Origin of the sequence: Rhizobium sp. YJ-22, from assembly GCF_029601685.1 — a bacterium.
In the GTDB taxonomy this organism is placed as follows: Bacteria; Pseudomonadota; Alphaproteobacteria; order Rhizobiales; family Rhizobiaceae; genus Metarhizobium.
Window position 1 is genome coordinate 1 of the sequence record NZ_JARRIR010000016.1, and the last position, 57671, is coordinate 57671.

General features: G+C 62.8%; 47 protein-coding genes and 1 pseudogene (1 of these 48 running past the window's edge). 28 read left to right on the plus strand and 20 right to left on the minus strand.

Annotated elements, in window-relative coordinates:
* Together P7F60_RS26155 and P7F60_RS26160 are read left to right on the plus strand one after the other, a co-directional pair.
* Nucleotides 1-81, plus strand: a pseudogene (locus P7F60_RS26155) (electron transfer flavoprotein subunit beta/FixA family protein); the annotation flags it as partial.
* A 144-nt stretch (nucleotides 82-225) separates the two neighbouring features.
* Nucleotides 226-1155, plus strand: coding sequence for an electron transfer flavoprotein subunit alpha/FixB family protein (locus P7F60_RS26160; protein ID WP_277920579.1), 930 nt, complete (start codon nucleotides 226-228; stop codon nucleotides 1153-1155).
* 25 nt (nucleotides 1156-1180) lie between these two features.
* Here the strand turns inward: P7F60_RS26160 and P7F60_RS26165 are convergent, their stop codons facing one another.
* The 5 genes from P7F60_RS26165 to P7F60_RS26185 form a co-directional block, all read right to left on the minus strand.
* Nucleotides 1181-1453: a fumarylacetoacetate hydrolase family protein gene (locus P7F60_RS26165; protein WP_277920580.1), complete on the minus strand. Its 273-nt coding sequence runs from the start codon at nucleotides 1451-1453 to the stop codon at nucleotides 1181-1183.
* A 278-nt stretch (nucleotides 1454-1731) separates the two neighbouring features.
* The gene (locus P7F60_RS26170) at nucleotides 1732-4791 is read right to left on the minus strand and encodes an efflux RND transporter permease subunit (protein WP_277920581.1); all 3060 of its coding nucleotides are present in this window, start codon (nucleotides 4789-4791) and stop codon (nucleotides 1732-1734) included.
* Nucleotides 4788-5873 carry an efflux RND transporter periplasmic adaptor subunit gene (locus P7F60_RS26175; protein WP_277920582.1) on the minus strand — a complete coding sequence of 362 codons (1086 nt, stop codon included), beginning with the start codon at nucleotides 5871-5873 and terminating at the stop codon, nucleotides 4788-4790. The genes P7F60_RS26170 and P7F60_RS26175 overlap by 4 nt, the downstream gene beginning before the upstream one ends.
* The gene (locus tag P7F60_RS26180; RefSeq protein ID WP_277920583.1) at nucleotides 5870-6916 is read right to left on the minus strand and encodes an efflux RND transporter periplasmic adaptor subunit; all 1047 of its coding nucleotides are present in this window, start codon (nucleotides 6914-6916) and stop codon (nucleotides 5870-5872) included. Before P7F60_RS26180 ends, P7F60_RS26175 begins: the two co-directional genes overlap by 4 nt.
* A 476-nt stretch (nucleotides 6917-7392) precedes the next feature.
* Complete coding sequence (locus P7F60_RS26185; RefSeq protein ID WP_277920584.1) at nucleotides 7393-8391, minus strand: aldo/keto reductase; 999 nt, start codon at nucleotides 8389-8391, stop codon at nucleotides 7393-7395.
* A 145-nt stretch (nucleotides 8392-8536) separates the two neighbouring features.
* Here P7F60_RS26185 and P7F60_RS26190 point away from each other — a divergent pair, with 145 nt between their 5' ends.
* Entirely contained in the window at nucleotides 8537-9427 is an 891-nt protein-coding gene (locus P7F60_RS26190; protein WP_277920585.1) for a LysR family transcriptional regulator, read from the plus strand.
* A gap of 64 nt (nucleotides 9428-9491) precedes the next feature.
* Here P7F60_RS26190 and P7F60_RS26195 read toward each other — a convergent pair whose 3' ends face one another.
* Nucleotides 9492-10484, minus strand: a complete 993-nt coding sequence (locus P7F60_RS26195; protein WP_277920586.1) for an AraC family transcriptional regulator — start codon at nucleotides 10482-10484, stop codon at nucleotides 9492-9494.
* A gap of 222 nt (nucleotides 10485-10706) precedes the next feature.
* Here P7F60_RS26195 and P7F60_RS26200 point away from each other — a divergent pair, with 222 nt between their 5' ends.
* From P7F60_RS26200 to P7F60_RS26210, 3 genes are read left to right on the plus strand one after another with little or no spacing between them, the layout of a single operon-like run.
* A complete protein-coding gene (locus P7F60_RS26200) occupies nucleotides 10707-12917 on the plus strand; it encodes a TonB-dependent siderophore receptor (protein ID WP_277920587.1) in 2211 nt (736 codons plus the stop codon).
* Entirely contained in the window at nucleotides 12914-14068 is a 1155-nt protein-coding gene (locus P7F60_RS26205; RefSeq protein WP_277920588.1) for an ABC transporter substrate-binding protein, read from the plus strand. The genes P7F60_RS26200 and P7F60_RS26205 overlap by 4 nt, the downstream gene beginning before the upstream one ends.
* An 11-nt stretch (nucleotides 14069-14079) precedes the next feature.
* The gene (locus P7F60_RS26210; protein WP_277920589.1) at nucleotides 14080-15147 is read left to right on the plus strand and encodes a siderophore-interacting protein; all 1068 of its coding nucleotides are present in this window, start codon (nucleotides 14080-14082) and stop codon (nucleotides 15145-15147) included.
* A 91-nt stretch (nucleotides 15148-15238) separates the two neighbouring features.
* On the opposite strand, the gene P7F60_RS26215 is transcribed toward P7F60_RS26210, so the two are convergent.
* Nucleotides 15239-17518: a cation:proton antiporter gene (locus tag P7F60_RS26215; RefSeq protein ID WP_277920590.1), complete on the minus strand. Its 2280-nt coding sequence runs from the start codon at nucleotides 17516-17518 to the stop codon at nucleotides 15239-15241.
* A 293-nt stretch (nucleotides 17519-17811) separates the two neighbouring features.
* Between P7F60_RS26215 and P7F60_RS26220 the strand changes: the two genes are divergently transcribed.
* Nucleotides 17812-18504, plus strand: coding sequence for a DUF2270 domain-containing protein (locus P7F60_RS26220; protein ID WP_277920675.1), 693 nt, complete (start codon nucleotides 17812-17814; stop codon nucleotides 18502-18504).
* 147 nt (nucleotides 18505-18651) lie between these two features.
* Here the strand turns inward: P7F60_RS26220 and P7F60_RS26225 are convergent, their stop codons facing one another.
* From P7F60_RS26225 to P7F60_RS26250, 6 genes are all read right to left on the minus strand, one after another.
* Entirely contained in the window at nucleotides 18652-19719 is a 1068-nt protein-coding gene (locus P7F60_RS26225) for an ABC transporter ATP-binding protein (protein WP_277920591.1), read from the minus strand.
* A complete protein-coding gene (locus P7F60_RS26230; RefSeq protein ID WP_277920592.1) occupies nucleotides 19716-21419 on the minus strand; it encodes an iron ABC transporter permease in 1704 nt (567 codons plus the stop codon). The genes P7F60_RS26225 and P7F60_RS26230 overlap by 4 nt, the downstream gene beginning before the upstream one ends.
* A 136-nt stretch (nucleotides 21420-21555) precedes the next feature.
* Entirely contained in the window at nucleotides 21556-22578 is a 1023-nt protein-coding gene (locus P7F60_RS26235) for a Fe(3+) ABC transporter substrate-binding protein (protein ID WP_277920593.1), read from the minus strand.
* 170 nt (nucleotides 22579-22748) lie between these two features.
* Nucleotides 22749-23441, minus strand: a complete 693-nt coding sequence (locus P7F60_RS26240; RefSeq protein ID WP_277920594.1) for a response regulator transcription factor — start codon at nucleotides 23439-23441, stop codon at nucleotides 22749-22751.
* On the minus strand, nucleotides 23438-24835 hold the full coding sequence (locus P7F60_RS26245) for a sensor histidine kinase (RefSeq protein WP_277920595.1): 1398 nt from the start codon (nucleotides 24833-24835) through the stop codon (nucleotides 23438-23440). The genes P7F60_RS26240 and P7F60_RS26245 overlap by 4 nt, the downstream gene beginning before the upstream one ends.
* Before the next feature lie 456 nt (nucleotides 24836-25291).
* Entirely contained in the window at nucleotides 25292-25816 is a 525-nt protein-coding gene (locus P7F60_RS26250) for a hypothetical protein (RefSeq protein ID WP_277920596.1), read from the minus strand.
* 163 nt (nucleotides 25817-25979) lie between these two features.
* Between P7F60_RS26250 and P7F60_RS26255 the strand changes: the two genes are divergently transcribed.
* From P7F60_RS26255 to P7F60_RS26265, 3 genes are read left to right on the plus strand one after another with little or no spacing between them, the layout of a single operon-like run.
* A complete protein-coding gene (locus tag P7F60_RS26255; protein ID WP_277920597.1) occupies nucleotides 25980-26471 on the plus strand; it encodes a hypothetical protein in 492 nt (163 codons plus the stop codon).
* Between the two features lie 32 nt (nucleotides 26472-26503).
* The gene (locus tag P7F60_RS26260) at nucleotides 26504-26965 is read left to right on the plus strand and encodes a hypothetical protein (protein WP_277920598.1); all 462 of its coding nucleotides are present in this window, start codon (nucleotides 26504-26506) and stop codon (nucleotides 26963-26965) included.
* Nucleotides 26962-28104: an LLM class flavin-dependent oxidoreductase gene (locus P7F60_RS26265; protein WP_277920599.1), complete on the plus strand. Its 1143-nt coding sequence runs from the start codon at nucleotides 26962-26964 to the stop codon at nucleotides 28102-28104. The genes P7F60_RS26260 and P7F60_RS26265 overlap by 4 nt, the downstream gene beginning before the upstream one ends.
* Nucleotides 28105-28350: 246 nt before the next feature.
* Here the strand turns inward: P7F60_RS26265 and P7F60_RS26270 are convergent, their stop codons facing one another.
* The 3 genes from P7F60_RS26270 to P7F60_RS26280 all read right to left on the minus strand — a co-directional run bounded on the left by P7F60_RS26270 (nucleotide 28351) and on the right by P7F60_RS26280 (nucleotide 34542).
* Nucleotides 28351-30141 carry an ABC transporter ATP-binding protein gene (locus P7F60_RS26270; protein WP_277920600.1) on the minus strand — a complete coding sequence of 597 codons (1791 nt, stop codon included), beginning with the start codon at nucleotides 30139-30141 and terminating at the stop codon, nucleotides 28351-28353.
* A 96-nt stretch (nucleotides 30142-30237) separates the two neighbouring features.
* A complete protein-coding gene (locus tag P7F60_RS26275) occupies nucleotides 30238-33378 on the minus strand; it encodes a multidrug efflux RND transporter permease subunit (protein ID WP_277920601.1) in 3141 nt (1046 codons plus the stop codon).
* Nucleotides 33379-33393: 15 nt separating this feature from the next.
* Nucleotides 33394-34542 (minus strand): efflux RND transporter periplasmic adaptor subunit, encoded by a 1149-nt coding sequence (locus P7F60_RS26280; RefSeq protein ID WP_277920602.1) that lies wholly within the window; start codon nucleotides 34540-34542, stop codon nucleotides 33394-33396.
* Nucleotides 34543-35024: 482 nt separating this feature from the next.
* Between P7F60_RS26280 and P7F60_RS26285 the strand changes: the two genes are divergently transcribed.
* Nucleotides 35025-35276 carry a DUF1344 domain-containing protein gene (locus P7F60_RS26285; RefSeq protein ID WP_277920603.1) on the plus strand — a complete coding sequence of 84 codons (252 nt, stop codon included), beginning with the start codon at nucleotides 35025-35027 and terminating at the stop codon, nucleotides 35274-35276.
* Between the two features lie 178 nt (nucleotides 35277-35454).
* On the opposite strand, the gene P7F60_RS26290 is transcribed toward P7F60_RS26285, so the two are convergent.
* Nucleotides 35455-36174: a GntR family transcriptional regulator gene (locus P7F60_RS26290; RefSeq protein WP_277920604.1), complete on the minus strand. Its 720-nt coding sequence runs from the start codon at nucleotides 36172-36174 to the stop codon at nucleotides 35455-35457.
* Nucleotides 36175-36514: 340 nt separating this feature from the next.
* On the opposite strand from P7F60_RS26290, the gene P7F60_RS26295 reads away from it, so the two are divergent.
* The 3 genes from P7F60_RS26295 to P7F60_RS26305 all read left to right on the plus strand — a co-directional run bounded on the left by P7F60_RS26295 (nucleotide 36515) and on the right by P7F60_RS26305 (nucleotide 39695).
* Complete coding sequence (locus P7F60_RS26295; protein ID WP_277920605.1) at nucleotides 36515-37468, plus strand: LysR substrate-binding domain-containing protein; 954 nt, start codon at nucleotides 36515-36517, stop codon at nucleotides 37466-37468.
* A 66-nt stretch (nucleotides 37469-37534) separates the two neighbouring features.
* Nucleotides 37535-38698 (plus strand): adenosylhomocysteinase, encoded by a 1164-nt coding sequence (locus P7F60_RS26300; RefSeq protein WP_277920606.1) that lies wholly within the window; start codon nucleotides 37535-37537, stop codon nucleotides 38696-38698.
* 10 nt (nucleotides 38699-38708) lie between these two features.
* Nucleotides 38709-39695, plus strand: coding sequence for a Gfo/Idh/MocA family oxidoreductase (locus tag P7F60_RS26305; protein WP_277920607.1), 987 nt, complete (start codon nucleotides 38709-38711; stop codon nucleotides 39693-39695).
* A gap of 85 nt (nucleotides 39696-39780) precedes the next feature.
* On the opposite strand, the gene P7F60_RS26310 is transcribed toward P7F60_RS26305, so the two are convergent.
* Together P7F60_RS26310 and P7F60_RS26315 are read right to left on the minus strand one after the other, a co-directional pair.
* Nucleotides 39781-40701: a dimethylarginine dimethylaminohydrolase family protein gene (locus tag P7F60_RS26310; protein ID WP_277920608.1), complete on the minus strand. Its 921-nt coding sequence runs from the start codon at nucleotides 40699-40701 to the stop codon at nucleotides 39781-39783.
* A 10-nt stretch (nucleotides 40702-40711) separates the two neighbouring features.
* On the minus strand, nucleotides 40712-42292 hold the full coding sequence (locus P7F60_RS26315) for an amidohydrolase (protein WP_277920609.1): 1581 nt from the start codon (nucleotides 42290-42292) through the stop codon (nucleotides 40712-40714).
* 247 nt (nucleotides 42293-42539) lie between these two features.
* Between P7F60_RS26315 and P7F60_RS26320 the strand changes: the two genes are divergently transcribed.
* The 5 genes from P7F60_RS26320 (at nucleotide 42540) to P7F60_RS26340 (ending at nucleotide 47616) form a co-directional block, all read left to right on the plus strand.
* A complete protein-coding gene (locus P7F60_RS26320; protein ID WP_277920610.1) occupies nucleotides 42540-43430 on the plus strand; it encodes a LysR substrate-binding domain-containing protein in 891 nt (296 codons plus the stop codon).
* 173 nt (nucleotides 43431-43603) lie between these two features.
* Nucleotides 43604-44677 carry an ABC transporter ATP-binding protein gene (locus P7F60_RS26325; protein ID WP_277920611.1) on the plus strand — a complete coding sequence of 358 codons (1074 nt, stop codon included), beginning with the start codon at nucleotides 43604-43606 and terminating at the stop codon, nucleotides 44675-44677.
* 59 nt (nucleotides 44678-44736) lie between these two features.
* Complete coding sequence (locus P7F60_RS26330; RefSeq protein WP_277920612.1) at nucleotides 44737-45852, plus strand: ABC transporter substrate-binding protein; 1116 nt, start codon at nucleotides 44737-44739, stop codon at nucleotides 45850-45852.
* Nucleotides 45853-45973: 121 nt separating this feature from the next.
* Entirely contained in the window at nucleotides 45974-46798 is an 825-nt protein-coding gene (locus P7F60_RS26335) for an ABC transporter permease (RefSeq protein ID WP_277920613.1), read from the plus strand.
* Nucleotides 46799-46809: 11 nt separating this feature from the next.
* Nucleotides 46810-47616, plus strand: coding sequence for an ABC transporter permease (locus P7F60_RS26340; RefSeq protein WP_277920614.1), 807 nt, complete (start codon nucleotides 46810-46812; stop codon nucleotides 47614-47616).
* A gap of 3 nt (nucleotides 47617-47619) precedes the next feature.
* On the opposite strand, the gene P7F60_RS26345 is transcribed toward P7F60_RS26340, so the two are convergent.
* Nucleotides 47620-48084, minus strand: coding sequence for an Lrp/AsnC family transcriptional regulator (locus P7F60_RS26345; protein ID WP_277920615.1), 465 nt, complete (start codon nucleotides 48082-48084; stop codon nucleotides 47620-47622).
* A 120-nt stretch (nucleotides 48085-48204) separates the two neighbouring features.
* Between P7F60_RS26345 and hppD the strand changes: the two genes are divergently transcribed.
* The 9 genes from hppD to P7F60_RS26390 form a co-directional block, all read left to right on the plus strand.
* Nucleotides 48205-49314, plus strand: a complete 1110-nt coding sequence (hppD, locus tag P7F60_RS26350) for a 4-hydroxyphenylpyruvate dioxygenase (RefSeq protein ID WP_277920616.1) — start codon at nucleotides 48205-48207, stop codon at nucleotides 49312-49314.
* A gap of 61 nt (nucleotides 49315-49375) precedes the next feature.
* Nucleotides 49376-50734, plus strand: coding sequence for a homogentisate 1,2-dioxygenase (gene hmgA / locus P7F60_RS26355; RefSeq protein ID WP_277920617.1), 1359 nt, complete (start codon nucleotides 49376-49378; stop codon nucleotides 50732-50734).
* Nucleotides 50735-50769: 35 nt separating this feature from the next.
* A complete protein-coding gene (locus P7F60_RS26360; protein WP_277920618.1) occupies nucleotides 50770-51792 on the plus strand; it encodes a fumarylacetoacetate hydrolase family protein in 1023 nt (340 codons plus the stop codon).
* A complete protein-coding gene (gene maiA, locus P7F60_RS26365; RefSeq protein ID WP_277920619.1) occupies nucleotides 51792-52424 on the plus strand; it encodes a maleylacetoacetate isomerase in 633 nt (210 codons plus the stop codon). Before P7F60_RS26360 ends, maiA begins: the two co-directional genes overlap by 1 nt.
* Before the next feature lie 162 nt (nucleotides 52425-52586).
* Nucleotides 52587-53333 carry a transporter substrate-binding domain-containing protein gene (locus tag P7F60_RS26370; protein WP_277920620.1) on the plus strand — a complete coding sequence of 249 codons (747 nt, stop codon included), beginning with the start codon at nucleotides 52587-52589 and terminating at the stop codon, nucleotides 53331-53333.
* 282 nt (nucleotides 53334-53615) lie between these two features.
* Nucleotides 53616-55271 (plus strand): amino acid ABC transporter permease, encoded by a 1656-nt coding sequence (locus tag P7F60_RS26375; protein ID WP_277920621.1) that lies wholly within the window; start codon nucleotides 53616-53618, stop codon nucleotides 55269-55271.
* Nucleotides 55272-55275: 4 nt separating this feature from the next.
* On the plus strand, nucleotides 55276-55938 hold the full coding sequence (locus tag P7F60_RS26380) for an SDR family oxidoreductase (RefSeq protein ID WP_347276901.1): 663 nt from the start codon (nucleotides 55276-55278) through the stop codon (nucleotides 55936-55938).
* 8 nt (nucleotides 55939-55946) lie between these two features.
* Complete coding sequence (locus tag P7F60_RS26385; protein ID WP_277920623.1) at nucleotides 55947-56981, plus strand: LacI family DNA-binding transcriptional regulator; 1035 nt, start codon at nucleotides 55947-55949, stop codon at nucleotides 56979-56981.
* 25 nt (nucleotides 56982-57006) lie between these two features.
* Nucleotides 57007-57671 carry the 5' portion of a beta-galactosidase gene (locus P7F60_RS26390; RefSeq protein WP_277920624.1) on the plus strand. Its footprint extends 1336 nt past the window's final position, so only the first 665 of its 2001 coding nucleotides appear in the window; its start codon is at nucleotides 57007-57009; the stop codon falls past the right edge of the window.

Sequence of the window (57671 nt, forward strand, 5' to 3'; positions counted from 1 at the left end):
GCCGGCCGCAAGGCGGGCGTCAAGGTGGGCTCCGTCGCTGAGCTGATCGACAAGCTGAAGAACGAAGCCGGCGTGCTCTGAAACCTGTGAGGCCCGCCTGCAAACGGCGTGTCACTGCGCTTCCGGTGCTCACGGACCTTAAGTCCGCTGCGCGCCGGTTCTCGCACCCCACCGTTTTCGGCAGGGCCTGACAGGTTCCGAACCAACTTTTGAGGAGATTACATCATGGCCATTCTTCTTCTGGCAGAACACGACAACACCCATGTTTCCGACCAGACCGCCAAGGCGCTGACGGCCGCCAGGCAGATCGGCGCCGACGTGCATGTGCTGGTTGCCGGCTCCAATGCCAAGGCCGCCGCCGACGCAGCCGCCAGGCTTGCCGGCGTCGCCAAGGTGCTGGTCGCCGACGATGCCAGCCTTGCCAACAATCTCGCCGAGCCGCTGGCGGCCTTGATCGTCTCGCTGGCGCCTGCCTATGACACCATCATCGCCGCCGCGACCTCGTCGGCCAAGAACGTGCTGCCGCGGGTGGCCGCGCTGCTCGACGTGGCACAGGTCTCGGAAATCGTCGAGGTGGTGTCCCCCGATACCTTCAAGCGCCCGATCTATGCTGGCAACGCCATCCAGACGGTGCAGGCAAGCGATGCCAGGAAAGTCATCACCGTGCGCACCGCCTCGTTTGCCGCGGCCGGCGAGGGTGGCAGTGCCCCGGTCGAAAGCGTCGCAGCCGTCGCGAACCCCGGCCTTTCCTCTCATGTCGCTGACGCCTTGTCATCGTCGGATCGTCCGGAACTGACGTCTGCCAAGATCATCATCTCGGGCGGCCGGGCGCTGGGTTCGTCGGAGAAGTTCCAGGAGGTCATCCTGCCGGTTGCCGACAAGCTCGGGGCTGCCGTCGGGGCGTCGCGTGCGGCCGTCGATGCCGGCTATGCGCCCAACGACTGGCAGGTCGGACAGACGGGCAAGGTGGTCGCGCCGCAGCTCTACATCGCCTGCGGCATCTCCGGCGCCATCCAGCATCTGGCGGGCATGAAGGACAGCAAGGTGATCGTGGCGATCAACAAGGACGAGGAAGCCCCGATCTTCCAGGTCGCCGACTACGGCCTCGTCGCAGACCTCTTCGAAGCCCTGCCGGAATTGCAAAAGGCACTTTAAACGCCGGAAGGCTTGCCGGCGACGATCACATCGCCTGGCTAAGGCGTAGGCCCTCGCAGCCCGGCGCCAGTTCGTCGGCCATCACGAAATGCGGTCCAAAGACGCCGGTGTCGTCGAAATTTGTGCCCGGCGTCCATTGCTGCGCCTTGAACTGGGAGCCGCGGTTTGAGGCGTCGTTGAAGATGGAATAGCTGCAGATATAATCGAGGGCGTCCGCCTCGGCGATATCGCGGACCTCCCTGCCGATAATGATCAGTTCGCCCTTGTAGTCGAGCTGTTCGGATAAGGACGGCCGCAATACTTAGTATTCTAATAAGTTCCATAAGACAGATTATCGAACTGGAATGATTGGCAAGGGCTGGGCGACCTGCCTCGGTCTTGGCGTCACGGCGTCGATATTGCCGCTTGCGGGCGGAGAAATGGTAGGAAGCATTCAGGGCTCGGCGAGCTTTGGCCCAAAAGGGTGTCATCCGTGGAACTCTGGACAAGGTTTTCCGCCTGGGTCGGATTACGATACGCATCCGACCTCAGCACAGCAGGAAATTCGCCAGCTATATGACCCATATAAGGGGCGCATCAAGTCTCGGCAGCCCGGTCATCGTTTGTCGGAATCCGGAACCAAGCGACGTACAAGGCGGGCAGGAACAGCAAGGTGAGCAAGGTGCCGACGACGATGCCGCCCATCATGGCGTAAGCCATCGGCCCCCAGAATACCTCACGCGATATTGGAATCAGCGCGAGTGTTGCTGCGGCCGCTGTCAGCATGATCGGTCTCATGCGATGCTCTGTTGCTTCCACCACGGCCGTCCATGCCGGAATGCCTTCGCTTCGCAATTGCTCGATCTGCACCACCAGAATGACGGAGTTGCGGATCAGGATGCCGATGAGGGCCAGGATACCGAGAATGGCGACGAAACCCATCGGGGAATTGCTCAAAAGGAGCGCCGCGACAACGCCGATCAACGCGGTGGGTGCGACGGCGAACACCAGGAACAAGCGGCTGAAACTCTGCAACTGTATCATCAGGATGGTCGCCATCGCAAAGAGCATGAACGGCGCGACCGCAGCGATCGGGCCTTGCGCGTCCGAACTGGACTCGACCGCGCCGCCAACCTCCACCTTGTAGCCCGCCGGCAATGCCTTCTCGAAAGCCTGTACCTGGGGACGCAACTGCTCGACGATCGTCGCCGGCTGGGTCGGCCCGGCAACCGCCGCCTTGATCGTGACCGTCGGCATCCTGTCGCGCCGGCCGATCATGGGCTGCTCGAGTTCATACCTGAAGTTTGCGACCGCCGACAATGGCACCAGCTTGTTGTTTGCCGTGCCGATCTGAAGGTTCTGCAGCGTTTCGATCGAACCGCGCTCGTTCGAAGCGGCGCGGCCGATTACGTCGACCAGATAGATATCGTCCCGCACCTGGGTTACCGAGGCTCCGGCCACGATACTGTTCAGCACCGTTGCGATGTCCTTCGACGAAACGCCGAGCTGGCGGGCCTTGTCCTGAAGCACGTCGATCTTCACGACCCGCGACGGCTCGTTCCAATCGAAATTCATGTTCCGCAGAACAGGATTAGACGCCATGATCGCCGCGAAACGTTGGGACACCTCCCTCACCGTCTGAATATCGGGACCGCTGACCCTGTATTGCACGGGCTTGCCGACCGGCGGACCGATATCCAGCAACTTCACGAAGGCATCCGTGCCGGGGAAGGATTTCGAGAGGTAATCCTGGAGATCGGCCCGCACCCGGTCACGCACCGCCAGGCTCTTGGTGACGATGATCGTCTGGCCGAAATAGACGCTCGGAGTCTGTACGTCGAAGGAGAGGATGAAGCGTGGAGCCCCCTGCCCGACATAGCTCGTCCAGTGATCGATGTCGGGATTGCCGGACAACTTGTCCTTTTCGAACTGCGCCATCTGCCTGTCGGTCTCTGCAATCGAGCTGTTCTGGGGCAGATTCCAGTCGACGATGAGTTCGACGCGGTCCGAATTCGGGAAGAATTGTTGCTGGACGAGGCCCATCCCGACCACGGAAATCGCAAAGGTGGCGATCGTCAGCACGATGGTGACCCAGCGCCATCGCATGGCGAGCCCAAGTGTCCACGCAAAGGCCGACGCGATGCGTCCCTTTTTCTCGTGATGAGACTTCATCGTCTTGGGAAGAATGGTGACGCCGAGCAACGGCGTAAACAGAACCGCGACGATCCATGAGACGATAAGCGAAACCGCGATGACCACGAACAGCGTGAAGGTGAACTCGCCGGCCGCGCTGCTGTTCAATCCGATGGGGATGAAGCCGGATACCGTCACGAGCGTGCCGGTGAGCATCGGAAAGGCGGTGGACGTATAGACGGCGGTGGCCGCTTTTTTCAGATCGTCTCCGGCCTCCAGACGGGCGACCATCATTTCGACGGCGATCATGGCGTCGTCCACCAGCAGGCCGAGCGCGATGATAAGCGCACCCAGCGAGATACGCTGGAGGGAGATGCCCGTATATTCCATGTAGACGAAGGTGATGGCGAGCACGAGCGGGATGGAAACGGCAACGACCATGCCTGCCCTGAGGCCTAGGCTGATGAAGCTGATGAGCAGGACGATCGCGACCGCTTCGAAGAGCGCGCGCGTGAAGCCGGAAACGGCCTCTTCGACAACAGCCGGCTGATCGGAAACGCGATAGACGCCGACCCCGATCGGCAATTCGCCGACCAGTTGCTTCATTTCGGCATCGAGCGCCTCGCCGAATTTCAGCAGGTTGGCGCCCTGCCGCATGCCGATCGCAAGGCCGACGGCCGGCTGGCCATTGTACCGGAACAGCGATGTCGGCGGGTCCACATATCCGCGCCGGATGGTCGCCACATCGGTCAGCGGAAAAAAGCGGTCGTTGACCCGCAGATTGATTTTCCTCAGACTGTCTTCCGAGGTGAATTGACCGCTGACCCGTAGCGCAATGCGTTCCGGTCCGGCATCGACAAAGCCGGATTGCGTCACCGCATTCTGGGCCTGCAGGGTCTGTATCACCGATTGGCGATCGATCCCCAGCGCCGCGATCTGGCGGGTGGAGAATTCGAGATAGATGGCCTCGTCCTGTGCGCCGATGACATCGACCTTCCCGACATTTTCCACGGTCAGGATCTTCGAGCGCGCATCCTCGACCAGATCGCGCAACTGGCGCTGCGTCAGCCCATCGCTGGTGAAGGCATAGATGTTGCCGTAGACGTCGCCGAAGCGATCGTTGAAGAATGGACCCTGGACGCCGCTCGGAAAAGTGGCCTGGATATCGCCGATCATGTTGCGCACCCGCACCCAGGTTCCCGCGACGTCGCGCGCCTTGGTGGTCGGCAGAAGCTCGACGAAAACGGTGGTCTTTCCGGCAACTGTCTCGCTTCTGGTATAATCCAGCGATTCCAGTTCCTGCAGCTTCTTCTCGATCCTGTCGGTGACCTGCCTGGTGACTTCCTCGGCGGATGCGCCGGGCCAGTTGGCGCTGATGACCATCGTCTTGATGGTGAAGTTCGGATCTTCCTCACGGCCGAGGTTCAGATAGGAGAACACGCCGGCGATCACGAACACGATCATGAAGTACCAGATGAGGGAGCGGTGCTCCAGCGCCCAATCCGACAGGTTGAATGTCTTCACTGATCAAACTCCTGATCGATCTTGATGGTCTGGCCATCGCTCAGTTCGTTCACGCCCGCAACGACGACACGCTCGCCGGCATCGATCCCCTCGACGACGTCGACGGACCCACCGGCAACACCATCGCTCGCGATCCTGACCTGGCGCGCGGAGACCTTCGCGGTCTTCGGATCCACGATCCAGACACTTTGTTTTCCGTCCTTTTGCAGGATCGCGGATGCCGGTATCAGGATTTGGAGCCGCGCTGAAATCAAGGCTGACGCGGTGACCACCGAACCAAGCCTGAAGGCATCCGGCGGGTTCACCAGCGCGATCTTCGTGCGTCGGGTTCTGGTCGCGGTGTCCGCCTCGGGGGCGATTTCCCTGACCGTGCCTTTCGCCAGGATCGCCGGATCCAGTTGCAGAACGACCTCGAACGGCGAACCTATCTTCAGTTTTTCGGCGGCGGCCTGCGGAACGTCCACGACCGCGTCACGCTCCTCCGGCCGGGCAATGGTTACCACCACCTGCCCGGCGGAGACAATCTGCCCCACCTCGGCGGATGTTGCGGTGACGACCCCGTCGAACTCGGTGTGAAGCTGGGCATAGCCGAGCTGTTCCTGCGCCTTGTCGAGATTGGCCTGCGCCCGCGCCGTCGCGGCGACAGCGCTCTTCAACCCCTGCTGGGCCTGCTCGAGCGCGGCGGCGGTGCCGGAGCGGGTTTCGGCCAGCGTAAACTGCCGCTGCTGGATGCTTTGGGCATTTCGCAATTGCGCCTGCGCATTCGAGAGATCCGATTGCGCGCTCTTCACCGCAAGCTCGAGCGATAGAGGATCGATCGCCGCGACCACATCGCCCGTCTTGACGACGTCGCCGACGCTGACGTTTCGCGCCGTGAGACGGCCAAGGACACGAAAGCCGAGTTCGGTTTCGAATTTCGGTTGAACCGTGCCGGTCAGTCGCAGGCTGTCGACCGGCGTCGCGCTCGCCACGATGGACAGAACCGGGCGGGGCGGGTTCGCCTCGGTCTTGTCTTTCTCGTTACAGGCGGTCAGCGCCATGGTTACCAGGAAGATTGCGGCGAAGCGCGCAGGGAGGCTCATTTGGACGCTCCTTTGTCAAACGAGACCACTTCGCCTTCCAGCAGGAACTTGGCGCCTTCCGATACGACGAGGTCTCCCGGCGAAACGCCTGATTTCGCAACGAAACGGCCGGTTTCGTAGTCGTCGGTTTCGATTGGACGCAGCGACACCTTCGCGCTCGCTCCATCGACGATCCAGACGGCGGGTTTCCCGCGCTTCGACGCCATTGCCGACCAGGGAAGCTGGATGGCGGTCTCGGGTGCGTATTGGAACATGCCGGACACGGCGGCGGCGAGCGGCATGGACGGCGTATCGGGCAGCCCCACCTTCACTCTGATCGTCCCCGTCGACGGATCGATCGTCGGCGATATCTCCCGAACGGTCGCATCGACGACCTGCGACGGGTTCGATAGAAGCTGTACCTTGACGAGCGGTTCGACGGGCTTTCCAAGAAAAACGGTTTCCACCACGTCGAACACGGCATCCCGTGGGCCGTCATGCGCCACGGTGAAGATGGTTTCGGCGGCTTGCGCTACCTGTCCGACCTCGGCCTTGCGGGCGGTCACAATCCCGTCGGCCGTCGCCTTGAGTTCCGTATAGCCCAGGGCGTCCTGCGCGTTTTCGAACTGGGCCTGCGCGGACTTTGTGCTGCCCTGCGCCGTCAGAAGCGCGGCCTGCGCCTGATCGAGATCGGCCCTTGTCGTGACCTGGGTCTTGAAAAGGTTCTGCTGGCGATTGAAGGCAAGTTCGGCCTGCGTCTGCTGCGCCTGTGCCGCCTCGAGATTCGCCTTCGCGACCTCCAGCTCGGCTTTCTGTTCCTCGGCATCGATGCGGGCGAGAACTTGACCTGTCTTGACGCGATCGCCGACCTCGACCATGCGCGCCACGATCTTGCCGCCGACACGGAAAGACAGGTCGGTCTGCGTCCTGGCGCGGATCTCGCCGGTTATCGCGCCGCCTTTCACCAGGGGCTGTTCTTCCGCCACAACCACCGCGACATGGCGCGGCTCGGAGGCCGACGTGGACTGGGGTTGGTTGCAGCCCGTCAGAGCGAGCAGGAACATGACCGCGCTACCGTGAACGACGTGTTTCATGCAGGAACCTTTTTCCATTGATGGTCGCGACGGGACGTCGCTGGAAATGGGTGGTCGGTGCGCAGTTGCAATGTGTCAGCCCCATGGAGATCGCATGGTTTCGCGGTGGAGGACACAATGCCAAACATTTGGAAGACAAGATAGATCTTCATGCCGGGCTGTGGTGGAAAAACGTCGGGACCGGATCATGCCCAGCGTCGTGATCCCGACGGGAACGGCCGTGCGCGTCGCGATCCTTCGCCAATTTCGCCAATTTCGCCCAATTGGCCATGTCCTTTGTGATTTCCAGATGTCGCTCTGGCGGAAGGTCGCCTGTTCTCGGAGGGGCGACTCTTTCTGGTTGTAGGCGCCGGTCGATGCCGGGGCGGGAGAATTGGCTGAAAAGCTTGTCGTGGCGCTTTGACCGTCAAGGCGCGCGCCGATCCATTCGCGCGCGCCTTCGCCGGTTAGCGGTTGGCCAGGGAGGCCATCCGCTGTGAATAGCGGCCGCCGGCCACTTTCGCCGGTGAAAGCAGGTCGCCCAGGCGGGCGGCTTCTTCCGGCGTCAACACCACATCGGCGGCGGCGACGTTTTGCTCCAGATGCGGCACCTTGCTGGCACCGGGAATGGGCACGATGAAATCGCCCTGCGCCAGAACCCAGGCAAGCGCAAGCTGAGCCGGAGCGACGCCCTTTTCCTTCGCCATCTCCTCCAGCAAGGCCACCAGCGCCAGGTTTGCGTCGAAATTCTCGGCATCGAAGCGCGGCAGGGAACGGCGGAAGTCGTCGGCGGAGAGGCCGTCGAGCTTCTTCAGTGCGCCGGTGAGAACACCGCGGCCAAGAGGGCTGAAGGGCACGAAGCCGATGCCGAGGGCGCGGCAGGTGTCGAGCACGCCGTTCTCTTCCACCTCACGGGTCCAGAGTGAATATTCGCTTTGCAGGGCGGCGATGGGATGGACCGCATGCGCCCTGCGGATCGTCTCGGCGCCCGCTTCCGAGAGGCCGAGCGCCCTCACCTTGCCGTCGCGCACCAGTTCCGCCATGGCCCCGACCGTTTCCTCGATCGGCACGGCCGGATCGACGCGGTGCTGGTAAAAGAGATCGATGACCTCGACGCCGAGCCGTTTCAGCGAGGCTTCGGCGACGGCGCGGACATTTTCCGGACGGCTGTCCGTACCGGTTATCATCTGCGCGGCCGGTTTCGTCGCATCGATGTGGAAGCCGAACTTGGTGGCGATCACCACCTTGTCGCGTACCGGCTTCAGCGCCTTGCCGAGGAGGATCTCGTTCTTGTAAGGGCCGTAGACCTCGGCCGTATCGAACAGGGTGACGCCGAGATCGACGGCGCGATGCAGCGTATTTATGGCCGCCGTTTCATCCGACGCGGGGCCATATGCGTGGCTCATCCCCATGCAGCCGAGCCCGAGGGCGGAAACGTCGAGACTGCCGAGTTTGCGGTGTTTCATGGCAAGAATCCTTCTTCTGGGACGAAAGCGTGCGTGAACCGGGCGGCGGGCAATCCGCCGTCATCCAGCGCGATGCAATCTAGGCGACGGTGCTTCATCTGAAAATTGCTGCAAACGCCAACAGCTTGTTCTATTTGTTGGAACAATGAATCGGACCCAGCTTTCGCAACTCGCCGTTCTCGCCATCGTCGCCGAGGCGCGCTCCTTCCGCAAGGCCGCAGTCGAACTCGGCATCGCGCCTTCGGCGGTCAGCCATGCCGTCTCGGCGCTGGAGGCAAGCCTTGGCGTGCGCCTCATCGCCCGCACCACCCGCAGCGTCGCACCCACTGAAGAGGGCCGATTGCTGCTCGACACGCTGGCCCCGGCACTGGCGGATATCGGAACAGCGATGGACTCCCTCGCCGACCGGCAGGGCCGGCCCGCCGGACCGTTGCGCATCACAATGCCACTGATCGCGGCCGAAGACATCGTCATGCCGCGCCTCGGTGCCTTCCTGCTGGCCTATCCTCAGATCGAGCTGGATTTGCGCACGGACGACCGTTTCGAGGATATCGTCGAACAGGGCTTCGATGCAGGCCTGCGTCTTGGCGAGCATCTCGAGGCGGATATGATCGCGGTGCGCGCCAGCGGGCCATGGCGTGGATTGATTGTCGGCGCGCCTGCTTATTTCGAGGCGCATCCGAAGCCGCTCCAGCCGCGTGAGCTGATGCAGCACCGTTGCATCCGGCGGCGTTTTTCAAGCGGTCGCATCTATCGCTGGGAACTGGAGAAGGACGGGCGACAGGTGACGGTGGACGTCAAGGGGCCTTTGATCGTCTCGGACCAGCGGCTGATGCGCGCGGCGGCGATCGACGGCGCCGGCCTTGCCTATGTCTTCGACCAGCGTATCATGGACGATATCGATGCCGGCAGGCTCATTTCCGTTCTCGAAGACTGGTGCCCGCCCTTCGACGGCTTTTCGATCTACTATCCGACCCGCCGACAGATGCGCCCGGCCCTGCGCGCCTTCATCGACTTCTTCCGCTATACGGGTTAGCCGCCAAGCAACGCGACTCGTGCCTGATTATCATACTCAGGCGAGCTCGACGGCATCACGCATGTCATTCGCAAAATATCGAACGCGGAGTCTTGCCGAAATGGCGCTTGAACGCGGTGGTGAAGTTGGCGGGATTGGTGTAACCGGCGATGATGCTGGCTTGCTGGATAGTCGCCTCATGGGCTTTCAGCGCCTCGAAGGCGCGTTCCAGCCGTTGCTGGCGGACATAGGCGAAGACACCCATGCCTTCCGACAGGCGGAAGAGGCGTTGCAGCCCGCTGGCGCTGGTGCCGGCCTCGCGAGCGACCATGTCGACGCTGAGCGGCTGCATCAGGTTGACGGCGATGATATCCTTGGCCCGCTGCAGACGGGCGGCATCGTGGCGGGCGAGAAGCTGCGGGCCATCGGTGCGGCGTTCGGCCCGCATGACGGCCGAAATGGTTTCGACGACGATCTCCACCGCCCGGCATTCGAGATAAAGATCGCGCAGTTCCGGCATCAGCGGAGTCGGCGCAAACAATTGCCGCACGAGATCGGCGAGCCGCGGCGTCAGTGACCATCGATGATCGGCGAGATGGTCCTTCAGCAAGGTCGAGGCCCGGCGCTCGTCGCGCAGATGCGTCAGGCCGTCGAGATTCAACCATTCCGGGCTGGCGGACACCACCAGATGGCGCAAATGCTGGTCGCCACCGGACGAGCGCCGGAAGGTTTCCGGCGCCGAATTCATGATCGCCGCGCCCTCGATGATCCGCTGCCGGCTTCCGTGGAACGCGAAAGTCCGGTCGCCGATCGCCACTTCCACGTCACCGTCGAGGAAGAAGATGCAGGACAACTCCTCCTTCAGCGTCGAGACGGCGGTGAAGGCGCGCTCCTCGCGCACATCGCTCAGATGCAGGAACAGCCCGTCGCGCAGCTCCTTGTGATAGAAATCGCCGGCCAGCAGCGTGTCTTCCATCGTCAGCCGGTCGTCCGGGCTGTCGACGGTGACGCCATCGGCGCGCAGGAAATCCTTGACCTGAAAGCGCCTGCCATCCTTCGCGCGTGAAGAGGAATTCATTCTGGGTGCCTTCGTCCCGTTGAGAGCGCATTCGGTAAGGGCGCCGCATGCCGAAGGGGAAGCGCCGACCCGCAGATTTGTTGTTGCGCAAAGCTTTCTGATCGTTGCGCAAAATCCCGGGCATTTCCTCCCGGTCCGTCGTGGCGTAAGGACTACATTAACTTGAACGGATCGGTCAAGTTTGACGTGGGCTTAGCCGCATGGCGAAGGAAGAGTGACGAAATGGGAATGCATCACCTTGTCGAGGTCAGCCGCCATGGCAGACGTTTCTTGCTTGCTACGACCGTGTTGTGTGCCGCCCTCCCCGTCTGGGCTCTGGCGCAGCAGGCGTCGGGCGAGGATGGGGCTACGGCCCTGAAGCCGATCAAGGTCGAGCGCGACAGTCCGCGCGGCCCCGACGATGGTATCGTCGCCAAGCGCAGCCGCGCCGGCGCCAAGACCGATACGCCGCTCATCGAAACGCCCCAGGCGGTCAGCGTGGTCACCCGCGACCAGATGGAGGAACAGGGCGCCAACACCGTTTCCCAGGCGCTGCGTTATACGCCGGGCGTGCTTTCCGAGGCGAACGGCTACGACGTGCGCTACGACTGGCTGCAACTTCGTGGATTCAACCTCTATGGGACGATGTGGCTCGACGGTCTGGTGTTGCCCGGCGATCCCAGCAATTATGCGACGCCGAGCATCAACCCTTACGCGCTGGAGCGCGTCGAGGTCATCAAGGGGCCGGCCTCGGTCCTCTACGGGCGCGCCATTCCGGGCGGCCTCATCAATCAGGTCAGCAAGCGCCCGCAGGTCGAGCCGCATCGCGAAGTCGCGATCGGCGCATCCTCCTTCGGCGGCGCCCAGGTCTCCACCGATCTCACCGGGCCGATCACCGAGGATGGTGAATGGAGCTATCGTTTCGTCGGCCAGGCGCGCAACATGCACACCCAGATCGATCGCGAACGCGACCGTCAGGTCATGCTGGCGCCGAGCCTGACCTGGGCGCCGAGCGACGCAACCTCGCTGACCCTCCACGGCTACTACCAGCATGACCGCCCGGTCTTCAGTCCGCGCTTCTATCCGGCGGTGGGAACGCTGCTGCCGAACGCCAACGGCCAGATCCCCCGCAGCCTGTATCTCGGCGACCCCAACGCCAATGTCTTCGAGCGTGATTTTTACACCGCCGGTTACGAATTCTCGCATGAATTCAACGACACGTGGACGGTACGCCAGAACCTGCGCTATGGCCGCTCCTCGCAGAACATGTTCTTGGCGCTGGTCAACCCGGCCTTTGCCTACCAGCCGGACGGCCACACGCTCAATCGCGCCTCGGCGCTCTCTGACGACTGGGTGTCGAGCTTCAACGTCGACAACCAGGCCGAAGCCCGCTTCCGGACCGGCGCCTTCGACCACACGGCGCTGTTCGGGCTGGATTATCTCAGGGCAACCTCCGATACCAATTTCGGCAATACCGGACCCGGCGTCGTCGTGCCATCGCTCGATTTCCTCAATCCGGTCTATGGCAGCGCCGTCATTCCTGTCCCGGCCTACCAGCGCTCCGGCCTGCAAAAGCAGCAGCAGGTCGGCCTCTACGCCCAGGACCAGATCCGCTACGACCGCTGGGTCGGCACTTTCGGCCTGCGCTACGATGTCTCCGATATCGACACCACAGACCGCCTGAGCGGCAAGACGGTCTCGACCGAGGACCGTCAACTCACCGGCCGCGCCGGCCTGACCTATCTGTTCGACAACGGCCTGGCACCCTATGCCAGCTACTCGACCGCCTTCATCCCGGCGCTCGGCACCGATCGCTTCGGCAATCCCTTCGACGCGCAGACAGCATCGCAATTCGAGGTCGGGGTGAAATACGAACCGCCGGGCGGGCGTGGCCTCGTCTCGCTGTCGCTCTTCGACCTGACGCTGGACAACGCCCTGACGCCGGACCCGGCCAATTCGCTGTTTTCGGTCTCGACCGGCAAACAGCGGGTGCGCGGCCTCGAAATCGAAGGCAAATACGAGCTGACGGGCTCGCTCGACCTGTTGGCGAGCTATGCTTATTCGGACTCCGAGATCCTCGAATCCAATCGCGCCAGCGAGCTTGGCCGCGAAATGCTGCGCCTGCCGAAGCATCAGGCAAGCCTGTGGGTCAACTATCGCCCGGACGCCGTGCCGGGATTGGCGGTCAATGCCGGCGTTCGCTACATGTCTTCCTACCAGACGGACACGACCTATCTCTCGCAACTGCGTATTCCCGCCCGCACGCTCGTCGATATCGGCGCCGACTATGATTTCGGGGCGTTGGACAAGGAGTTCGAAGGCACCAGGCTGCGTGTCAACGTCTCCAACCTGTTCAACACGGAATATGTTTCCCATTGCCTGAACATCACCGGCGGAAGCTGCAACTACGGAGCCGGCCGCGCCATCACCGCGAGCCTGAAATATACCTGGTGACCTCGGTGTCCGGTTTCCTCGAAAAAAGAACCGTTGGCCTGCCGGCGGTTCTCTGTCATCTCGTTCTGCTGCTCTTTCTGGTCCTCGCTGCCGGCTGGGGGCGGGATGCCCAGGCGGAGATCGTCATCACCGATGCGGCCGGACGCGAGGTGCATCTCGCCCGGCCTGCGCAGCGCATCGTCACCAATGAAAGCCTGCTTCTGCTGTCGCTGGCTCTGCTGGATGACGACCCCGTCGCGCGGATTGCCGGCTGGGCTGCGCCGCGCCGCATCGATGGCGGCATCTATGCCGCCTTCCGCAAGCGCTTTCCGAAGATCGACACCATTCCCAGGGTCGGCGGGGTCGTGCCCGGCAACGTCTCGGCCGAACCCATCCTGGGTGCCGAACCGGACCTGTTCGTCGTCAGTATCTGGCAGCCCGGCTGGGAGACCGTCACCCGTCAGCTGGAAGCTTCCGGCGTCCCCGTCCTGTTCCTCGACGGGCCCCGCACCACCGACCTGCCGCCAGCCGAAGCCGCGGCCTTTTCGCTGGCGCTGCTGGGCGATGCGATCGGCGCACGCGCGCGCGCCGATGCCTTCTCGGCTTTCGTGAAGGACAAATATGCCTTGATCGGCGCCCGCCTCGCCGGCGTGACAGACCGGCCGGACGTGCTGATCGACGTGCAGGCCGGCACGCTCTGCTGCTACACGCCGGGCAAGAACAACCGCATCAGCCAGGCCATCGAATTCGCCGGCGGCCACAATATCGGCGCGGAGGTCGCGGCCGGTTATGATGGCCAGTTGAATATCGAGTACGTGCTCGGCATCGATCCGAAATTCTATATCGGCACCGGCAGCCCGCATCTGGCCGCTCTCGGCGGCCTGGTCGTCGGCGGCGGCATCGAGGCTGAGGCCGCGCGACACTCGCTCGCCGACGTCACCTCCCGCAACCTGCTCGGCGAGTTGACGGCGGTCAGGCAAGGCAGAGCCTTTGCCATTTCCCACCAGCTCACGATTTCGGCGCTCAGCGTGCTGGCGCTGGAGTGTTTTGCGAAATGGATCCACCCCGAACGCTTCGCCGATCTCGATCCGGCGCGGAGCCTCGACGAGATCAACCGACGGTTTCTTGCCGTTCCCCTCGAAGGCACCTTCTGGATCGGGCTGAACCCATGAATGAGGAATTGATGACGAGATTTTCGGCGCAGGCGCGCATCGAGATGGCTGATACCGAGCGGGTGATCGCAGCGGTCTGCGATCACATGATCGAGCACCAGGGCCGGCTGGAGCGCCAGGGAGACGCACATATCCTGCATTTTCCGAATGCGTCTGCGCGGTTTCACCGCGATGCTGGCCAGACGTTGATCGATGTCTCGGCCGCCGACCTCGAAGGTATCTATTATGTGCGCATGGCGATTGCCTCGCATATCGCCGAATTTGCCGGTGAGGCAGCGCCCGACATCGTTTGGGATGGCGACGGCAGTGATCTCGCGCGTCCGCCAAATTTCCAGATCCTGCAGATAGAGGCGATCACGAATCTCACGCCGCATATGCGCCGCCTGACATTGTCCGGCCCCGATGTCGTCCGCTTCTGTCCGATGGATGCGCTTCATCTCAACATTCTGGTGCAGCAGCCCGGCCTTGCCGCCCCGCAATGGCCGAGCGTCGGCGCCGATGGCTTGATCGCCTGGGCGGAGCCGGACAAGCGCCCTGCCTTCCGCAAATACACCGTGCGCGCCGTCGATGTGGCGGCCGGCACGCTGGTCATCGATTTCGTGCGCCATGCCGATGCCGGACCCGGCTCGGATTTCGCCGAGACCGCGCGGATCGGCGACCGGCTCGGCGTCGCCGGCCCGGGAGGCGGCGGGCTTGTCGAGGCCGACTGGTATCTCTTCGCCGGCGACGAAACGGCCTTGCCGGCAATCGCCCGCATGCTTGAATGCCTCCCGGAGACCGTCTCGGGACAAGCCTTCATCGAGGTCGCGGATGCCGCTGAAATCCAACCAATCCGCAGCCGTTCCAATGTCGAGATCACCTGGCTGACGCGGGACGGTCGACCCGCGGGCACCACCGCCCTGCTCCCCGACGCCATCGCTGCCACGCTCTTTCCGGTGGCGGGGACGTCGATCTACGTCTGGGCCGGCTGCGAATTCGAGGCGTTTCAGACCATCCGCGCCCACCTGCGCCGGCAACGTGGCCTCAAGAAACACGAACACCTCGCCGTGTCCTACTGGCGACGTGGCGCCTCCGGGTGACCTCCAAGGATTGTTCATGTCGGCGCAGGTTTTCGTTTGGGGCGGGCCACGTCGCATCGGCGCGTTCAATGGCCGATCCGGCCGGATACCTCTATGTCTCGATGAAGACGAATGACCGGTCGGCGGTTTCCAACAGCGTGTCGGCGACGCTTCCATAGGACAGCTCGCTGCCGGCCCGCCGGCTGACACCGAGAACGATGAGATTGAAACGTCCCTTGCGCGCATGCCTGAGGATCGCCAGTTCCGGAGCGGAGCCCTGCGGCGCGACCTTCTCGACCTTGACCTGATAGAAGGACGCAATCTGGTCGAGCTGCTCGAATGCGGCCCGATGGGCATTTCTCGCATCGCTGACGCGTGACAATGAGGTCGTCTGCGCCGGGTCGCGAAAATAGACTGCCGTAATGGCGGCGCTTGCCGCCTTGGCAACGATAAAAGCGAACTCCGCCGCCTTCATCGAACGTTCCGTGCCGCTGACCGGGACGAGGATGCGTAGGTCCTTGTCTTCCTTCGGCAGAACGCCGCGCGACGAGACGATCGCCGTCGTCCCCTTGAAGGCGGCGACCATGGCGGCAAGTTGCTTGCTGTAGCGACCGACGTCGCCCGTCGTGGGCTCGATGCCGACGAACATGATGTCGTGGCCTTTTTCCGCACTTTCGGCCAGCGCCTCTTCGAGGTTTCCATCGCGGCTGCGGATGGAAACATGGACTTGGTCGTCCTCGCCCGGCCCCGCGACCTTATCCTGGCTCGCGGCGGCGATCTCGGCCGTGTCGCGGACGCGATCGCCGATCTGCTGCGCCTCGCCCTCTCGTCCAGCCTTCGTTTCGCGGGCGGCAACCTCGCCATCCTCTCCCGAAATGTCGAGAACGGTGACCGGCATTTTCCTCAAGGCCGCGAAATGACCGGACACGCGCGCAGCCAGGTCGCTGCTCGCGGAATGATCGGTGGCAAGCAGGATGCGCTCGAACTGCGAAACGAAGCTCTGCTCTTCGAAGGCTTCGCGCTCGAGGCGATGCTTTTCTTCCTGGCGCATCGGCAGGCGGGCCAGGGCCCAGCGCAGCGTCGGCGGCATCGCCATGGTGGTCACCACCGCCATCGCGACGATGACCGAGAACAGCCGCTCGTCGAGGACACCGACCGCAAGACCGATCGACGCAACGATGACTTCCGTCGAGCCGCGCGCATTCATGCCGCATCCAAGCGCAATCGCCTCGGCATTGGAAAAACCGCCGAACTTCGCACCGGCAAACGCACCGCCAAACTTCCCGAGGCTGGCGATCACGATCAGCCCTCCCGCCAGAAGCAGCACCGATGGATCGGAAAGGACGCTGAGATCGGTGTGAAGACCGGTGAGGCCGAAGAAAACCGGCATGAACAGGGCTGTCGTCAGCGCGCGAAGCTGGCCTTCGATCTGGCGGGTGAGAATGGGCGACTGTCCGACGAGAATGCCCGCCACGAAGGCGCCGAGGACCGTATGCACGCCGATGGCATTGGTCACGATCGCCATGATGCCCATGATCGCGATGATGGCGGAGAGGACAGGAAGATCGCTTTTGAACGTGTCGTTCGTCCAGCGGATGATCTCGAAGACGATGCGTCGGCCGATGGTGAAGCTGAACGCCATGAAAGCTATCGTGCCGATGACGCTCTGCGCCAGCGTGGCGAGATCGACCGCCCCGTTCTGCGCCAGGCTGAAGGTCACGGCGATAATGACCCATCCGACCGTATCGTCGATGATTGCGGAAGCGACGATCAGTTGACCGACATTGCGCCGCATGAAATCCATCTCGCGAACGACGGAGGCGACGATCTTCACCGACGAGATCGACAATGCCGTTCCGAGGAAAAGCGATGTAACCAGTCTTGCATCAGGATCGGGAAGCAGGTTCGCCGGCAGGAGTTCGCCGAGCCCGAAGCCCAGCGCAAACGGTATGACGATACCGGTGAGCGACACGCCGGTCGCCGCACGGCGCAAGCGCAATGCCAGCGCCAGGTCCGTTTCCATGCCCGCCAGCAGCAGCAGGAAAAGAATGCCGAGCTGCGCCACCGCATCCGTCATCGCCTTCTGGGTGTCGATATCGGGAAAAAGCGCCGATTGGGCGCCGGGCAGCAGCAGGCCAAACAGCGAAGGACCAAGCAGAATGCCGCCGACGATCTGCCCCATGATGGAAGGCTGGCCGATGCGGACCATGGCCTCGCCGAGCAGCCTGCCGACGATGACCAGAACGATGATCTGGATCAGGAACAGAGCTTCCGACGGGCCGGCGGATTTCCCCTCGGCGGCCAGCACCGGCGTGCAGGTGGCGAGAATGCAGCCGGCCGTCAACTGCAGCCGCCAAAAAGGCAGCCGCACCGGATTTACCCTGGTGGTCATATGTGGAAGATCCCCATGAATGTCCCGATAAACGGACTGGCGCGGCTTCTGTTCCAATCGCGCCGGGGCAGGAGCTCTGGCTTTGCGAGAGAGGTTTGCTCCTCTCGTAACGCGGTGTCCCTCGCCTGCCCCCGCATGAAACGTCAATAGGCCGCTTCAGCTTCCGGTGACCCCTCGACGTCGAATGTTTCGCGGGCGGAACGCAGTCGCCCGTGCGTCGTTTCAAACGCACATAGATGAGGAAACAGACAATGGAGCCCCTGGCAGGAATAAAACCGGGAACAGACATCGAGATGTCCGCAGCGGAGCGGAACGGCCCGCCGCTTCCGATGACATCTTCTGAAAAAGTAAATGCCGTGATCCATTATTATCGTGGCGAAATGGGGCGCATGACAAGCTGGCGAGACCGCATCGACCGGACCTCCAACTGGGCCATCACCGTCGTGGCGGCATTGTTGTCGATCTCGCTGTCGACGCCGACGTCGCATCATGGGGTGATCCTGTTCGGCATGCTGATCGTTTCGCTTCTCCTGCTGATCGAGGCGCGCCGATACCGTTTCTTCGATGTCTATCGCAGTCGCGTCCGGCAACTCGAACGCTATTATTTCGCCCAGGCCTTGAGCCCGCAGGCCGAATTGAATGCCGACTGGGCCGCCGCAATCGCCCAGAGCCTGAGGAAGCCCACCTTCCTGATAAGCTACAGGGAAGCCCTGTTCCGGCGAATCCGTCGCAATTACACGTGGATGTATCTCATTCTGGTGCTCGCATGGGGGCTGAAGATTTCTTCGCCGAAATTGCTGCCGGACGACACGGGCGCCGAAGTCGTCAGCCGTTGGAGCGACCTGATCGGCAATGCCGCGCTGGGGCCTGTCAGTGGATGGATCGTCCTGGCCAGCGTGGGCGCTCTCTATGCGATGATCGTTACGGCGTCCTTCTACCGCGAACACGCCGATGACGAATTCGCGATCGGAGATGCACACGTCTAGGTGGCCTGACCGACCGCGAAGGAGCCGCCGACAATGCCGAGACCGGCAAGCAGGATGAACTGCGCCTCGCTCAGCCCGAAATGCTGATTGATGTGGAGGCGAAAGTGGATATCCTCAGCACCGTGGCCGGTTTACGACGAGCGACTGTCAGAAAACCAAAAGCGAGTCGGGCGCAATCGAAAACCTGACCGTGTCTGCGCTATCGGGCAGCGGCTCGTCGAGGACTGCCACAAGAAGCTCCTCCAGTCCTTCAACCCGTAGACCGACCTTCTCGCATGCACCGAGAAATATCCGTTCTTCGATCCGGCCGGAATATTCGCCAAGATTCGGTGATATCCTGATGGCCTGGGGGCGAACATAGAGCCTGCGCGCATCTGCGCGCCGGACTGCGTGCGGAAGGGCGAACCCACCGATCGCCGTCTCGAAGCATCCGTTTTGCCAGAAGCCCGGTATCGTGTTGAAGGCGCAGAAGAATTCCGCCACATAAGCACTTTCCGGGCGGAAATAGATATCGCGTGGCGTTCCTATCTGAGCGACCTCGCCTGCCCGCATCAGCACGACGCGGTCGCCGGAAGACAATGCTTCCTCCGGATCGTGGGTCACGATGACAACGGTCGCCCCCGTTGTGCGCAGGAGAGAAAGCATTTCGGCGCGCACGCGGTCGCGCATTCCTTGATCGAGATTGGAAAAGGGCTCGTCGAGCAGCACCACCGAGGGCTTTGGCGCAATTGCGCGGGCGAGCGCAACCCGCTGCTGCTCGCCGCCGGAAAGCGTATGCGGAAAGCGGTCCTTCAAATGCAGGATGCCCACTCGCTCCATGATATCGCAGGCCGTTGCAAGAGCTTCGCGCCGCGGGCGGCTTTTCAGGCCGAAAAGGATGTTGTCGCAAATCGAGAGATGGGGAAACAGGGCATAATCCTGAAAGACGAAGCCGACGCCACGGCGTTCGGGTTCGACAAAGCGGCTGCTTCCGTCAACAACCTGGCCAGCGAGAAACACGCTCCCGGTATCCACGGTCTCCACACCGGCAATGATGCGCAGAAGCGTGGACTTGCCACAGCCGGAGTGTCCGACCAGCGACACGACCTCTCCGCTGGCGATCTCCAGGGAAATGCCTCGGAGGGCAGCGTTGACGCCGAACGTCCGGCCGACGCCCTCAAGCCGTATGGCGGGTGCAGGTGACATGCGCATTGCATCTCCGGGATTGGAGTTCATCGTGGAGACGCCTCATCGAGACTACGGGCCTGGTTGCGTCCCACGCGCGAAAGCAGAATGACCGGCAGAACCGAAACGGCGACAATCGCAAGTGCGGCAATGGAGGCTTCCTCATAGGTGCCCCTGGCCGCCTCGCCGTAGAGATGGGTGGCGAAGGTCTCGACATTCAGCGGACGCAGCAGAAGCGTGGCCGGCAATTCCTTGACGCAATCCACGAAGACGAGAAGGGCCGCCGCCGACAGCGCGGTTTTCGACAGCGGCAGATGCACATGCCTGAACGTGCCGGCGGACGACTGGCCCAGCGTCCGCGAGGCATGATCCAGCGACAGGGAAATGCGGGAAAGCCCCACCTCGACGCCACCGGCGGAAATCGCCATGAAACGCACCGTCAGCGCGTAGATGATGGCCGCGCCGGAACCCATAAACAACAGGCCGGTGGAAACGCCGAACCAGTCCAGCGCGGTTTGATCGATGAAACGGTCGAAGCCGGCCAGTACGATCAGCACGCCGATGGCCACGACGGTGCCGGGTGCGGCATAGCCCATGACGGACAGGCGCAGGATGACGGTGGACTGGATTCCGGGACGGATGCGGGCCGCATAGGCGACGACGAAGCCCAGGAGCATGGTCACGACCGTCGCGACGGTGGCGATAACGATCGTGTTCACCGCCTCGTCCTGAATGCGTGGCGACAATCCCGCGAATTGGTAGCGCTTCCATGCCTCGTCCGCGAGGTAGAGAAAGGGTGCAACGAAGCCCAGGAGGACGGGCATGATACCCACCGCAAAGAAGAGCATGCCCCGTAGCGGCGCCACGCTGGTCGCCAGAAACTTGCGGCTGCGACGAGCATCGGTCATGTAGCGCTGCCTTCTGCGCGCCCGGCGCTCCAGGCCGACAAGCGCCACCACAATCAGCAGCAGGGCCAGAGCGATCTGCGCGGCGCCGGGCAGATCCGTGCGGGTAATCCACGTGGTGTAGATGGAGACGGTCATCGTCCGTACGCCCAGAAATTCGGCCGCCCCGACATCGTTCAGCGTTTCCATCAGGGCCAGTGCGACGCCGATGGCGACGGCGGGTCGCGCCATGGGCAGCGCGACATGCCAGAAGATCGCGCGACGCGAGACGCCCAGCGTTCTGGCGGCATCGACCAGATTGCCGGACTGGGTCAGGAACATCGCGCGCGTCGGAATATAAACATAGGGATAAAGGACGAAACCGAACAGAACGATGCAGCCGGTCATCGAACGGATATCCGGCAGACGGAACTGGCGCGGACTTTCATAGCCGAGCACCCAGCGGATCGCTCCCTGCACCGAGCCGATCGGGTGAAGAATGTCGAGATAGGCATAGGCGATGATGTAGGTGGGTACCGCCAGCGGCAGAAGCAGCGCCCATTCCAGAAGGCGCCGGCCCGGAAAATCATAGGCCGTGACCATCCATGCCGTGGTCGTGCCGATGAGCGCGGCCAGACAGCCGACGCCGGCAAGCAGGATCAGCGTATCGACCAGCGCCACGGGCAGAATGGTGGAAAACAGGTGTGCCCAGAGTCCGGCCGATCCCTTCATGGCCTCAAGCAGCAGGCCATAGACCGGAACGACAACGACAAGCCCCGCCAGCAGCGCGGCAAGCAGCCAGGCTTTTCCGGAGCGGCCGGTCCGGCGTGCAGCCGGGAGCCCAGTGGCCCGCGAGTGGAAGTGCATAAGCAACGTCCATCATCTGTGAGAACGGCGTCCCCGCCCATCCTTGAGGAGACGCCTTCTGTCCGGTTAGATCGTGCCGTGCATGCGGCAACAGGCTGAGGTACGGTTAAGCGAACCTGAAAGATCCGCGCCGCGTTTAGTTGTCGAAGCCGACCTTGTCTACGAGCTCGCTCGCCTGTTTGCGATGGCTGACGATCTCGGAAAGCGGCTTGTTGTCGATCTTGAGCACGCCGAACGCCGCGATGATCGGATCGGCAGCGACACCCGCCTTGACCGGGTATTCGTAATTGGCTTCGGCATAGATCTTCTGGGCTTCGTCGGAGACGAGATATTCCAGGAACTTCACGGCTTCGGCCTTATTGGGGGAATTCTTGGCGACGGCCGCGCCGCTGATATTCACCTGCGTCCCGCCGTCCTTGAATGTCGGCAGCAGCACCTTGATGGCCTCGGCCCACTTGACCTGCTCCTCGCCGCCCTTGCCGGATTTCATCAAGCCGACATAGTACGAATTGGCGATGCCGATGTCGCAGATGCCGCCGAGGATGTCCTTTGCTACGTCACGGTCGCCGCCGGCTGCCTTGCGCGCCAGGTTGGCCTTCACGCCTGCCAGCCATTTTTCGGTTTCTTCGGCGCCATGGTGCGCGATGTAATCGGCAAAGAGCGCCGTGTTGTAGGGGTGCTGGCCGGAACGGATGCAGACTTTGCCTTTCCATTTCGGATCGGCCAGATCCTCGTAGTTGAAGGACGCGAGATCGAGATCCTTGGCGGCGTAAAGCACGCGGGCACGGTAGGAGAGACCAAACCAATGCCCCTTGCCATCACGCAACTCCGCCGGAACGGCGCCGGTCAAGACCGAGGACTCGATCGGCTGGGTCACGCCCTTGTCGGTGAGATCGACCAGATTGCCGGCGTCGACGGTCATCAGGATATCAGCCGGCGAGCTGGCGCCTTCGGACGCAACCCGCTCGGCAAGGCCGTCCTTCATGAAAACCGTGTTGACCTTGGTGCCGGTCGACTTCGTATAGGCTTCGACAAGCGGTGCGATCAGGGCCGGCTCGCGAGTCGTATAGAGGTTGATTTCGGCGGCCGATGCCAATGTCGGCGCGGCAAAGACCGAAGTGGCAAGAAGAAGCGACTTTACAAGGGCCTTGGCTTTCATAGAGAACTCCCCGGATAAGGGCCAGAAGGGCATAGCGCATCGACTGGCCGGTGTTGCGATACGGATTTCGACGATCTGCCGAAATCCTGCCATCCACACTCCACTTATCGGGATACGGATGAACAGGCTATGCGGACCAAGGTCCGTATTCGGAGCCTGTCTCCATGCCTTCAACGCCGTCCGTTGTCGTGTTGCCACTCGCGCATCAACAGCGCGGCTTCGGTACGATTGCGGACTTCGAGTTTCTTCAGGATGCGCGTCATCACATGCTTGATCGACTTTTCCTGAAGCGAAAGAAATCGTGCGACTTCCTTGTTGCTGTAACCTTCGGCGACGAGTGCCAGAATCTGCTCCTCGCGCGGCGTGAGACGGGGTAGCGACGCTCTGGCCTGCCCGTCTCCCGTCTGGCTGGCGCTCGCCGGCCGGTCGGTCATTTGGGAGAGAACACGCGACGCCAGCCCGGGGGAGACGATCGTATCGCCGCCCGCGACACGCCGGAGAACGCTCACCAGAAATCCCGCATCCACGCCTTTCAGCACATAGCCTTTCGCGCCGGCCTTCAATGCTTCGAACACATCGTTGTCGTCCTCGGAGGCCGTGAGCACCACGATGGACGCGTCGCCGTCGAGATCGCGGATACCCCGGATCGCCGCGTGTCCCCCGCCCGGCATGGACAGGTCAAGCAGGCTGATGTCCGGCCGCGCGCGCTGATAGATGGAGATCGCATCCCCGGCATTCGCCCCCTCTGCGACGATCACGATCCCGCCCTCATCCTCCAAACCGCGGACGACACCCATGCGGAACATCGGGTGGTCGTCGACGATGGCGACGCGCAGCGGTTCCCTTTCTTCCCCGGTCATCATGGCAACGTCATTTTCACGGCCGTTCCACCCGTGGGATTGCTGAGGATTTCCATTCGTCCTCCAAGACTTGCTATGCGCTCCTCCAGGCCGGAAAGGCCAAGGCCCTCGTCATGCCTGCGAGGCGTGAAGCCTATACCATTGTCCTCGACCACGACAACGATCTCCCCTTGTTGCGGCTTCACCGAGACCCTGATCCAGCTCGATCTGGCGTGCCGGGAGGCATTGCTCAGGGTTTCCTGAAGGAAGCGATAGATGCAGATCCTCGCGCCCTGGCTCTTGACGTCGACGTCCGAAATCTCGGCGCCTATTGTCGCGCCCGAGTGGAGTTCGTGCGCCCTGATCGCCCTGAGCGCCACGTCCCGGCCGGACAGGCCGTTCAACTCCGGCAGCCGAAGGTCGCGGCAGATGTTGCGGATCTCGTCTATCGCATCCTGAATCGACAGGCGGATAAGATCCTCGTCGTCCTTTCGCCCCTTGCCTTTGCGTATTGCTTCTAGACGCATGATCGCGAACCCCAGATGTTGCGCGGGGCCGTCATGAAGGTCGGAGGAGATTCGCCGCACATAACGTTCGTTGAGAGCCACGGTTCGTTGCGAGGCCTCATCCACGCGACGCCGCAAGCCGGTATTCACCTCGAGAATCTGGGAAAGCTCGCGAACCTGGCTGTCCAGCATTCTCCTCTGGCGCTCGATCTGCGCGCTTGCCCGGGCGACGATCAGGAAGAGAACCGCCAGCATTCCCATCGTGACGCCACCGACGACCAGCCAGCTATGAAACTGTGAGCGCCGCAGATCGGTGAGGATCTCGCTGGATTGTTCATAGAATTCCGCAACCGCGACCACTTTGCCCGTCTCGGCATCCCGGATCGGGCTGTGAATTTCAAGGAATGGAAGTCCGCTGTTCCGCTCGAAGGCGTGCTCTTCTCCGCGCAATGGATCGAATTCCGCCGTCACGGTTCCGGCCAGGGCGTTGCGTAACGACGCCTGAGGCGGAAAGGTTTTCCCGATCAGTTCGGGATCGGTGCTGAACGCCACCCTGGTATCGATCCAGATCTTGAACGAGAAAATCCGGCTGGCCAGTGGCCCGCTATGGATGGCGGCGTTGAGTTTGTCGCGTGCCGGCGCATCCAGCAAGGTCTGACCGGACAGATCCTGGATGAGCGGGGAAATTATGCTGTCGACAAACAAGGCGGTCGCGTCCGCCCTGTTTTGCAGGATCGCCTCCTCGATGTTTTCCGAAACCCAGAAGCCGATGCTCAACATGCCGACGAGAAGAACGGGCACGGACGCAAGCGCGAACTGCCAAGCATGGGAAAGCCGGCGCCACCACGCAAATTCCGGTATCCAGCTTCCCGTCAATGCCGGTCGATTAAAAGTGATTGGCGATGATTCCACTATCCCCTCCCAACCGATGCCATAACGCCTGAATATCCGACAAGGCCTGTCGGGACCAGCCTGCCCGCCGGATATGCGATGGGAAGAAGTCTTCGCTGCTGGGTAATCCTTATGCGCGAGGGAGCAGTCTGCAGATGCAGGTCTCCGTCCCTAAATGCCTGCCGGGTGTCAGGGAGACTCTACTTCAGCATCTCGATGATCGCGTCGATATCCTTGCAATCCTGTTCAGAGGGCTGGGATCCCGCCCGGGCGCCGATAGCCATCGCGGCGGCATGGGCCGACTTGACCCGGCGATCATTGCCGGAGACTGGTCCTGCATGAGCATGCGTGACGTCAGTTCCGCAACCTCGCCAGTACGGCGATTGAACGCCAATTCGGTGCAAGCCGCCGCCCCTTCCCGGTCGGCCTCCTGCCCTTCGGCGGCGCTGGCGGAACCTCAGTCAGCCTCATGCAGGCTCACGGTCGAAACGGCAAGGTCGCAAGCGGGGCGAACCGCTCTGCCTTGTCTTCACGGTAGATACATTCGAAATTATAGGCTTTGCCGTCGCGTATGGTGAAGACGTAGCGATTGATCGCGACGTTTTTGAACCTTTTCCTGGTGAAGACCATATCGACGGCCGGCTGGCCGAGCATGGTCGTCATGGCCGCCGAATTGAACTTGATCGACGGCAGAACCGCGATAGCCTTCGTGAACTCGTCGACGATGGCCTGGCGGTTCTGTTCGCTGACAGCCGGGATGTCGCCGGGATCGCGCGGCCCAAGGAAGGTGATGAGCACATCGCCGTTTTCCATGCTGGAGGCAGTGACGCCGGTCGCCTCGCCGGTCCCGTCGGCAAACATATGGTTCAATGTGAAGCCGTGCGGATACTGGAAACTGTACGATCCATCGGCCGGTTCAAAGATCCGGGTCTCCTGCGCGAAACTCCCGCCGGGCGTGGAAAGAACGACGGCCAGTAACGCGGTACGAAAGACGAAAGACATGGGACTCCGTTCGGTAAGTAGCCTGCCAGAATGATAACGTTCCTCCCGAGCAGGTCTTCAGGTTTCATTGATGAAGGATCGATGACGAGGCGGGCGTCAGTTCGATGCAATGGTCTCGTTGAGAGACCGGCCGCATGGACGTCCTGCGGTCCTGATTCTTATCATGAAACCGGCTTATATTTCCTGCCACTTCAAGATCAATGGCAAACCATTTTCAGCCATGGATCGAGATCTCGCATACCTTCCCTGCGGGGCGGCTGATATCGCCACGACACGCTGGATGATGGCGCCGTCAGCCATTTCCGGGGCCAAATCGCGGGGCGGAACCGGGATGCATGAGGACCACGCCGCCAATGATGATTCGTCCCGCGTCCGGGTCCCAGGGCCGCGCGATCAGGCTGAGAAGCGCATGGGGCTCGCCCGGCCCGAGATCGATATCCACAGCAGGCACAGCCACGTTGCCGTTAAGCAACGTGCAGGACGATTTCACCCGCGACGTTGCGATTTCTCAAATCCTTATTCGCTGCGTTTGCGGCCTGCCCTTCGCGATGGCCGTTGTCGTCCGGAAGTTGCGAACGGAATGAAACGATTTTTCGCTTTCCAGCACGATTTTGGAACGGCTTTGGCGGACATCGCAGCCCGGGCCGGGCATTAAAGTATTTAGTCTACAGATTTTATGGATTAAAGATGGATCACAGTTTAAAATCCGTGGCGTCCGCGACAGTGGACATCCTCATTGCCTTAAAGACCTTCGGCAGAACGATCGTCACCCCCGATGAGCAGTCCTATCTGATCGCCCGGGAGTTCTTGTCGCCCGACCATCCGACTGCGAGCCACATCGCCTGGGGCCTCGTCCCCGCCACCCTCGAATCCGCCAAGGTTCATCCGATCGACCATGAAAGGCGCTATTTCCGGGTGCCGGATGAACATGTGAGCGCCCCGCCGTCGCAGCGCCGCGTCAATCCCGAACTGCGCTCCCGCAGGCGGCAGGCGCCACGGGGCTGCTGCGGCAGAACACCACGCGGGCGGCTGATCGGCACGAACTCCCTCGGCGACGGACATCCCGGTTCTGCCTTCCGGGCGCTGCGAAGCGGCCCATCGGTGCTCGATCAGGATTACCGTACAACATCGGTGGGAGCTTCGGCATGAGCGGCGGCATCCATCTTCACTGGTATCTGCCGACGAATGGCGACAGCCGCGGCCTGACCGGTTCCGGCAATGACAGCCATGTCGTGCAATTTGCGGGCGGCTATCGTGCGCCGACCCTCTCTTATCTCGCTGAGATCGCCCGCGCCGCCGAGGCGCAGGATTTCCACGCCGTTCTGACGCCGACGGGGACATGGTGCGAGGATGCGTGGATCACCACGGCGGCCCTGTCTCGGGAGACGGAGCGGCTGAAATTTCTCGTCGCCTTTCGGCCGGGGCTGATTTCGCCGACGCTGGTCGCGCATCAGGCGGCAACCTTTCAGCGCATCACCGGCGGCAGGTTGTTGCTTAACGTCGTAACCGGTGGCGACCGCATCGAACAGGCGCGTTTCGGCGATCATCTCGATCACGACAGCCGTTATACCCGCACGCGGGAATTTCTGGCGGTGGTGCGCGGGGTCACCGCCGCCCCGCCGGATAAACCCTTCTCCTTTAAGGGTGGACATTACGACATCCGCGACGCGGCGATTTCGACTGCACAGCATAGCCTGCCGACAATCTTCTTCGGCGGCGCCAGCCCGGCGGCGCAGGAGGTGGCGGCAGAACAGGCCGACGTCTATCTCGTCTGGGGGCGTCCGCCCGAACTGGAAGCACAGACGGTACGCGACCTCACGGCCCGCGCCGAAGCGAAAGGCCGCCGTTTGAAATTCGGCGTGCGGCTGCATGTCATCTCGCGGGATACGGAAGCGGAAGCCTGGACGGTCGCCGACAAGCTTCTTGCGCACCTTTCGCCCGAACGGGTACGCGCCGCGCGCGAGCTGTTGTCTGCATCCGAATCCGTTGGCCAAAGCCAGATGCTGGCGCTGAATGCCGGACGGGACGTTTTGCCGGCCTCGGCCCGCGAACTGGAATTTTATCCGGGCCTCTGGTCCGGCTACGGGCTGGTGCGCGGTGGCGCGGGCACCGCCCTTGTCGGCAGCCACGCGCAGGTGGCCGACCTGATCGAAACTTATCACCGCGCCGGTTTCGACCACTTCATTCTTTCCGGCCAGCCGCATCTGGAGGAGGCCTGGCATTTCGGCGAAGGCGCCGCTGCCCGACTCAAGGCCCGCAACCTTCTCGCGCCCGTTTCCAAGTCATAAACAAGCTTGAACGAAAGGTGTGAGCGCGGCCGTCGCAACGGGATGCGATGCCGCCCCTGCACACGACAATAGCCGGCTTCACGACGGCAATGTGTCAGCCTGAAGCTCGTATGTTTTGACGCGCTCCGATAAATGGGCCACAAACCTGTCGGCGGTCATCCCGCTCGCCTCGGGATTGACGGGGTCATTTTCCGGAAATGGAAAACAGTATCCGCAGGACGGCAGTCAGCCCAAGCCGGTGGCAGTTCAACCCGCCGAACGGACCAGATTTGCATAGACGCCTTTCATGGCAAGCAGTTCGTCATGGCGCCCACGCTCAACCACCCGTCCATCGGTCATGACGATGATCTGGTCCGCATGGCGAACCGTGGACAAACGATGCGCGATGGTGATGGTCGTGCGATCCTTCGCCAGCGTCGCCAGCGCCTCCGACATCGCGCGTTCGGTGGCGGAATCGAGTGCGCTGGTCGCCTCGTCGAGGAGCAGCACGCGGGGATTGCGCAAGACGACGCGCGCCAGGGCCAGCCGTTGCTTCTCGCCGCCGGAGAACCGATATCCGCGTTCTCCGACCAGGGTGTCGTAGCTGTCAGGCAGCGCGCCGATCGTCTCATGTATCTGGGCGATTTTTGCCGCGGCGATCAGATCCGCATCGGTCGCGTCCGGCTTGGCGAAGCGCAGATTGTCGGCGACGCTCGCGTGGAACAGATAGGGCTCCTGCGTGACGACGCCCAGCGTGTCCGTCAGCGATTGAAAGCTGAGGTCACGGATATCCACGCCGTCATAACGGATCGACCCCGCATCGACGTCGTAGAGCCGCGCCAGCAGATAGCCCAGCGTGGTCTTTCCCGAACCGGTCGGGCCGACGATCGCGGTGTGGGAGCCGGCGGGAATATCGATTGAAACATCCTCGATCGTTGGCGCTTGCGCCTTGTCATAGGCGAAGCGGACCGAATTGAGCCGCACGGCCCCGCGAATGTCTGCGGGATCGTGGATGACGGCGTCTGGCCGTTCGCCAATCTCGATCGGGTGGTCGAGATATTCGAAGATGCGTGCGAACAGGGCGCGCGTCGTCCTGAAATGGACGCCCGCCTCGAGTACTTCCTCAAGCGGCCACAGCAATTGTTCCTGCAGCGCGGTCATGGCGACAAGCGTGCCGATGGTGACTGCGCTCACGCCTTGGTTCATCAGAAGGCCGCCGAGCAGCAGGGTCAGGGCCGGCAGGGTTTGCAGCACGATGTCGATCACGCCCCATTGCCACTGGCCCGCCGTGTGCGAACGCACTTCAAGCGCGGCCACGCCCTCGGAAGCGTGGATGAACCGCCGGGTCAGGTGATTGGTGCGGCCCATCGTACGAGCAAGAATGATGCCGGAGATCGAAAGCTGCTCCTGAACCGCCGATGACATGTCGGCGATCCGCTGCTGCTGCTCATATGTGATCTCTTCACGCAGGCGACCTACCCGGTGGCTGACCCAGATAGCGATCGGCAGGACGAGGAAGGAGAACAGCGCCAGCCGCCATTCCAGCGCCAGCATGGCGATCGTCGTCATCATGACCAGGCTGATGTTGCGCGTGAAATCGCCGATGGCATGTGTGACCAGCGCCTGAAGGCCGCCGATATCGCTGGCGATGCGCGACTGAATCTCGCCCGACCGCGCCGTCGTGAAAAACCCGAGCGAGAGAGACTGGAGATGTGCATAAACGCGCACCCTGAGGTCGTGCATGATCGCCTGGCCGACCCTCGAGGTAATCAGCACTTGCAGGACACCGATAAGAGTGCCGAGGCAGGCCAACCCGATCAGCCCACCCGTCATCTGCGCCAGCAGATGGAAGTTGCCGGATGGCAGCGCCTCGTCAATGATCGCCCGTAATAGGAAAGGCGCGGCTATCCCCGCCACCGATGACAGCAGGATAAGGACGAGGACCGCGACAAGCTGCCGGGCATAGGCCTTGAAGAGGCCGAACACACGAGACAGCGATACCTGCGCCGCCAGTTCGTCGTAAGAGAGCTCATCGCTGTTTTCAGTGGCGTCGACCATGTTTATCCTCTGTCCGCCGGTGAAGCCGGCAGGTTGGCAGCCGGATGAAGCAGACATCATCGGCCCGATGCATTGAAGGCGAGAAGGCGCGCTCCATCAGCCTTCTTTCGTTCCCGGTTTGCAGGCGGAAGCGGCGGCGGGATGTGGCGCAGCGATATCGCGGGGGCCGAACAGCCTGGTCACCACGACGTAGAAGACGGGGACGAAGAGCACGGCGAGCACGGTTGCCGAGAGCATTCCGCCAAACACGCCGGTGCCGATCGCATGCTGGGTTTCCGCACTTGCACCACGGGCGACCATCAACGGGATGACGCCGAGTGCGAATGCGAGCGAGGTCATCAGGATTGGTCGCAAGCGAAGCCGCGCCGCCTCGACCACCGCCTCATCCAGGCTTTTCCCTTGAGCCCGCAGGCTTTTTGCGAATTCCACGATCAGGATAGCGTTCTTCGCTGACAATCCGATGATCGTGATCAGGCCGACCTTGAAGAAAACATCGTTTTCCAACCCGCGCAGCAGCACGGCTGCAACAGCGCCGAGAAGGCCGAGCGGCACGACGAGCATGACGGAAAGCGGAACGGACCAGCTTTCGTAAAGCGCGGCAAGAACCAGAAAGACGATCAGTATCGAGATCGCAAGCAGCATCGGGGCTTGCGAGGCTGATTGCTTCTCCTGATAGGACTTCTCCGTCCATTCGACCATGAAGCCTTGCGGCAGTTGCGAGGCGAGTCGCTCCATCTCCGCCATGGCGGCTCCGCTCGATACGCCCGGCGCGGCCTCGCCCGCGATGCGAACGGCGGGATAGCCGTTGTAGCGCATCAGCTGCAACGGGCTGGTCTGCCAGACGGGGGTGACGACTTCCGAAAGCGCCACCATGCCGCCGGCATTGTTGCGGACATACAGCTTCAGCACATCCTCGACCTGCATGCGGTTTGCTGCTTCCGCCTGGACGATCACCTGCTGCAGGCGTCCCGCATGGGGGAAATCGTTGACATAGGTCGAGCCTATGGCCGCCGAGAGCGTGTCACTGATCATGGCGAACGGCACGCCCAGCACTTCCGCTTTCTGCCGGTCGATCTCGAGCGAGACACTCGGCCCCGCCGGCAGGCCATCCGGATAGACTCCGGTGACGAGCGGACTTTTTGCCGCAAGCTGGATCAGTTGTTCCTCCGCCGCTTGAAGAGCGTCCTTGTCGCGATTGGCGCGGTCCTCGAGGCGCAGCGAAAAACCTGCCGTTGTTCCCAGTTCTTCGATGGATGGGGGCTTCAGGCTCATGACGGTGCCTTCAGGCGCCGCAGCCATCGCGGCTGTGGCGGCTGCAATCTCCGCATCCAGGGTCGTTGTCCGCTCCGACCAATCCTTTAAGGTGGTGAACGACATCGCCGTGTTCTGCCCCGAGCCGGAAAAGCCGAATCCCATGATCGACAGGTTGCTGAGGACATCCGGCCGCGACGCGATGTGACGGTCGTAGATGTTCACGATGCTGCGCGTGCGCTCCGCCGTCGCGTCCGCCGGAAGCGAGAAGGACGTCATGAAGCTGCCCTGGTCTTCCTGGGGCACGAAGGCGGACGGCACGCGCATATAGCCATAGGCAAGCGCCGCCAGGATGGCCGCGTAAAGCAAGCTCATCCGTCCGCCCCGGCGCACCAGAACCAAAACCCACCCGGCATAACCCGACGTCAAGCGATCGAAGCCCCGGTTGAACCAGCCGAAAAAGCCTTTGGTCCCGTGGCCGGGATCGACCGGTTTCAGCAGGGTTGCACACAGCGCCGGCGTCAGGCTGAGGGCCAGGAAGGCCGAGAACAGGATCGACACCGCCATCGAGAGCGTGAACTGGCGGTAGATTGCCCCGACGGAACCGCTCGACAGGCCCATGGGAACAAACACCGCCGCAAGCACCAGGGTGATGCCGATGACCGCGCCGGTGATTTCCTTCATGGCCTTCTGCGTGGCCTGCTTCGGCGGCAGGCCTTCGGTGGCCATGATGCGCTCGACGTTTTCGATCACCACGATGGCATCGTCGACAATAATGCCGATTGCCAGCACCATGCCGAACATGGTCAGGACGTTGATCGAAAAGCCCGCCGCCAACATCACCGCGAATGTGCCAAGCAGAGCGATCGGCGCGACGATTGCCGGGATCAGGGTGTAGCGGATCTTCTGGAGGAAGAGCAGCATCACCAGGAAGACGAGCACCATTGCCTCAAGCAGCGTGTGAATGACCTTTTCGATCGAGATCTTCACGAAGGGCGCTGTGTCATAGGAGGTGCTGTATTCCATGCCCTCGGGCATGGCGGTCGCAAGTTCGGCAAGGCGTGCCCGCACCGCGTCGGCGGTTCGCACGGCATTCGCCCCCGGCGTGAGCTGGATCGCGGCGCCGGTGGCCTCCTGTCCGTTGTTGAGGATGGAGAAGCCCAGGCTCTGGGCGCCGAGTTCGATGCGCGCGACATCGCCGAGGAGAAGTTTCGAGCCATCCGGCTCCGACCGCAGGACGATTGCGGCAAACTCTTCAGGTGTTCCCAACTGACCAAGCACCGTCAGAGGCACGCTGACCATCTGGCCAGGCATGGTCGGGGCATCGCCGACGCGGCCGGGAGCGATCTGGACGTTCTGGGACTGGATGGCCTGGACGATTTGCGCCGGGGATAGCGAATAGGAAACGAGCTTCACCGGGTCGATCCAGACGCGCATCGCCTTTTCCGAGCCGAAGGACTGGACACGGCCGACCCCGGGTATGCGCTTGAGTTCTTCCGCGACGTTGCGGCTCATATAGTCCCCGAGCGCCAATGCATCGTATCGGCCGTCCTTCGATCCCAGGGTGACGATCATCAGAAAGCCCGAGGACGCGGATTCGACCGTCAGTCCGGCACGGCGCACGGCTTCGGGAAGGCGCGGCTCGACCGCCTTGAGGCGATTTTGAACATCGACCTGCGCCAATTCCGCGTCGGTGCCCGGCTTGAACGTCGCCGTGATATTGGCGCTTCCGGAAGTGTCGGCGGTCGATTCGAAATACAGCAGGTTCTTCACGCTCGACAGCTCGCGTTCGATCGGGCTGACGATACTGTCATTGATGGTCTGCGGCGTGGCGCCGGTATATGTCGCATAGATGCTGACGGACGGCGGCGCGATGGTCGGAAAGCGCGATACGGGCAATTGCGGGATGGCGATCACGCCCGCGAGCACGATGAAGATAGCGATCACCCAGGCAAAGATCGGGCGCTCGATGAAGAATTGCGGCATGTTCGACAGGCTCCCTCAGCGCTTTGCGGACGCGGTGGAGGCGACGAATGCCGCCGCCTCTACCGGACTGCCGTCCTGAACACGGTCCTGGCCGCGGACGACGACCGTCTCGCCAGCCTTGAGGCCGGATGTGATGATGGTACGGCCGTCGATCGTTTCGCCAATCACGACCGCACGCCGGGTGGCAGTCTTGTCGGCTGCCACGATGACAAGCTGCGGGCGTCCAAATGAATCGCGCACCACGGCTTCCTGCGGAACCAGCAGCGCGCCCTCGCGCACCCCGCGCGGCAGGCGCGCGCGCACGAACATGCCCGGCAGCAGCAACCCATCGGGATTGTCGACTTCCACGCGCACCGAGACGTTGCCAGTGCCGGGATCGACGCCGATTTCGGAGAAAAGCGCCTTGCCCGTGACGGGATATCGCTTGCCGCTCGCGCCCAGAATATCCACCGGAATCCTGGAAGGCGCGTGAAGCTGCCCCGATGCCTCGGCCTCGCGTATCACGTCGAGTTGGGAAGCGGGCTGCCGCACATCGACATAGACCTTGTCGATCTGCTGGATGGTCGCCAGTGCGATCGCGCCCGACGCGGATACCAATGCGCCTTCGCTGACCATGGCCTGTCCGATCCGCCCCGGGATGGGCGCGCGGACGGTGGCGAAATCGAGATCGAGGCGGCGACGCTGCAAGGTGGCGCGGGCTTCCGCGACATTGGCCTTGCCCTGGGCAAGATCGGCGACCGCTTCTTCGAACGCATCCCGGCTGATGGTCTTGGTTTCCACGAGTTGCCGGGCGCGATCGAACTTGGCTTGCGCGCGGATAAGCGCCGCTTCGGTTCGTTGCAACGCCGCCGCCGCGCTATCGGCATCAGCCTTCAAGGGAGCGGCGTTGATCTGGAACAGTTTCTGTCCCGCCTGGACCTCGGAACCTTGCTCGAACAATCTTTTTTCGATGATGCCGCCGACCTGCGGACGGATTTCCGCCGTCCGATAAGCGGCCACCCGGCCGGGCAGTTCGTCGACGATGGTCACCGTTTCCGGCTTGACGGAGACGACCGCCACCAGCGGCGACGCAATCGCCTGGGGCTCCTCCTTGTCCGGGGAGGCGCTCTCGTTGCAGCCGGCGATAACCAGCCCCATCACTAAGCAGATCAGTCTTGCGTTCATATTAAAAAAACGGGCCATGCTGTTTCCAAGCGTATTTGGCGCGTCGCGACGCGCTTTACGGATTTCCAGGGAATGCCGTAACGCAATGGGAACTTGGTGGAGCTTTTGTGGAGAATGGATGGAGGTTGCGGCGGGAACGCGACGCGGGCTCGTCACTCTCGCAAGACGTTTTTCACGATATCGACGACAGTTGCGTTTGTTCTCAGCGGCGAGGTGAGCCTAAATTGCCGAGACTCCTGGCGCATTTCCGCTTTTATCAGAATCGCGAGAACGCCATCCCTGTTTACGAATTTCCAGACTGAAAAACGCTACGTATTTCCTGGAAGTGCTCGATCCCGCGCGGAACCGGCTGCCTGATGCCCAAACATATGCCGTCCGCTGCCGGAGTTCGCGATCTCTGTGCCGAACCTGCACCAAATCTCATGGAAGCAATATTACCAATTTCCGGCGGGGATTTCAGTAAATGTCACAAGGAGACAGAAATGCGCACGTTCTTCGTCGTCACTGCCATGGCAGCAACCTTGATGGCCGGCGCCGCCTCGGCCGCCACCGTTTCTGCACAGATCAAATCGATCGATGTGAAAGGGCGAACGGTCACAATGGCCGACGGAGAAACTTATCAGCTCGGGCCGAATATCAAGGCCGATAAACTGAAATCGGGAGAAAAGATATCCGTCAGCTATGACAAGGCCGGCGCAAAATCCATAATCACCAAGGTCGAACCGGCAAAGTAAGGCGAGACAGAAAGGGCGGACGGAGAGCCGGACCGCCCTTTCCCGGAAATCTCGTCGGATATTCTCCGAGAGTTTCTCCGATATTCGGATCAATCCCTGCTGAACCGCAACTTGCCCAGGCATTCATGGCCATGGAAAAGCAAGATTCTCGATGGGGTCGTGGCTGCTGTGCGGGAAGCTATCCTTTATCGGCGCGGGCGGCGTAATCCGCCAGCACCGAGCGCACGTCGCATTCCTTCTTCACACCGAGTTGGGCGCGCGAGGCGACCTCTTCGACGTGATGCTCCATCAGATCAGCGGCGCGGTCGATATCGCCGGCGATTAGAGCCTCAACGATCTCGCGATGCTCACGCGCGCCGCAATCGGCCGAATGCGGCCGGCCGTACATGGCCATGACCAGCGAGCAGCGCGAGACGATTTCGTTGATATAGCGCTGCAGCAGGGCATTGCCGCAAAGCGCTGCGAGATGCAGGTGGAATTCGCCTGCCAGCCGGATTGCTTCCGCATCGCTGCGGCCTTCCAGCGCGGCCTCCCTGGCGACCATCTCCCGCAGGTTTTCAGCGGTCTCGGCATCGATGCGGCCGGCCAGTTCCTTGATCATGGCGCGCTCCAGCGCGGCGCGGATGACGAAGATGCCCCGCCCCTCGTCAAGCGACGGGTTGGCGACGAAGGCGCCGCGGTTCGGCTTCAATTCCACCAGACCCTCGACGGCCAGTCGGCCCAGCGCCTCGCGTGCGATCGTGCGCGAGGAGCCGAAAGCCTCGCCGATCGCATCTTCCGGCAGGCGCACGCCGGGTCCCAGTTGCTGGTCGAGGATCGCCAGGCGCAGCAGGTGGTGGACCCGCTCGGTCCGGGTCAGGGGCCGCTCCTCGGCAATAGCCTTCTTGTCGCGTGTCATGGATGTCGTTTTCCGCTCGTCATGGATGCCAGAGCCCGTCGCGAAAACGGGGAGATGGCCTATTCTGATAACCCGATCCCGTCACAACGCAAGGGGTCGCGTAAGCACGCCTCCAGGTGTGCGCGGCCGCACAGGGAGCGTCGCGATTGCCTTTTCGAGATGAAGGGCGGGATAATTGCGAGCACGTCCCCCCTTGAAAAGCGTCACGATGCCTTAGCCGATGGATGCGGCGCAAAATGGTCTGGCAATGACATTCGATAAAGTCTGATGCAAAATCGCTTTTCGCCGCTTGGGCGGCATGCAAAAGGCAAGGTGAAAGCCTTTGTGAAGGAGATGCCACATGGCGATGAAGGACGCATCGCCCTTGCCGGCGGGCCGGGCACGTTCGGCGGCCTCGCTGCCGCTCAATGCGCTGCGCGTTTTCGATGCCGTGGCGCGACGCGGCAGCCTTCGCGCCGCCGCCGAGGAACTGCGCGTCGTGCCCGGCGCCGTGCGCCAGCAGATGGCAAGCCTCGAGGACAATCTCGGCGTTGCCCTGCTGGCCCGTGATGGCGGGCGGGTGGCGCTCACCGATTCCGGGCGGCGATTTGCCGATGCGGTCGCTGTTGCACTGGACATCCTTACCCGCGCGGCGGACGAAATCGCCGATGCGGGGCGGCGTCAGCGCGTCCGGCTCGGTGCGCCGATGCCGCTGGCCGCCAACTGGTTGATGCCGCGCCTGCCGCAACTGATGGCCGACCTGCCGGCGCTGGAGATCGACATCGTGCCCGTCGATGTGGCCTTGACGCTGGCAGACCGGCCCGATCTCGACGCGCTGATCGCCGGCGGCGAATACCGGCCGCTGCCTGACATCGCCGCCTTCGGTTTCATGGCGGATGAGTTCGGCCTGGTCGGCACGCCTGCGGAGGCGGAGAAATTGCAGCTGGCAGCGCGAGCCGGCAAGGTCGCGGCGACCACCGCCATCATCGCCCGCGATGTCGCCTATTTGCTCGACGACTGGTTTCGTGAAAGCGGCACCCTGCCCTTGCGGTTCCACAAGCGTTTCGAGGCCGAGACGCTGGACCTGGCCATTGCCGCCGCCAAGGCAGGGCTCGGCATCGTCGCCGCTCCCCGCGCCTCGATCGAGCGCGAACTGGCCGGAGGCGCGCTTGTCGCGCCGCTTGGGTTCGTCGCCCGTCCGGTGGGCTACCGCCTGTGCTGCCGCAGCATGGATGCCGAGGGCAAGGCGATCGCCGCGCTGCGGACATGGCTGGCGCGAGAGGGCGCAGGAAATCTGCCCGCAGGCGCAGAATAATGTCCCTGTCACGCCCCGCGCGAAACGGTCTATCTGGCATCGACCATGAGGCCGGAGGCAAGAACCATGCAGCAGGAACAGCAATTTTCGCGCATAGACTGGGTGGCGTCGGGCTGCCGCCTGCTGAAGAACATTGCGGCGGAGTTTGCCGAGACGCGGCCCTTTGCCGGCCTGACCATCGGCACCGCCATCCATCTGGAGCCGAAAACCGCTGCCCTGCTCATGACCTTGAAGGCTGGCGGCGCGCGTCTCGTCGCGACCGGCAATCTCAACAGCACCCAGCCGGCGACGGCCGCTTTCCTGACCGAAAACGGCATCGCCATCATTGGCGAACAGACGCGCGACGCCGGCGCCCATCACGGCTTCATCGATGCGTTGCTCGACGAAAAGCCCGACCTGCTGCTCGACAATGGCGGCGATCTCTTCGCCCGTTTCCTCGAACGTCCCTATGACAATCTGATCGGCGGCACGGAGGAAACCACGTCCGGCCGCACACGGTTGACGCCGCTGCGTGGTGAGTTGGCGCGGCCGGTGCTGGTCATCAACGACAGCCCGATCAAGCAATTTGCGGAAAACCGCCATGGCGTCGGCCAGAGCCTGTTCGAAAGCTTTTTGCGGTTCACCAATCGCTCCACCAACGGCAAGCGCGTGCTCGTCCTTGGCTATGGCGCCTGCGGCAAGGGAACGGCAGCCTGCTTTCGCCACGGATACAGCGCCGTCAGCGTCGTCGATATCGATCCGGTAACCACGCTGGAGGCCCATCTCGACGGGTTTTCGACGCCGCATCGTAACGATGCGCTGCGCGCTGCCGATGTGATCGTCACCGTCACCGGTTATCCCGGCATCGTCACCGCCGCCGACCTGCCATTGCTGAAAGACGGCGTCATCCTGATGAATGGCGGCCATTTTCCGCATGAGATCGACCGCGACGGGCTGCTGGCCGATCCCGCCGTCGTCTCCCTGGCGGTCTCGCCGGAAGACGTGATCGAGACATTGTCTCTCTCGGACGGGCGCCGCATCCATCTGCTGGCAGCCGGCCACATGGCCAATCTCGCCGGCCCGCGCCCGCTCGGCAACAGCATCGAGGCGATGGATCTCGGCTTCGCGATGCAGGCGCGCTGCCTGGAGCGGGTGGCGGGTCGGACGCTTGGGCGCGAATCCTGCCTCATCCCGGTGCCGGCAGACATCGACCGCAGGATCGCCAGCGCCTTCCTCGATCTCAATCGCTGAGGTCCAATCCATGCTACGCTGGGGCATTCTGGGCACGAGTTTTATTTCCGATACCATGGCCGCCGCGATCGCAAAGAGCCCGGTTTCCCGCATCGAGGCGGTCATGGGCCGCGATGCGGCCCGGCTGGCCGCATTCGCCGCCCGACATGGCGCCGCCAGGACCTATCGCGATATCGCGGCGCTGCTGGAAGATGCAGACGTGGATGCGGTCTATATCGGGCTGCCGAACCATATCCACCATGAGGCGGTGATCGCCGCCGCAAAGGCCGGCAAGCCGGTGCTCTGCGAAAAATCGCTGACCACCGGCATGGGCGATGCGCAGGCCCTGGCGAGCGCGGTGGAGGAGAGCGGCATCTTCTTCATGGAAGGGCTGATGTATCTCCATCATCCGCTGATCGCGCGGCTGGGCAGCGTCCTCGCCTCCGGCCGGCTCGGACCCTTACGCGCCGTCACCGGCTTTTATGCCGCCGATATCTGGCGCGTCGCCAATCCGGGCGGGCGCGGCACGCTCTACAATCTCGGCTGCTATCCGGTCTCGTTGCTGCATTTTGTCGTTCAGGCCGCGTGCGGGCCACAGGATTTCGCCTTCCGGCACCTGACGGGCCTCGGCAATATCCAGCCGGAAACCGGAAATCTCGTCGATGCGGCGCTGGCCGTGCGGTTCTCGAACGGCGTTCTCGCCAGCCTGCAATGCAGCGACGGTTATGGCCTGAGCCACGATTTTGCCGTGCATGGGGAAAGAGCGACCCTGAGATTTCGGACCAATCCCTGGCTGCCGGCGGCGGGACGCTCGGTTCTCGACATCCGCGATCATGACGGCACAATCGAGGAGATCGTGGTCGAGGCGGATGGCGATGCCTTCGACTATCAACTGCGCACCGTCGAATCCTGCCTCGCAGCCGGGCTCACACAGCCGTCGCGCCCGGCGCCGCGTCTGTCGGATTCGCTGGAAATTCTGTGGACGCTTGCCGAATGGGAGCGGCTTTGCCTGATGTGACAGGAAGAGGCGAGCCTGCACTCGCCTCTTCCGAAGCATTTCCAACCGAAGCATGACCGCTTCGGCATCGGACAATACTTTAAAGTCAAGCTGCTTCGCGGCGCAGGGCCTGGGCCATGCAATGGATGCCACCGCCGGTCTTGGAAATCTCGCCGGTATCGACGGCGGCGACTTCGAATCCTCGCGCCTTCAGCTTTTCGATCAGCGTCTTGCTGGCGGTCGGGGCGATGATGCGGTCATTGCCGAGCGACATGAAGTTGCAGCCGAGCGCCATCGTGTCCTGGAAGGGCACGTCGACGATTTCGTGGCCCTTGTCCTTCAGCCAGGTGACGATGCCGGGATCGGTGCATTCGAGGCACACGGCGGTCAGCTTCTCGGCGATCGGCACGACCATCAGGTCGATATGCACGTAATACTCGTCGATGAAGGCGAGCTTGGTCTCCCAGCCTTCCCTGTCGAACCAGTCCTGTACCTGGCGAGCGCCCTCTTCTTGCGTGCGGGCGCCGCCGCAGCCGATCAGCACGACGCCGTCCTCGATGACGTTGAAGTCGCCGCCTTCGAAGGTGCCGGCGGTCACCATGTCGTAGATCGGGATGCCAAGCTTCTCATAGGTGCGGATGGCGGCATAGTTTTCGCCGCGACGCCACCACTGCGCCATGGCGGTGATGATCGCGCCATAAGGCGTCATGACCGAGGAGTCGCGCGAATAGACCTGCATGGTCAGTTCCGGCGACGGTTCGTGCCAGTGGATGCGCACGCCGAAATGTTCGTAGGCCGAGACCAGTTCCTTGTGCTGGGCCTGCGCCACCTGGATGTTGCAGGGATTTTCGCGCAGGTGCTTGCGCGACAGCGAGCTGGTCGCCCGATGCATCAGATAGGCCGGCGAACCGAGCAACACGTCGGTCAGCCTGTCGGTTTCGTTGGCGAAACCCCAATTGGCGAGCCGCTGGGTGTTGCCGGAAAGATTGCGGCGCTGCAGGGAGAAAGGTTCGTCGAAGGCGCTCATTGTTTTGTCCTTAGCGTTGGGAAGAAGGGATCCACCAGTCGCGGCCGCGAGCCGTCTCGACATATTCCGGCCAGCGGAAGTGGATGGGCGGGTCGTAATCGCACAGCGGCGCAATCCAGCGCGCACCGCCGATGCCGCCACCGGTGCGCTCGTCGAATTCGGCGCGCGCCGCCTTGCGGGCATCGGCATCCTGCAGGATGCGCAGGCCGGCATGGGCGAGCACCTTGGCGGCCGTCGTCACCATCGGATCGATGGTTTGCGGAATGCCGCCGAGTGCATTCATCACCCAGGCGGGATAGCGGAACCCGGCCGGGCCGGCCAGCGTCGGTCGGGCAATGTAGAAGCGGGCGAGCGGCGCCTGCCAGCTCATATCGGTATAATCGTCCGAGGTCGAATGGGTCTGCGACGGAGGAAGGTCGCGGCGCAGGATCGCCTCCGCCTCGTCCGGGTCCATCAATTGTTCGCACTCGGCCAGGAACGGATTGTCCATCGGCTCCAGCCCGCAATTCTTCTGGATTTCGCGGGCGATGGCGCGCGCTTCCTCCGGCCAGCGCGGATGCCCGATGGTCTGGATCGACTGCCACACGGTTTTCGCCAGCGCCGTGTTCGCAAGACCGGGGCGCGACTTGCACACCCAATGACGCTCGAAACGGCAGCCGGCCATGCGGGCGGCGGCTTCCGCATTGCGGTCGAGCACGGCTGTCACCTGCTCGGCCATCTCGATGGTCGGCATGCGCATCATGTACTGGATCTCTGCAAGGCCGGCCGGCAGGTTGTCGGCGGTCGCCTGGCCCGCGGTCAGGATCGCCTCACTGATCGACCAGCCGCCCTGATGCGGCAGCATGGAATCGCGCAGCGCCTTCGACGACATGTACATCATCATCAGCGCGTCGTTGGCGCCGGGCGCCCGCACGGCCGAATGCGCCTGCGGGATCGGCGCGCCGTCCGAACGTCCCCAGCGTTCCGGCTCGTCGCAGATGAAGCGGTAGATCATCGAATAGGCCGCGCCGCAATGGGTCTCCAGACGCACGGTATTGCACATCGGCAGCATGTAGAACGGGTGGAAGGACAGGATGGCGTCCAGCCCGTCGTAATAGCCCTTGGCGGCATGGATCGGCTTTGAACCGCGCACCTTCTCCGCCGGCTCGCCCGTGAAGCGCAGCGTGCCGGGAATGCCGTGGCGTTCCATCGCCGACTTGATCGCCAGCAATGCGCCGAGCCCGGCGGTGCCGAGGCCGGAATGCGGATCGGTATGGCCACCGGCATGAACGCTGAGGCCGTCGCGCGGCTTCTGCACGGTCGCCGCCGCCTGGCAATTGCCGGGCACGGCATCGTATTCGGCGTAGAGGCCGAGCGAAGGCCCTCCCCCATTGTTCGACCAATGCGCGGCGAAGGCCGTCGGCATTCCGGCGGAACCTTCTTCGACGGAGAAGCCGTTGTCGCGCAGCGTCTTCACATACCATTCGGCCGAGCGGTATTCGCGCCAGGCGGTCTCGCCGAAATCGAAGATGGTCGACGTCCATGCGGAAAGCTCCCGCGCGTGGGTGTCGATATGAGCAATGGCGTGCGCTTGTGCGGCGGTTTCGGTCATGGTCCCTCCGGGGCGGATATGGCCCTGCCCTGATCGGGCGAAACGCGGCGGGTCGCGGATTGCGGCACCCAAACCTTTGATATCGCTTGATGCAGCGGCGTTTCGACGGGCGCTCCGTCTGTTATGCCGCCTTACTAGACCGCAACTTTCCGATTTGAAAAAGTGAAATATTTTCGGAGCGACCGCAAATTTGGTTCACCATCGCGGAGGCTTTGGCTAGGCTCGGGCAATCGCCGGAGAAAATTGCATGACCCGCATACCCTCGACGCAGGCGCTGCGCGCGCTGGAAAGCTTCGCTCGCCACGGCTCGGTCTGGAAAGCCGCCGACGAATTGAACCTGACACGCTCGGCCGTCAGCCATCAATTGCGTCTTCTGGAGCGCGATCTCGGCTTCCAGCTTCTCAATCGCATCGGCACCCGTGTCGAACTGACCGAGCAGGGCATGGGTTATGCGCTGGACGTGCGCCGCGCGCTCTCGACCATCGCCGGCTCGGCGGCGCGCCACAGCACACGCGGCATTGCCGGGCGTGTTCATGTTTCCAGCTCACCGGGTTTCGCCGCGAGCTGGCTTTGCCCGCAGATCGGCCTGTTCCAGGATGCGCATCCGGATGTGCGCCTGTCGATCACCACGCCGGGGCGGCTCGACGACGTGTCGAACCCGGATGTCGACGTGTTCATCGCCTTCGGCAACGGCCATTGGCCTGATATGCTGGTGGAACAGCTCGTCGATGTCGAATTCACGCCGCTGTGCAGCCCCGTGCTCGTCAACAAGGGCGCGGCGATGCTGGAGCCCGCCGATGTGCTGAAGCTGCGGCTGCTGCATCTCGTCGACTATACCGATTGGGAAACCTGGTTTCGCAATGCCGGACTCGATCCGAAACTGGCGCAGACCGGCGTCGTGCTTTCGGACATGAACCTCGTCTATTCGGCCTCGGTCGCGGCGCAAGGCGTGGCGATGGGCGATGAGTTCATCAGCCGGCAGGCGATGGAGATGGGGCATCTCGTGCGCCTGTTCGATGTCGGCATTCGTCCGGCCAGCACCTACTACCTCGTCGTTTCGGAGGGGCGGGCACGCAACGAGGCGGTCGCCGCCTTCTGCACCTGGCTGAAGCACGAGGTTCGGAAAACCGAAGACTGAATTCTCCGGAAAAGCGGCGTGTATTTTCTATTCGGAAAAGAGCAGCCGCATCCAGGGCGCAATATAGCGCCGTCAGCCGGCCTTCGGTGAATCATATTTGTCGACGTCGCGAAAATATTTCGATTGCGCCGCCGGAGCCACGTCTTTACCCTTCCTGAAAAAAGGGAGCAGTGATGGGCAAGGACAGACACGCGGCGGAGCTTGTCGCTCGCGGCATCGGCAAGACCTATGGGGATTTCAAAGCGCTCGACAATGTCGACCTGACCATTGGTCGCGGCGAATTCCTGACCTTGCTCGGCCCATCGGGATCGGGAAAGACCACCTTCCTGATGATTCTGTCCGGCTTCACCGGCGCTAGTTCCGGCACGCTCACCCGCGACGGCGACGACATCACACGCCTGCCGGCCGAAAAGCGCGGCTTCGGCATGGTGTTCCAGGGCTATGCCCTCTTCCCGCACATGACTGTCGAGAAGAACATCGCCTTTCCCCTGCAGGTTCAGGGTCGCAGCCCCAGCGAGATCAAGGCCCGCGTCAACCAGATGATCGACACGGTCGGCCTGCGCGGCCATGAGAAGAAGCATCCCTCCGGCCTGTCCGGCGGCCAGCAGCAGCGCGTGGCGCTGGCCCGCGCCCTTGCCTTCGAACCTTCGGTGCTGCTGCTCGACGAACCTTTCTCGGCGCTCGACAAGAACCTGCGCGGCTCGATGCAGGACGAAATGCGCCGCCTGCACAAGGAGACCGGCACCACCTTCGTTTTCGTTACCCACGATCAGGAAGAGGCTTTGGCGCTGTCGACCCGCATCGCCATCTTCAACCAGGGGCAGCTGCAGCAGGTGGCGAGCCCGCGTGATATCTACGACAAGCCGGCCAACCGTTTCGTTGCTGAATTCCTGGGCGAAATCAATCTGTTGTCGATCGAAAACGCCTCTCAGGAAAGCGATGGCTTCCTTGCGCGCTACGGTGATCAGACGCTCAGACTCGGGCGCGAGGCTGGCGCGAAAAGCGCCACCATCGCCGTCCGCCCCGAATATGTGACGCTCGGCTGCGAACGGGCGAACGCCAGCAATTGCCTGCCGGTGACCATTCGCTCCATGACCTATCTCGGCAAGATCACCCGCATCGAGGCGATAACCGCCAAGGGTGAGCGCGTGGTCGCGGAATTGCCGACCCACACCGTTCCCGCCGCCTTCGCCGAAGGCGCGACCGCCTATGCCGGTTTCGCCGTCGAGCGCGGCTATTTTCTCTAAGCATTTTCGGCCGCGGCGCGCGGCCGGAGCTCCAAGAACCATAAACAGAGGTGAACAACATGAGTGACACGTTCGAAAAGCAATGCCTTGAAATTTTGTCCGACAAGATGACGCGCGGCGAGATCTCGCGCCGCCGTTTCACCCAGATCGCCGCCCTCCTGCTGGCCGGCGCGCCGCTGGCGCTGAAGGCCAAGGGCGCGATGGCCGCCGCCAACGAACTCGTCTTCGTCAACTGGGGCGGCGACGCCGGCAAGGCCTATGATGCGGCCTATGGCCAGGCCTTCCAGAAGGAAACCGGCATCGCGGTGAAGCAGGACGGCTCGGGCCCGACCGAAGGCGCCATCGAGGCCCAGGTGAAAAGCGGCAAGCCGAGCTGGGATCTCGTCGATGCCGATCCCTTCTCCGCCGAAGCACTCGGCAAGAAGGGCCTGATGGAGCCGATCGATTACAAGATCGTCGACAAGAGCAAGATGCGCCCCGGCTTCGGCTGGGAATATGCCGCCTCCAGCTATTTCTTCTCCTATATCATCGCCTATGATTCCTCGAAGTTCGGCGACAAGGTGCCGACCGGCATGGCCGACTTCTTCGATGTCGAGAAATTCCCCGGCAAGCGCTCGCTCTACAAGTGGGGCGTCGGCATGTGGGAAGCCGCGCTGCTCGCCGACGGCGTTGCCCCGGACAAGCTTTATCCGCTCGACCTCGACCGCGCCCACAAGAAGATCGCCGCGTTCAAGGACAACGTCGTCTCCTATTGGGGCGGCGGTTCGGAAAGCCAGTCGGTGCTGCTCAACGGCGAAGCCTCCATGGCTCTGATCTGGTCGACCCGCGCCAGCCTGATCGAGCAGGATTCCGGCGACCAGATCAAGTTCGTCTGGGACCAGGGCCTGATCTCGCCCGGCGCCATGGCGGTGCTGAAGGGCAATCCAGGCGGCAAGGACAATGCGATGAAGTTCATCGCTTCCGCGCAGGATCCGCAAAAGCAGCTCGTCATGTTCGACATGCTCGGCCAGGGCCCGGCCAACCCGGCGGCGGATGCGCTGGTTCCGGCCGACAAAAAGCGCCTCAATCCGGTCGATCCGGAAAACATGAAGAAGCAGATCGCGCTCGACATGGCCTGGTATGAGACCAATTACGGCGCCGCCCTCGACGCCTATACCAAGCTCATCTCGGCCTGATCGCCAGACCGTTTCCGCACGGTTTCCTCCCACGTCAGGGGGAGGAAACGGGGCCGGCGCCGTTCCTCCGAGCGGAGCCGGCCCCGCCAGAACATGAAGTCATGACCTTCGAGGGAGCGCGATGTCCAAGGCCTTCAGACCCGTTTTGCTTATCGGGCCGCTGATGCTCTTTCTGGCGGCGGCCTATGTCGTGCCATTCCTCGGCGTCATGCAGTGGAGCTTCACGTTGCCGGAGCCGGGCGTGCAGAATTACGTCAACGCGGCGACCGATCCGCTGGTCGTCTCCGTTTTCCTGCGCACCTTCCGCATCTGCCTGATCGTCACAGCGCTTTCGGTCGCGGGCGCCTATCTCATCACCTATCTGTGGATTCGCGGATCGGCGCCGGTGCGGCTGTTTGCCGAGCTGTGCATCCTCATTCCCTTCTGGATTTCAGTGCTGACCCGCGCCTTCGGCTGGGTGGCGCTGCTGTCCAATCGCGGCGTCATCAACACATGGCTGATGCAGGCCGGCATCATCACCGAGCCGCTGACGCTGGTGCGCAACGAATTCGGCGTCGTGCTCGGCATGGTGCATTTCCTCATTCCGTTCGCCGTCTTCCCGATTGCCTCCTCGATGCGCAACATCGACGAACGCGTGCTGCTGGCTGCGCGCGGCATGGGGGCGACGCCCGCCCGCACCTTCTGGCAGATCTATCTGCCGATGACCATGCCGGGCGTGCTGGGAGCCGCGACCCTCACCTTCGTCTTCTCGCTCGGCTTCTTCATCACGCCGGCGATCCTCGGCGGTGGCCGCTCGGTCATGGCGGCGGAACTGATTTATCTTCGAATTTTCCAGTCGCCGGACTGGGGCCTGGGCGCGGCGATCAGCGTCGTCATGATGGTCATCGTCGGCCTGCTGCTGGCGCTGCTGATGCGCTTCGCCCGGCCGGGCGCCATGCTGAAGTGAGGGGGGACACCATGTATAAGCCCGGAGCGCTGGCCATTATCCTCGGCGCCTTCATCGCCATCTTCCTGCTGATGCCTCTGCTGGCGGTCATCCCGGTCTCCTTCACGCCGGCCCGCTTCCTGTCGATGCCGAACGGCAACTGGTCGCTCAGGCATTACGAAACGCTGGTCAACGATCCCGCCTGGTGGCAGGCGGCCTGGCTCAGCATCCGCATCGCGGTGCTTAGTTCCTTCATCGCCACGGCCCTGTCGCTGGCCTTCGCGCTCGGTATCTGGATGTTCCGGCCGGTCTTCGCCAGCGTGCTCATCGGCTTTGTGCTGGCGCCAATGGTCGCGCCGCCGGTGGTCTCGGCCATCACGCTGTATTTCTTCCTGACCTCGCTGTCGAAGCTCAACGACTGGATCGGCTACGACACCGTGCTCGGCGTGGCGCTCGCCCATGCCGTGATGATCGCGCCCTATGCGGTGGTGCTGGTGCTGGTGTCGCTGTCGCAGGTGGATCGCCGCATCGATCTGGCGGCGCGCGGTTTCGGCGCCGGCATCGGCACGCGCATCTTCCGCGTCATCCTGCCGAACATCCGCTTCGGGGTGATGACCGCCGCCTTCCTCGCCTTCGTGCTCTCCTGGGAAGAAATCGGCGTGACGCTGTTCATCACCTCGGTCAATGCGGTGACGCTGCCGCGCATGATGTGGATGGGCCTGCGCGACAATATCGACCCGGCAATTGCCGCAATCTCCGTGCTGCTGATCGTGCTCGTCATGGCCGTCATCCTGAGCAAAACGGTGATTTCGGCACTGCGCAAAAAGACTGCGGCCTGATCCTCAGACCGGCAGTCCTTCAAAGTTCTTCAACGTGTCCAGAACGATGGCCGTCTTTACATGCTGCACGGATTCGTGCGGCAGCAGCACGTCGTTGACGAAGCGCGACAACCCGGTCAACCCGCGCGTCGCCACCTTCAGGTGATAGTCCATCTCGCCGGTCAGCGCATAGGCCTCCAGCACCTCCGGCAATCCGTTGATGAGCTGCGAGAAGCGCTGCGCATTGTCGCGGTTATGGGTGGCGAGCGTTACCGAGATCACCACCAGCATGTCGAGGCCGAGTTTTTCACGATCCAGATTGGCTTGGTAGCCGCGAATATAACCTTCCGCCTCCAGCCGCATGCGCCGCCGTGAGCATTGCGACGGCGAGAGCGCGATGCGGTCGCCGAGTTCGTTGTTGGTCAGCCGTCCGTCCTTCTGCAGCTCCTGCAGCAGTCGCCGGTCGAAACTGTCGAGCGGTTCATTCACTGCATGATTTCCTACAAACGCGCATGATCCATGCAATAATTTAGCCATACCTCTCCAGAATGCAAGCACATTGCGGCGAAACGGCGCAATACTGTGTGCTTCAAACGCATGGAGGAGAATATGGGTCCGTTTCCGCACGACGCTCCGGTGTCCGAGATCACCCAAGACAACCCGGCCGGCACCGATGGCTTCGAATTCGTCGAATTCGCCCATCCCGAGCCGGAAAAGCTGCGCGAGCTTTTTGCCCGCATGGGCTATGCGCCGGTCGCACAGCATAAGACGAAAGACATTACCCTCTGGCGTCAAGGCGATATCAACTACATCCTGAATGCCGAACCTGGTAGCCACGCCACCCGTTTCGTCGGCGAGCACGGTCCCTGCGCGCCGTCGATGGCCTGGCGCGTCGTCGATGCCGCCCATGCGTTTGAGCATGCGGTGGCGCAAGGCGCGGTGCCCTATGAGGGCGCGGACAAGACGCTGGATGTGCCGGCGATTGTCGGCATCGGCGGTTCGCTGCTCTATTTCGTCGACCGCTACAGCGCCCGGGGCTCGGCCTATGATGCCGAATTCGACTGGCTCGGCGTGCGCGACCCGAAGCCGGGAGGCGTCGGCTTCTATTATCTCGACCACCTGACCCACAATGTCTATCGCGGCAACATGGACAAGTGGTGGGATTTCTACCGCAACCTGTTCAACTTCAAGCAGATCCATTTCTTCGACATTGACGGGCGCATCACAGGCCTCGTCAGCCGGGCGATCACCTCGCCCTGCGGCAAGATCCGCATTCCGCTGAACGAATCCAAGGACGACACCAGCCAGATCGAGGAATTTTTGAAGAAATACAAGGGCGAAGGTATCCAGCACATCGCCGTCGGCACGGATGGCATCTACGAGGCCACCGACCGTCTCGCCGGGAACGGCCTGAAATTCATGCCCGGCCCGCCGGACACCTATTACGACATGTCATCCCAGCGCGTGAACGGCCATGACGAACCCATCGACAGGATGAAAAAGCATGGCATCCTCATCGACGGCGAAGGCGTGGTGAATGGCGGCATGACCAAGATCCTGCTACAGATCTTCTCGAAGACGGTGATCGGCCCGATCTTCTTCGAGTTCATCCAGCGCAAGGGGGATGAAGGCTTTGGCGAGGGCAATTTCCGCGCCTTGTTCGAGTCGATCGAGGCCGACCAGATCAAGCGCGGCGTCATCAGCACGGCGGCGGAATGATCTGATTGCATCCGGCGGCCCGCCCGGCGGGCCGCCGCACATATTGGGGAGGAGAATGGACATGGACCAGACGGTTTCGGAACGCGAGCGCCTTGCGACAACACACAACGGCCTTGCCTATATGCCGGGCTTCGGCAATGACTTCGAGACGGAGTCCCTGCCCGGCGCCCTGCCGCAGGGGCAGAACAGCCCGCAGAAATGCAATTACGGGCTTTATGCCGAGCAGCTTTCCGGCTCGCCCTTCACCGCCCCGCGCGGCACCAACGAGCGCTCCTGGCTCTATCGCATCCGCCCCAGCGTGCGCCATACCCGCCGTTTCGCCCATGCGGCCTATCCCTTCTGGAAATCCGCGCCCTGCCTCGACGAGCATTCGCTACCGCTCGGGCAGTTGCGCTGGGATCCGATCCCGATGCCCGAAGCGCCGGTGAATTTCATCGAGGGCATCCGCACCATGACGGCGGCCGGCGATGTCATGACCCAGGTCGGCATGGCGGCGCACGCCTATGCCTTCAATGCCGACATGATCGACGACTACTTCTTCGATGCCGATGGCGAGTTGCTGGTCGTGCCGCAGGTCGGCGCCATCCGGGTATTCACCGAAATGGGCATTATGGATGTCGAGCCGAACGAGATCTGTCTCATCCCGCGCGGCATGATGTTCAAGGTGACGCGACTGGGCGAGGCGGACGGCTGGCGCGGCTATATCTGCGAGAATTACGGCGCCAAGTTCACCATGCCGGATCGCGGGCCCATCGGCGCCAATTGCCTGGCCAATCCCCGCGATTTCAAGACGCCGGTCGCCGCCTATGAAGACAAGGAAACGCCCTGCCGCGTGCATGTCAAATGGTGCGGCAAGTTCTATGTCACCGAGATCGGCCATTCACCGCTCGATGTCGTCGCCTGGCACGGCAATTACGCGCCGTTCAAATACGATCTGCGCACCTTCTCGCCGGTCGGCGCCATTCTGTTCGACCATCCCGATCCGTCGATCTTCACGGTGCTGACCGCGCCGACCGAGGAAGCGGGCACCGCCAATGTCGATTTCGTGATCTTTCCGCCGCGCTGGATGGTGGCCGAGCATACCTTCCGCCCGCCCTGGTATCACCGCAACATCATGAGCGAATTCATGGGCCTGATCCATGGCCAGTATGACGCCAAGGAGCAGGGTTTCGTGCCCGGCGGCATGAGCCTGCACAACATGATGCTGCCGCATGGGCCGGATGCCGCCGGCTTCGAAAAGGCAGCGAATGCAGAGTTGAAACCCGTCAAGCTCGATCACACCATGGCGTTCATGTTCGAGACTCGCTATCCTCAGCAATTGACGAGATATGCGGCCGAGCTGGAAACCCTGCAGGACGACTATCTCGACTGCTGGGAGGGTCTCGAACGTCGCTTCGACGGCACGCCCGGTATTAAATAAACGGATAAGAACCCTCCGAGGCGGAATCGAAATTCATGAAGCTTGCAACCCTGAAGGACTCCACACGGGACGGTCGCCTGGTCGTCGTCTCCCGTGACCTGACGCTTTATTCCGAAGTCGGCCATATCGCCCGCACGCTGCAGGCAGCGCTCGACGATTGGGAGCATGTCGGCCCGCGCCTGGCGCTGATCGCCGAGGGCATCGAGACCGGCGGCCAGCCGACGCGGCGCTTCCACGAGCATGACGCCGCCTCGCCGCTGCCGCGCGCCTATCAATGGGCTGATGGGTCAGCCTATGTGAACCACGTCGAACTGGTGCGCAAGGCGCGCAATGCCGAGATGCCCGAGAGCTTCTGGACCGATCCGCTGATGTATCAGGGCGGCTCCGATGCCTTTCTCGGTCCGCGCGATGCGATCATCGTCGCCGACGAGGCCTATGGCATCGATCTCGAAGGCGAAGTCGCCGTCATCACCGGCGACGTGCCGATGGGCTGCGACGTCGAGACGGCGCGCAAGGCCATCCGGCTGGTGATGCTGGTCAACGACGTGTCGCTGCGCGGCCTCATCCCCGACGAACTGGCCAAGGGTTTCGGGTTCTTCCAGTCGAAACCGGCCTCCGCCTTCTCGCCGGTGGCGGTGACGCCGGAAGAGCTGGGCGACGCCTGGGATGGCGGCAAGCTGCACCTGCCGCTGCTGGTCTCGATCAACGGCAAGGCCTTCGGCAAGGCCAATGCCGGCGTTGACATGACCTTCGATTTCGGCCAGCTCGTCGCCCATGCGGCGAAAACCCGGGCGCTGGCCGCCGGCACGATCATCGGCTCCGGCACGGTCTCGAACAAGCGTGACGGCGGCCCCGGCAAGCCGGTGTCGGAGGGCGGAGACGGCTATTCCTGCATCGCCGAGATCCGCACCGTCGAAACCATCGAGAGGGGTGCTGCGAAAACCCCGTTCCTGAAGTTCGGCGACCAGGTGCGCATCGAGATGAAGGACCGCGCCGGCCATTCGATCTTCGGCGCCATCGAGCAGAACGTCGCCGCGCCCGCTGTCGCGGAGGAATGATGGACCGGCCGCTGCTTTACGGTTACTGGCGGTCTTCGGCGAGCTACCGGGTGCGCATCGCGCTCGGGCTTGCCGGCATCGACCATGATCGGAGGGCAATCGACCTCACGGCCGGCGAGCATCGCCGGCCGGATTACCTGGCGATCAACCCGCAAGGGCTGGTCCCGACGCTCGTCCTCGACGGCGCCGTGCTGACGCAATCGCTGGCAATCGTCGAATATCTGGCCGAGCGGCATCCCGATTGCGGGCTGCTGCCCGCCGATATCCTCGGGCGGCAGCGGGTGCGGGCGCTGAGTTATGCCGTCGCCATGGAAATCCACCCCGTCTGCAACATGCATGTCGCCGCCCATGTCGTGGAACTGACCGGCGATCCGCAAACGCGGGAAGACTGGATGCGGCATTTCATCGCCGATGGCCTGCGTAACCTGGAGGCGATGCTGGCATCGTCGGACGGCCCCTTCTGCCATGGCGACAGACCGGGTATGGCCGATCTCTGCCTTGTGCCGCAGGTCTACAATGCCCGCCGCTGGGGCGCCGATCTTACCGGCCTCGACCGTATCATCGACATCGACGCCCGCTGCACCGCACTGCCGGCCTTTGCAGACGCTCACCCGGACCGCGTCAAACCCTGATCTTTTTCATTCTGTCACACTCCCGGGCGAGAATCTGCAATCGGAAATAAAAACGTTTATATTTTATCTTGAAAACGTTTTTATTGGCTGATACCTCTTTTATAAGATCAGGCGACTTCGGGAGGAAGCCGGCTTGCATTCGCCATGCAGAGGAGGAGAAGCATGAAAAAACTCATCGTCACGCTCGCGCTTTCGGCGCTGATGTCCAGCGCGGCCTATGCGGCCGATCTCGGCGGCAAGCTGCTCAAGGTCGGCTCCGACACGACCTCGCCGCCGATGGAAAGCGTCGATACCGCCACCGGCCAGATCGTCGGCTTCGATGTCGACGTCGTCAACGCCGTCTGCGCCAAGATCAACTGCCAGGCCGAATTCGTCACCACCGGCTGGGACGGTATTTTTGCCGCGCTCGACCAGGGCAGCTTCGATCTTGTCGCCTCCGGCGTCTCGATCACCGACGAGCGCAAGAAGGCGATGGATTTCTCCGATCCCTACATCGTCAACAGCCAGGCCGTGCTGATGCGCGCCGCCGATCAGGGCGTTTCGCTTGCCGATTTCAAGGCGCATGGCAAGAAACTCTCGGCCCAGGCCAACACCACCGATGCGCAGGTCGCCGAAAAGGTGGTCGGCAAGGAAAACGTCGTCGCCTATGACAGCTTCAGCGCCGCGATCATCGCGCTGAAGAACAAGGACGTCGACGGCGTCGTCATCAACGGCGCCAATGCCGCCGCCTATGAGCGCGAATTCGCCGGCGAACTGGTGGTGGCGATCAAGGATCTGGAATCCGACCCGCTCGGCCTCGTCTTCCGCAAGGGCGACGAAAACGTCGCCGCCTTCAACGAAGGCCTGAAGGCGATCAAGGACGACGGCACGATGGCCAAGCTGGTCGATAAGTATTGGGGCCTGAAGTAAGCCTGCTCGGTAGGGCCACTGCATAAGGATGAGGCCGTCGCCGCGAAACCCCTTCTCCCCTCGGGGAGAAGGTCGCGGCAGCGGGATGAGGGGGATGCCGCAGGCAAGAAAACCCCTTCGTTTCGCTCACCCTCTCATCCGGCCCTTCGGGCCACCTTCTCCCCGAGGGGAGAAGGGAGCGGCGGAAGCGGCCTGCCCCAAGGCACCTGCCTACCCTTTTCTCCGAGTGTTGCCCTTTGTGCTTCCCTCGATTGATCTCCCAAAATATTCCCGGAGGGATGGATGTCGTTTTTGAGAAGCGTGCGTCCCAGCAATCTGATTCTCCTGACCGCGCTGCCCTTTATCGTCTATCTCTTCGCATCCTCGGGCGATTACCAGCGCTCGCTGAAGGCGATCCTCGGCGTCGAAAACGGCTCCTCGGCCTTCGTGCCCGGCTTTCTGCTGATGCTCGTCGCCTTTACCGCCGGCTTTGCCGTGCCGACCTTTGCCAGCGCCAAGGGTCGCAAGCCGCATTGGCTGCCGGTCGCAGCCGTGGTGAATATCCTCGGCGCCCTTGCCCTGCTGTGGAAGGAACTCGTCCATCCCTTTGTCGCCTCGGTGCTTGCCAATGGCGTCGATGCGTTCAAGTCGGATCTGATCGTCAAGGGCGTCACCCCGCGCCAGTTGACCGAAGCAGCCGACCTGATGCTGCGCGGCGTCGAAGGCTGGCTGTTTCCCGCCTATCTGGTGCTCAGCCTTGTCGGCCTCGCGCTGTTCTTCGCCGGCCGTCCAGCCGAGGGCGAGGATGCCGGGCCGTTGCGCCGCGCCGGCCGCTGGATTCTCGGCGGCATCAATGGCGTCGGGCTGGTCTTCGTCCTGTTCTTCGCCCATCTCGCCTTCGCCTCCGGCGTCGCGACCACGGTGCGCGCGGCCATTGCCGCCTATCTGCTGGCGGCGGCGCTCGGCCTCGTCTGGGTCGGGTTGCTGCAACTGCGCGCCAGCACCCGCACGACCAGCTATTTCGCCGCCGCAACGCTGCTGCTGGCGCTTGCCGCCGGCTGGTTCCTGATGCAGCCGAAGGATACCTATGTGCTGGCCGGGACGCTGCAAGGCAAGATCGGCATCGTCACCAACACCCCGGCCAGCTTCGTCAGCGGCGTGCGTTTCGGCCAATACGAGGGCGCGCCGGAAACGGAAACGCCGGTGCGCACCTTCGTCGGGCCGACCGAGGCGCTGGCCTCGATCGCCAGGAACGAGGGCGTCAGCGGCGCGCTGCTGCCCGCCGCCTCTGCCCCGGCCGACATGCCGGTGCTCTGGAAGGTCGAGGCGCTGAACGACCGCGACCGCGCCGCCGGCATTACCGTCGCCGTGCTCGCCATCGTGCTCGGGTTGTTGACCTTCGGCGGTTTCCTGCATTATCGCCATCCGCTGGCCGTGGGCTCGGAGCTGGTGGTCGATACGATCCGCGGCATCCCCATGCTGGTGATCGTCCTTTATGTCGGCCTGCCGCTTAGCGGCGCGTTGAAGGACGCGACGCAGGGCGTGCTCGATCCGCCGAACATCATGCGCGGCATCGTCGCCATGGCGCTCGCCTATTCGGCCTATCTGGCGGAAATCTTCCGCTCCGGCATCAATGCCATCCCGGTCGGCCAGATCGAGGCGGCCAAGAGCATCGGCCTCAACCGCTGGCAGACCGCCCGGCTGGTTATCCTGCCGCAGGCCTTCCGCATCGTCATTCCGCCGCTCGGCAACGAGCTGATCGCCATCCTCAAGGACACCTCGCTGCTGTCGATCCTGTCGATCCGCGACATCACCCAGCGGATGCGCGAATTCCAGTCGGCCAGCTTCCTGCCGTTTGCGCCCTATAATTCGGCGGCGATCTTCTACATCTTCCTGACGCTGGCGGCGGCGAGCCTCGTCAACATGGTCGAGCGCAGATATGACGTCAAACACCGCTGAAACCGTGCTGATCACCGGGGCCGGGCGCGGCCTCGGCAAGGCGCTCGCAGCGCTTTATGCCGCCAAAGGCTGGCAGGTGCTCTGCGCGCTGCGCGATCCCACCCACCATGATGGGCCGGGCGAAGCTGTGCTGCTCGATGTCGCCGACCCCGCCTCCATCGCGGCGCTCGGCGAAAACCTGCAAGGCGTCGCCATCGACCTCGTCATTAACAATGCCGGCATTCGCGGCGATACCGGCGGGCTTTCGACACTGGAACCGGAGAATTTTTCCGAGGTGATGACCGTCAATGCGCTGGCGCCGCTGCTGATAGCCCGTGCCCTGCACGGCAATCTGCTGGCCGGAAAAGCGCGCATTCTCGCCAATATCTCTAGCCGCGCCGGCTCGCTCGCGGAAGGCATCATCGACGACGATGACGGCGATTATGCCTACCGCTGCTCCAAGGCGGCGCTGAACATGGCGACGGTGCTGCTGGCGCGGGATTTCCGCCGCGACGGCATCGCCGTCCTGTCGCTGCATCCCGGCTGGGTGCGCACCGACATGGGCGGCGACGAAGCGGTGGTGACGGTGGAAGACAGCGCCGCCGGCATCAAACGCATTCTCGACGGCGCAAGCCTGGCTGACAGCGGCAGTTTCCACGCCTATGACGGGCAACGGGTAGCGTGGTGAGCGAGCAGATGCAGAGACCGACGATCAAGACCATCGCGCAGGAGACCGGGCTTTCCATCGCCACCGTCTCCAAGGCGCTGAACAACTCGCCGCAGGTGCGCCCGGAAACGCGCAGCCTCGTGCTGGCGGCGGCCGAACGCATCGGGTATGAACTCAACATGCATGGCGTGCAGTTGCGCACCGGCAAGACCTATCAGGTGGCGGCGATCATGCCCGCCCCCGGCCCGCGGCAGAACGAATGGGAAGGCGTCGAATACGCCCAGCTTCTCAGCGGCATTACCTGGGCGCTGGAAGACAGCCCCTACCGCGTCTCGCTCTATGCCGTGCGCAATTTCGAGGAGAGCCTCGCCACGATCAAGCAGATCGTCACGCTGAAGAAGGCGGACGGCATCATCTTTTCCGGCACGCGCGCCGACGATCCGCGCATCCGGCTGATGCAGGAGGCGGATTTTCCCTTCGTCACCTATGGCACGACGATCCACAATGCCCCCCACGCCTTCGTCGATGCCGATAACGAGCAGATGATCCGTGTCTCCATGGCTCGTCTCGTGGCGCGCGGCCATCGCCGCATCGCGCTTCTCAATCCGATGGCCGATCTCAGCTATGCCATCACCCGGCTGGATGCCTATCGCATGGCGCTGGAAGTGGCGGGACTGAACTTCGATCCGGTGCTGATCGCCCATGGCCACCTGACGCCGGCCTTCGGCCGCGAAAGCGTGCTTGCCATGTCGGCGCTTGCCGATCCGCCGACCGCCTATATCTGCGCCAATGAAGCGGCAGCGTTAGGCGCCATGTCCGGCTTTCATGCGCGCGGGCTGGTGCATGGCCGCGATGCGGTCATCAATGCGACAGACGATCTGAATGTCAGCCAGTATTTCGTGCCGCCGATCACCACTTTCTTCCTGCCGATCGGCGAGCCGAGCAGCCTGCTCGGCACCACCATCCTGCGGCGCATGGAGGGCGAGCCGCCCGAGGCACTGCAAACCCTGTTGATGCCCGACCTGATCGAGCGTTGCGACGATCGGCTGGTGCCGGATCGATGAAATTCAGACAAAACAAAGGAATGCCATGACTGCCCCGATCCCCTTTCAGCCCGACACAACGCAAAGCGACCGGCTGGAACTCGGCGTCTGCTATTACCCGGAGCAATGGCCGCGCGAAAAATGGGAAGACGATGCCCGCCGCATGAAAGAGTTGGGCCTCGCCTGGGTGCGCATCGGCGAATTCGCCTGGGCGCATATGGAGCCGCGTCCGGGCGAGCTTCGCTGGGAATGGCTGGACGAGGCCATCGACGTGCTCGGCCGCGCCGGGCTGAAAGTCATTTTGGGCACGCCGACCGCCGCGCCGCCGAAATGGCTGGTCGACCTATATCCCGATATCCTGCCGGTCGGCGAAAACGGCATAGTGCGCAAATTCGGCGCTCGCCGGCACTATTGCTTTTCCAGCCGCAGTTACGCCCGCGAAGCCGCCCGCATCGTCGAGGCGATGGCGGCGCGTTACGGCGCGCATCCCTTTGTGCATGCCTGGCAGACCGACAACGAATATGGCGACCACGATACCATCTACAGCTATTCGAATGAGGCCGAGCGCGCCTTCCGCCTGTGGCTCGCCGAGCGTTACGGCTCCATCGAGGCATTGAATACCGCGTGGGGCACGAATTTTTGGTCGATGCGCTACGGCACGTTCGACGAGATCGATTTGCCGAACAATCTCGTCGAGGAGCCGAGCCCGAC

What these genes read in the sequence shown, in the direction of transcription:
- P7F60_RS26160 (WP_277920579.1), top strand. Translation starts at nt 226, where the DNA reads ATGGCCATTCTTCTTCTGGCAGAACACGACAACACCCATGTTTCCGAC.
- P7F60_RS26175 (WP_277920582.1), bottom strand. Translation starts at nt 5,873, where the DNA reads ATGAGCCTCCCTGCGCGCTTCGCCGCAATCTTCCTGGTAACCATGGCG.
- P7F60_RS26180 (WP_277920583.1), bottom strand. Translation starts at nt 6,916, where the DNA reads ATGTTCCTGCTCGCTCTGACGGGCTGCAACCAACCCCAGTCCACGTCG.
- P7F60_RS26185 (WP_277920584.1), bottom strand. Translation starts at nt 8,391, where the DNA reads ATGAAACACCGCAAACTCGGCAGTCTCGACGTTTCCGCCCTCGGGCTC.
- P7F60_RS26190 (WP_277920585.1), top strand. Translation starts at nt 8,537, where the DNA reads ATGAATCGGACCCAGCTTTCGCAACTCGCCGTTCTCGCCATCGTCGCC.
- P7F60_RS26195 (WP_277920586.1), bottom strand. Translation starts at nt 10,484, where the DNA reads ATGAATTCCTCTTCACGCGCGAAGGATGGCAGGCGCTTTCAGGTCAAG.
- P7F60_RS26200 (WP_277920587.1), top strand. Translation starts at nt 10,707, where the DNA reads ATGGGAATGCATCACCTTGTCGAGGTCAGCCGCCATGGCAGACGTTTC.
- P7F60_RS26210 (WP_277920589.1), top strand. Translation starts at nt 14,080, where the DNA reads ATGACGAGATTTTCGGCGCAGGCGCGCATCGAGATGGCTGATACCGAG.
- P7F60_RS26215 (WP_277920590.1), bottom strand. Translation starts at nt 17,518, where the DNA reads ATGACCACCAGGGTAAATCCGGTGCGGCTGCCTTTTTGGCGGCTGCAG.
- P7F60_RS26220 (WP_277920675.1), top strand. Translation starts at nt 17,812, where the DNA reads ATGTCCGCAGCGGAGCGGAACGGCCCGCCGCTTCCGATGACATCTTCT.
- P7F60_RS26225 (WP_277920591.1), bottom strand. Translation starts at nt 19,719, where the DNA reads ATGAACTCCAATCCCGGAGATGCAATGCGCATGTCACCTGCACCCGCC.
- P7F60_RS26230 (WP_277920592.1), bottom strand. Translation starts at nt 21,419, where the DNA reads ATGCACTTCCACTCGCGGGCCACTGGGCTCCCGGCTGCACGCCGGACC.
- P7F60_RS26235 (WP_277920593.1), bottom strand. Translation starts at nt 22,578, where the DNA reads ATGAAAGCCAAGGCCCTTGTAAAGTCGCTTCTTCTTGCCACTTCGGTC.
- P7F60_RS26240 (WP_277920594.1), bottom strand. Translation starts at nt 23,441, where the DNA reads ATGATGACCGGGGAAGAAAGGGAACCGCTGCGCGTCGCCATCGTCGAC.
- P7F60_RS26250 (WP_277920596.1), bottom strand. Translation starts at nt 25,816, where the DNA reads ATGTCTTTCGTCTTTCGTACCGCGTTACTGGCCGTCGTTCTTTCCACG.
- P7F60_RS26255 (WP_277920597.1), top strand. Translation starts at nt 25,980, where the DNA reads ATGAAACCGGCTTATATTTCCTGCCACTTCAAGATCAATGGCAAACCA.
- P7F60_RS26260 (WP_277920598.1), top strand. Translation starts at nt 26,504, where the DNA reads ATGGATCACAGTTTAAAATCCGTGGCGTCCGCGACAGTGGACATCCTC.
- P7F60_RS26265 (WP_277920599.1), top strand. Translation starts at nt 26,962, where the DNA reads ATGAGCGGCGGCATCCATCTTCACTGGTATCTGCCGACGAATGGCGAC.
- P7F60_RS26270 (WP_277920600.1), bottom strand. Translation starts at nt 30,141, where the DNA reads ATGGTCGACGCCACTGAAAACAGCGATGAGCTCTCTTACGACGAACTG.
- P7F60_RS26275 (WP_277920601.1), bottom strand. Translation starts at nt 33,378, where the DNA reads ATGCCGCAATTCTTCATCGAGCGCCCGATCTTTGCCTGGGTGATCGCT.
- P7F60_RS26280 (WP_277920602.1), bottom strand. Translation starts at nt 34,542, where the DNA reads ATGAACGCAAGACTGATCTGCTTAGTGATGGGGCTGGTTATCGCCGGC.
- P7F60_RS26285 (WP_277920603.1), top strand. Translation starts at nt 35,025, where the DNA reads ATGCGCACGTTCTTCGTCGTCACTGCCATGGCAGCAACCTTGATGGCC.
- P7F60_RS26290 (WP_277920604.1), bottom strand. Translation starts at nt 36,174, where the DNA reads ATGACACGCGACAAGAAGGCTATTGCCGAGGAGCGGCCCCTGACCCGG.
- P7F60_RS26295 (WP_277920605.1), top strand. Translation starts at nt 36,515, where the DNA reads ATGGCGATGAAGGACGCATCGCCCTTGCCGGCGGGCCGGGCACGTTCG.
- P7F60_RS26300 (WP_277920606.1), top strand. Translation starts at nt 37,535, where the DNA reads ATGCAGCAGGAACAGCAATTTTCGCGCATAGACTGGGTGGCGTCGGGC.
- P7F60_RS26305 (WP_277920607.1), top strand. Translation starts at nt 38,709, where the DNA reads ATGCTACGCTGGGGCATTCTGGGCACGAGTTTTATTTCCGATACCATG.
- P7F60_RS26310 (WP_277920608.1), bottom strand. Translation starts at nt 40,701, where the DNA reads ATGAGCGCCTTCGACGAACCTTTCTCCCTGCAGCGCCGCAATCTTTCC.
- P7F60_RS26315 (WP_277920609.1), bottom strand. Translation starts at nt 42,292, where the DNA reads ATGACCGAAACCGCCGCACAAGCGCACGCCATTGCTCATATCGACACC.
- P7F60_RS26320 (WP_277920610.1), top strand. Translation starts at nt 42,540, where the DNA reads ATGACCCGCATACCCTCGACGCAGGCGCTGCGCGCGCTGGAAAGCTTC.
- P7F60_RS26325 (WP_277920611.1), top strand. Translation starts at nt 43,604, where the DNA reads ATGGGCAAGGACAGACACGCGGCGGAGCTTGTCGCTCGCGGCATCGGC.
- P7F60_RS26330 (WP_277920612.1), top strand. Translation starts at nt 44,737, where the DNA reads ATGAGTGACACGTTCGAAAAGCAATGCCTTGAAATTTTGTCCGACAAG.
- P7F60_RS26335 (WP_277920613.1), top strand. Translation starts at nt 45,974, where the DNA reads ATGTCCAAGGCCTTCAGACCCGTTTTGCTTATCGGGCCGCTGATGCTC.
- P7F60_RS26340 (WP_277920614.1), top strand. Translation starts at nt 46,810, where the DNA reads ATGTATAAGCCCGGAGCGCTGGCCATTATCCTCGGCGCCTTCATCGCC.
- hppD (WP_277920616.1), top strand. Translation starts at nt 48,205, where the DNA reads ATGGGTCCGTTTCCGCACGACGCTCCGGTGTCCGAGATCACCCAAGAC.
- hmgA (WP_277920617.1), top strand. Translation starts at nt 49,376, where the DNA reads ATGGACCAGACGGTTTCGGAACGCGAGCGCCTTGCGACAACACACAAC.
- P7F60_RS26360 (WP_277920618.1), top strand. Translation starts at nt 50,770, where the DNA reads ATGAAGCTTGCAACCCTGAAGGACTCCACACGGGACGGTCGCCTGGTC.
- maiA (WP_277920619.1), top strand. Translation starts at nt 51,792, where the DNA reads ATGGACCGGCCGCTGCTTTACGGTTACTGGCGGTCTTCGGCGAGCTAC.
- P7F60_RS26370 (WP_277920620.1), top strand. Translation starts at nt 52,587, where the DNA reads ATGAAAAAACTCATCGTCACGCTCGCGCTTTCGGCGCTGATGTCCAGC.
- P7F60_RS26375 (WP_277920621.1), top strand. Translation starts at nt 53,616, where the DNA reads ATGTCGTTTTTGAGAAGCGTGCGTCCCAGCAATCTGATTCTCCTGACC.
- P7F60_RS26385 (WP_277920623.1), top strand. Translation starts at nt 55,947, where the DNA reads ATGCAGAGACCGACGATCAAGACCATCGCGCAGGAGACCGGGCTTTCC.